Annotated in this window: 59 protein-coding genes and 1 pseudogene (2 of these 60 running past the window's edge); 25 read left to right on the forward strand and 35 right to left on the reverse strand. The window is 64.8% G+C overall.

The window, feature by feature from the left end:
* Positions 1-60, forward strand: the final stretch of a protein-coding gene (locus tag DPM35_RS19610; protein WP_112128897.1) for a serine hydrolase domain-containing protein. Its footprint begins 1,173 nt before the window's first position; the window shows 60 of its 1,233 coding nt (coding positions 1,174-1,233); the start codon falls outside the window, past its left edge; its stop codon occupies positions 58-60.
* 225 nt (positions 61-285) lie between these two features.
* Here DPM35_RS19610 and DPM35_RS19615 read toward each other — a convergent pair whose 3' ends face one another.
* From DPM35_RS19615 to DPM35_RS19630, 4 genes are all read right to left on the reverse strand, one after another.
* The gene (locus DPM35_RS19615; protein ID WP_112128898.1) at positions 286-1,815 is read right to left on the reverse strand and encodes a YifB family Mg chelatase-like AAA ATPase; all 1,530 of its coding nucleotides are present in this window, start codon (positions 1,813-1,815) and stop codon (positions 286-288) included.
* 149 nt (positions 1,816-1,964) lie between these two features.
* A complete protein-coding gene (gene gshB / locus DPM35_RS19620) occupies positions 1,965-2,906 on the reverse strand; it encodes a glutathione synthase (protein WP_112128899.1) in 942 nt (313 codons plus the stop codon).
* A gap of 79 nt (positions 2,907-2,985) precedes the next feature.
* Positions 2,986-3,360 carry a GtrA family protein gene (locus DPM35_RS19625; protein WP_112128900.1) on the reverse strand — a complete coding sequence of 125 codons (375 nt, stop codon included), beginning with the start codon at positions 3,358-3,360 and terminating at the stop codon, positions 2,986-2,988.
* On the reverse strand, positions 3,360-4,364 hold the full coding sequence (locus DPM35_RS19630) for a glycosyltransferase (RefSeq protein WP_112128901.1): 1,005 nt from the start codon (positions 4,362-4,364) through the stop codon (positions 3,360-3,362). Before DPM35_RS19630 ends, DPM35_RS19625 begins: the two co-directional genes overlap by 1 nt.
* A gap of 125 nt (positions 4,365-4,489) precedes the next feature.
* On the opposite strand from DPM35_RS19630, the gene DPM35_RS19635 reads away from it, so the two are divergent.
* The 7 genes from DPM35_RS19635 to DPM35_RS19665 all read left to right on the forward strand — a co-directional run bounded on the left by DPM35_RS19635 (position 4,490) and on the right by DPM35_RS19665 (position 12,562).
* Positions 4,490-6,289, forward strand: coding sequence for a GtrA family protein (locus tag DPM35_RS19635; protein WP_112128902.1), 1,800 nt, complete (start codon positions 4,490-4,492; stop codon positions 6,287-6,289).
* Between the two features lie 254 nt (positions 6,290-6,543).
* Positions 6,544-7,893, forward strand: a complete 1,350-nt coding sequence (locus DPM35_RS19640; protein ID WP_112129113.1) for a putative bifunctional diguanylate cyclase/phosphodiesterase — start codon at positions 6,544-6,546, stop codon at positions 7,891-7,893.
* Positions 7,894-8,192: 299 nt separating this feature from the next.
* The gene (locus tag DPM35_RS19645; RefSeq protein ID WP_112128903.1) at positions 8,193-8,960 is read left to right on the forward strand and encodes an SDR family NAD(P)-dependent oxidoreductase; all 768 of its coding nucleotides are present in this window, start codon (positions 8,193-8,195) and stop codon (positions 8,958-8,960) included.
* Complete coding sequence (locus tag DPM35_RS19650) at positions 8,957-9,892, forward strand: 2-dehydro-3-deoxygalactonokinase (RefSeq protein ID WP_112128904.1); 936 nt, start codon at positions 8,957-8,959, stop codon at positions 9,890-9,892. Before DPM35_RS19645 ends, DPM35_RS19650 begins: the two co-directional genes overlap by 4 nt.
* Complete coding sequence (locus DPM35_RS19655; RefSeq protein WP_112128905.1) at positions 9,889-10,524, forward strand: 2-dehydro-3-deoxy-6-phosphogalactonate aldolase; 636 nt, start codon at positions 9,889-9,891, stop codon at positions 10,522-10,524. The genes DPM35_RS19650 and DPM35_RS19655 overlap by 4 nt, the downstream gene beginning before the upstream one ends.
* A 2-nt stretch (positions 10,525-10,526) precedes the next feature.
* On the forward strand, positions 10,527-11,399 hold the full coding sequence (locus DPM35_RS19660) for an SMP-30/gluconolactonase/LRE family protein (protein WP_425373389.1): 873 nt from the start codon (positions 10,527-10,529) through the stop codon (positions 11,397-11,399).
* A gap of 104 nt (positions 11,400-11,503) precedes the next feature.
* Positions 11,504-12,562, forward strand: coding sequence for a D-alanine--D-alanine ligase family protein (locus DPM35_RS19665; protein ID WP_112128907.1), 1,059 nt, complete (start codon positions 11,504-11,506; stop codon positions 12,560-12,562).
* Here the strand turns inward: DPM35_RS19665 and DPM35_RS19670 are convergent.
* The 18 genes and pseudogenes from DPM35_RS19670 to DPM35_RS19755 form a co-directional block, all read right to left on the reverse strand.
* Positions 12,559-12,846 (reverse strand): DUF1330 domain-containing protein, encoded by a 288-nt coding sequence (locus DPM35_RS19670; RefSeq protein WP_112129114.1) that lies wholly within the window; start codon positions 12,844-12,846, stop codon positions 12,559-12,561. The genes DPM35_RS19665 and DPM35_RS19670 overlap by 4 nt on opposite strands.
* 136 nt (positions 12,847-12,982) lie before the next feature.
* Positions 12,983-13,831, reverse strand: coding sequence for an alpha/beta hydrolase (locus DPM35_RS19675; protein ID WP_112128908.1), 849 nt, complete (start codon positions 13,829-13,831; stop codon positions 12,983-12,985).
* Between the two features lie 80 nt (positions 13,832-13,911).
* Entirely contained in the window at positions 13,912-15,252 is a 1,341-nt protein-coding gene (locus tag DPM35_RS19680) for a Dyp-type peroxidase (protein ID WP_112128909.1), read from the reverse strand.
* An 8-nt stretch (positions 15,253-15,260) separates the two neighbouring features.
* Positions 15,261-15,776 (reverse strand): hypothetical protein, encoded by a 516-nt coding sequence (locus tag DPM35_RS19685; protein ID WP_112128910.1) that lies wholly within the window; start codon positions 15,774-15,776, stop codon positions 15,261-15,263.
* A 65-nt stretch (positions 15,777-15,841) separates the two neighbouring features.
* The gene (locus DPM35_RS19690) at positions 15,842-16,288 is read right to left on the reverse strand and encodes an ester cyclase (RefSeq protein ID WP_112128911.1); all 447 of its coding nucleotides are present in this window, start codon (positions 16,286-16,288) and stop codon (positions 15,842-15,844) included.
* Positions 16,285-17,253 carry a catalase gene (locus tag DPM35_RS19695; RefSeq protein ID WP_112128912.1) on the reverse strand — a complete coding sequence of 323 codons (969 nt, stop codon included), beginning with the start codon at positions 17,251-17,253 and terminating at the stop codon, positions 16,285-16,287. Before DPM35_RS19695 ends, DPM35_RS19690 begins: the two co-directional genes overlap by 4 nt.
* A 245-nt stretch (positions 17,254-17,498) precedes the next feature.
* Entirely contained in the window at positions 17,499-19,277 is a 1,779-nt protein-coding gene (locus DPM35_RS19700) for a TPR end-of-group domain-containing protein (RefSeq protein ID WP_112128913.1), read from the reverse strand.
* Between the two features lie 166 nt (positions 19,278-19,443).
* Entirely contained in the window at positions 19,444-20,151 is a 708-nt protein-coding gene (pyrF, locus tag DPM35_RS19705; RefSeq protein WP_112128914.1) for an orotidine-5'-phosphate decarboxylase, read from the reverse strand.
* Positions 20,151-20,747 carry an NADPH-dependent FMN reductase gene (locus tag DPM35_RS19710; RefSeq protein WP_112128915.1) on the reverse strand — a complete coding sequence of 199 codons (597 nt, stop codon included), beginning with the start codon at positions 20,745-20,747 and terminating at the stop codon, positions 20,151-20,153. Before DPM35_RS19710 ends, pyrF begins: the two co-directional genes overlap by 1 nt.
* A 458-nt stretch (positions 20,748-21,205) precedes the next feature.
* Positions 21,206-21,811: a phospholipid N-methyltransferase PmtA gene (gene pmtA / locus DPM35_RS19715; RefSeq protein WP_112128916.1), complete on the reverse strand. Its 606-nt coding sequence runs from the start codon at positions 21,809-21,811 to the stop codon at positions 21,206-21,208.
* Between the two features lie 144 nt (positions 21,812-21,955).
* A complete protein-coding gene (gene dnaJ, locus DPM35_RS19720; RefSeq protein ID WP_112128917.1) occupies positions 21,956-23,083 on the reverse strand; it encodes a molecular chaperone DnaJ in 1,128 nt (375 codons plus the stop codon).
* A 202-nt stretch (positions 23,084-23,285) separates the two neighbouring features.
* Positions 23,286-25,202, reverse strand: a complete 1,917-nt coding sequence (gene dnaK / locus DPM35_RS19725) for a molecular chaperone DnaK (RefSeq protein WP_112128918.1) — start codon at positions 25,200-25,202, stop codon at positions 23,286-23,288.
* Positions 25,203-25,687: 485 nt separating this feature from the next.
* Positions 25,688-25,912, reverse strand: coding sequence for a hypothetical protein (locus DPM35_RS19730; protein ID WP_146767970.1), 225 nt, complete (start codon positions 25,910-25,912; stop codon positions 25,688-25,690).
* A gap of 22 nt (positions 25,913-25,934) precedes the next feature.
* Positions 25,935-26,733: pseudogene (locus DPM35_RS19735) on the reverse strand (inositol monophosphatase family protein).
* A 48-nt stretch (positions 26,734-26,781) separates the two neighbouring features.
* Positions 26,782-27,780: an LLM class flavin-dependent oxidoreductase gene (locus DPM35_RS19740; RefSeq protein WP_112128920.1), complete on the reverse strand. Its 999-nt coding sequence runs from the start codon at positions 27,778-27,780 to the stop codon at positions 26,782-26,784.
* A gap of 3 nt (positions 27,781-27,783) precedes the next feature.
* Positions 27,784-28,605 carry an arylamine N-acetyltransferase family protein gene (locus DPM35_RS19745; RefSeq protein WP_112129115.1) on the reverse strand — a complete coding sequence of 274 codons (822 nt, stop codon included), beginning with the start codon at positions 28,603-28,605 and terminating at the stop codon, positions 27,784-27,786.
* An 89-nt stretch (positions 28,606-28,694) separates the two neighbouring features.
* On the reverse strand, positions 28,695-29,858 hold the full coding sequence (locus DPM35_RS19750; protein WP_112128921.1) for an AI-2E family transporter: 1,164 nt from the start codon (positions 29,856-29,858) through the stop codon (positions 28,695-28,697).
* 127 nt (positions 29,859-29,985) lie between these two features.
* Positions 29,986-31,047 (reverse strand): LLM class flavin-dependent oxidoreductase, encoded by a 1,062-nt coding sequence (locus tag DPM35_RS19755; protein WP_112128922.1) that lies wholly within the window; start codon positions 31,045-31,047, stop codon positions 29,986-29,988.
* 233 nt (positions 31,048-31,280) lie between these two features.
* On the opposite strand from DPM35_RS19755, the gene DPM35_RS19760 reads away from it, so the two are divergent.
* Positions 31,281-31,709 (forward strand): DUF6481 family protein, encoded by a 429-nt coding sequence (locus tag DPM35_RS19760; RefSeq protein ID WP_112128923.1) that lies wholly within the window; start codon positions 31,281-31,283, stop codon positions 31,707-31,709.
* 181 nt (positions 31,710-31,890) lie between these two features.
* Here DPM35_RS19760 and sugE read toward each other — a convergent pair whose 3' ends face one another.
* Positions 31,891-32,205 (reverse strand): quaternary ammonium compound efflux SMR transporter SugE, encoded by a 315-nt coding sequence (gene sugE, locus DPM35_RS19765; protein ID WP_112128924.1) that lies wholly within the window; start codon positions 32,203-32,205, stop codon positions 31,891-31,893.
* Between the two features lie 197 nt (positions 32,206-32,402).
* On the reverse strand, positions 32,403-32,528 hold the full coding sequence (locus tag DPM35_RS33125; RefSeq protein ID WP_095819016.1) for a hypothetical protein: 126 nt from the start codon (positions 32,526-32,528) through the stop codon (positions 32,403-32,405).
* Between the two features lie 233 nt (positions 32,529-32,761).
* On the opposite strand from DPM35_RS33125, the gene DPM35_RS19775 reads away from it, so the two are divergent.
* Together DPM35_RS19775 and DPM35_RS19780 are read left to right on the forward strand one after the other, a co-directional pair.
* A complete protein-coding gene (locus DPM35_RS19775; RefSeq protein WP_112128925.1) occupies positions 32,762-33,721 on the forward strand; it encodes a cation diffusion facilitator family transporter in 960 nt (319 codons plus the stop codon).
* Between the two features lie 32 nt (positions 33,722-33,753).
* Entirely contained in the window at positions 33,754-34,158 is a 405-nt protein-coding gene (locus DPM35_RS19780) for a GFA family protein (RefSeq protein WP_095819018.1), read from the forward strand.
* 3 nt (positions 34,159-34,161) lie between these two features.
* On the opposite strand, the gene DPM35_RS19785 is transcribed toward DPM35_RS19780, so the two are convergent.
* The gene (locus tag DPM35_RS19785; RefSeq protein ID WP_112129116.1) at positions 34,162-35,409 is read right to left on the reverse strand and encodes a DNA recombination protein RmuC; all 1,248 of its coding nucleotides are present in this window, start codon (positions 35,407-35,409) and stop codon (positions 34,162-34,164) included.
* Positions 35,410-35,512: 103 nt separating this feature from the next.
* On the opposite strand from DPM35_RS19785, the gene def reads away from it, so the two are divergent.
* The 4 genes from def to truA are packed head-to-tail and all read left to right on the forward strand — an operon-like array spanning position 35,513 to position 38,353.
* On the forward strand, positions 35,513-36,043 hold the full coding sequence (def, locus tag DPM35_RS19790) for a peptide deformylase (protein WP_040984875.1): 531 nt from the start codon (positions 35,513-35,515) through the stop codon (positions 36,041-36,043).
* Between the two features lie 58 nt (positions 36,044-36,101).
* Complete coding sequence (gene fmt, locus DPM35_RS19795; protein ID WP_112128926.1) at positions 36,102-37,037, forward strand: methionyl-tRNA formyltransferase; 936 nt, start codon at positions 36,102-36,104, stop codon at positions 37,035-37,037.
* A complete protein-coding gene (locus DPM35_RS19800; RefSeq protein WP_112128927.1) occupies positions 37,034-37,540 on the forward strand; it encodes a GNAT family N-acetyltransferase in 507 nt (168 codons plus the stop codon). Before fmt ends, DPM35_RS19800 begins: the two co-directional genes overlap by 4 nt.
* A gap of 24 nt (positions 37,541-37,564) precedes the next feature.
* Entirely contained in the window at positions 37,565-38,353 is a 789-nt protein-coding gene (gene truA, locus DPM35_RS19805; protein ID WP_112128928.1) for a tRNA pseudouridine(38-40) synthase TruA, read from the forward strand.
* Here truA and DPM35_RS19810 read toward each other — a convergent pair.
* On the reverse strand, positions 38,350-38,955 hold the full coding sequence (locus DPM35_RS19810; RefSeq protein WP_112128929.1) for a transporter: 606 nt from the start codon (positions 38,953-38,955) through the stop codon (positions 38,350-38,352). The two genes, truA and DPM35_RS19810, sit on opposite strands and share 4 nt — an antisense overlap.
* Positions 38,956-38,957: 2 nt before the next feature.
* Entirely contained in the window at positions 38,958-40,157 is a 1,200-nt protein-coding gene (dapE, locus tag DPM35_RS19815) for a succinyl-diaminopimelate desuccinylase (protein WP_112128930.1), read from the reverse strand.
* A 187-nt stretch (positions 40,158-40,344) separates the two neighbouring features.
* Between dapE and DPM35_RS19820 the strand changes: the two genes are divergently transcribed.
* Entirely contained in the window at positions 40,345-41,379 is a 1,035-nt protein-coding gene (locus tag DPM35_RS19820; protein WP_112128931.1) for a 2-dehydropantoate 2-reductase, read from the forward strand.
* A 176-nt stretch (positions 41,380-41,555) separates the two neighbouring features.
* On the opposite strand, the gene DPM35_RS19825 is transcribed toward DPM35_RS19820, so the two are convergent.
* The 3 genes from DPM35_RS19825 to dapD all read right to left on the reverse strand — a co-directional run bounded on the left by DPM35_RS19825 (position 41,556) and on the right by dapD (position 43,618).
* Positions 41,556-42,257 carry a hypothetical protein gene (locus DPM35_RS19825; RefSeq protein ID WP_112128932.1) on the reverse strand — a complete coding sequence of 234 codons (702 nt, stop codon included), beginning with the start codon at positions 42,255-42,257 and terminating at the stop codon, positions 41,556-41,558.
* Positions 42,258-42,264: 7 nt separating this feature from the next.
* Positions 42,265-42,636 carry a DUF805 domain-containing protein gene (locus DPM35_RS19830; RefSeq protein ID WP_181592074.1) on the reverse strand — a complete coding sequence of 124 codons (372 nt, stop codon included), beginning with the start codon at positions 42,634-42,636 and terminating at the stop codon, positions 42,265-42,267.
* Positions 42,637-42,763: 127 nt separating this feature from the next.
* Positions 42,764-43,618, reverse strand: a complete 855-nt coding sequence (dapD, locus tag DPM35_RS19835; RefSeq protein ID WP_112128934.1) for a 2,3,4,5-tetrahydropyridine-2,6-dicarboxylate N-succinyltransferase — start codon at positions 43,616-43,618, stop codon at positions 42,764-42,766.
* 144 nt (positions 43,619-43,762) lie between these two features.
* Here dapD and DPM35_RS19840 point away from each other — a divergent pair, with 144 nt between their 5' ends.
* Complete coding sequence (locus DPM35_RS19840; protein WP_112128935.1) at positions 43,763-44,602, forward strand: LOG family protein; 840 nt, start codon at positions 43,763-43,765, stop codon at positions 44,600-44,602.
* Between the two features lie 20 nt (positions 44,603-44,622).
* Here DPM35_RS19840 and DPM35_RS19845 read toward each other — a convergent pair whose 3' ends face one another.
* Positions 44,623-45,246, reverse strand: coding sequence for a response regulator (locus DPM35_RS19845; RefSeq protein ID WP_245431581.1), 624 nt, complete (start codon positions 45,244-45,246; stop codon positions 44,623-44,625).
* 377 nt (positions 45,247-45,623) lie between these two features.
* Positions 45,624-46,286, reverse strand: a complete 663-nt coding sequence (locus DPM35_RS19850) for a sensor histidine kinase (protein ID WP_181592075.1) — start codon at positions 46,284-46,286, stop codon at positions 45,624-45,626.
* Between DPM35_RS19850 and DPM35_RS32475 the strand changes: the two genes are divergently transcribed.
* The 3 genes from DPM35_RS32475 (at position 46,273) to DPM35_RS19865 (ending at position 48,088) form a co-directional block, all read left to right on the forward strand.
* Positions 46,273-46,998: a hypothetical protein gene (locus tag DPM35_RS32475; protein WP_181592076.1), complete on the forward strand. Its 726-nt coding sequence runs from the start codon at positions 46,273-46,275 to the stop codon at positions 46,996-46,998. The two genes, DPM35_RS19850 and DPM35_RS32475, sit on opposite strands and share 14 nt — an antisense overlap.
* Before the next feature lie 176 nt (positions 46,999-47,174).
* Positions 47,175-47,627, forward strand: coding sequence for a hypothetical protein (locus tag DPM35_RS19860; RefSeq protein ID WP_146767972.1), 453 nt, complete (start codon positions 47,175-47,177; stop codon positions 47,625-47,627).
* Positions 47,627-48,088 carry a hypothetical protein gene (locus tag DPM35_RS19865; RefSeq protein WP_112128939.1) on the forward strand — a complete coding sequence of 154 codons (462 nt, stop codon included), beginning with the start codon at positions 47,627-47,629 and terminating at the stop codon, positions 48,086-48,088. Before DPM35_RS19860 ends, DPM35_RS19865 begins: the two co-directional genes overlap by 1 nt.
* A 125-nt stretch (positions 48,089-48,213) precedes the next feature.
* Here the strand turns inward: DPM35_RS19865 and DPM35_RS19870 are convergent, their stop codons facing one another.
* The gene (locus tag DPM35_RS19870) at positions 48,214-48,921 is read right to left on the reverse strand and encodes a pyrimidine 5'-nucleotidase (RefSeq protein ID WP_042647372.1); all 708 of its coding nucleotides are present in this window, start codon (positions 48,919-48,921) and stop codon (positions 48,214-48,216) included.
* A 149-nt stretch (positions 48,922-49,070) separates the two neighbouring features.
* Between DPM35_RS19870 and DPM35_RS19875 the strand changes: the two genes are divergently transcribed.
* From DPM35_RS19875 to DPM35_RS19880, 3 genes are all read left to right on the forward strand, one after another.
* The gene (locus DPM35_RS19875) at positions 49,071-49,832 is read left to right on the forward strand and encodes a GGDEF domain-containing protein (protein WP_112128940.1); all 762 of its coding nucleotides are present in this window, start codon (positions 49,071-49,073) and stop codon (positions 49,830-49,832) included.
* Positions 49,833-50,106: 274 nt separating this feature from the next.
* Positions 50,107-50,280: a hypothetical protein gene (locus DPM35_RS32480; protein WP_181592077.1), complete on the forward strand. Its 174-nt coding sequence runs from the start codon at positions 50,107-50,109 to the stop codon at positions 50,278-50,280.
* Positions 50,277-51,716 carry a GMC oxidoreductase gene (locus DPM35_RS19880; RefSeq protein WP_112128941.1) on the forward strand — a complete coding sequence of 480 codons (1,440 nt, stop codon included), beginning with the start codon at positions 50,277-50,279 and terminating at the stop codon, positions 51,714-51,716. Before DPM35_RS32480 ends, DPM35_RS19880 begins: the two co-directional genes overlap by 4 nt.
* 80 nt (positions 51,717-51,796) lie before the next feature.
* Here the strand turns inward: DPM35_RS19880 and DPM35_RS32485 are convergent, their stop codons facing one another.
* A complete protein-coding gene (locus tag DPM35_RS32485; protein WP_164772138.1) occupies positions 51,797-51,964 on the reverse strand; it encodes a hypothetical protein in 168 nt (55 codons plus the stop codon).
* 94 nt (positions 51,965-52,058) lie between these two features.
* Here DPM35_RS32485 and DPM35_RS19885 point away from each other — a divergent pair, with 94 nt between their 5' ends.
* Complete coding sequence (locus tag DPM35_RS19885) at positions 52,059-52,547, forward strand: MarR family winged helix-turn-helix transcriptional regulator (RefSeq protein ID WP_112128942.1); 489 nt, start codon at positions 52,059-52,061, stop codon at positions 52,545-52,547.
* Positions 52,548-52,628: 81 nt separating this feature from the next.
* Here the strand turns inward: DPM35_RS19885 and phhA are convergent, their stop codons facing one another.
* Positions 52,629-53,465, reverse strand: coding sequence for a phenylalanine 4-monooxygenase (gene phhA / locus DPM35_RS19890; RefSeq protein ID WP_112128943.1), 837 nt, complete (start codon positions 53,463-53,465; stop codon positions 52,629-52,631).
* A gap of 136 nt (positions 53,466-53,601) precedes the next feature.
* Between phhA and DPM35_RS19895 the strand changes: the two genes are divergently transcribed.
* A protein-coding gene (locus DPM35_RS19895) for an Lrp/AsnC family transcriptional regulator (protein WP_040984916.1) crosses the window boundary here: on the forward strand, positions 53,602-53,687 show its start. It continues 391 nt past the right edge of the window; the window shows 86 of its 477 coding nt (coding positions 1-86); its start codon is at positions 53,602-53,604; the stop codon falls past the right edge of the window.

Below are 53,687 nucleotides of genomic sequence, written 5' to 3' on the forward strand. Positions count from 1 at the left end.
GCTATTCCGGTACGCAAGGAGCTGCGCGCGCTCGTCCACGGTGCGTTGACGGGAGCCTGAGACTCGCCGGCCGATGCTGCGCGGAGCAAGTTGGAGCTTGGCAGGCCGTGCTCTGGTGCGGATCACCGTTCCACGAAAACGGCGAACCGCTCTGTCTCCTTGTTTTGACGCAATTCCTGACGGAAGCCTACGGCGAAGACCCCCGAGCCTAACCGTTCACACTTTTCCTGGAATTGCCCTGGCCCGCAAATTCTGACTCCGTGCAGCGCCTGAATTGTTGCGCGATCAAGCCGCCTGCGCCATCCGCTCGGCGGTCATGCGATAAGAGATCGCCTCGGCGAGATGGATGCGGCCCACCGTCTCGCTGGCGTCGAGGTCGGCCAGGGTGCGCGCCACCTTGAGCACGCGGTGATAGGCCCGCGCCGAGAAGCCGAGCTTCTCGCTGGCGTCCTTGAGCAACGTCAGGCCGGCCGTATCGGGCTTGGCGATCTCCTCGATGATCGAAGGCGGGCAGTGCGCGTTGGTGGTGGCGCCGGCGCCGAGCTTTTCCAGCCGCTCGCGCTGCATGCCGCGCGCACGCGCCACGCGCTGCGCCACGGCCGCACTGGTCTCGGCCTTGTCCGGCCGGATCAGGTCGCTTGCCGAGACCGCCGGCACCTCTATCCGAAGGTCGATGCGGTCGAGCAGCGGGCCGGAGATCCGCGCCTGGTATTCGGTGCGGCAGCGGTCGCCGCGCAGGCAGCGATAGCCGGGCTCGCCCGACATGCCGCAGCGGCACGGATTCATCGCCGCCACCAGCTGGATGCGCGCCGGATAGGTGACGCGGTGGTTGGCGCGCGCGATCATGCAGTCGCCCGTCTCCAGCGGCTGGCGCAGCGCGTCCAGCGTCTGCGGCGCGAATTCCGGCAGCTCATCGAGGAACAGCACGCCGTGATGGGCGAGCGAGGCTTCGCCCGGGCGGGCGCGCAGCCCGCCGCCCACCATAGCCGCCATCGAGGCCGAGTGATGCGGGGCGCGGAATGGCCGCCGGTCGGTCAGCTTGCCTTCGCCGAGCTCGCCGGCGACGGACGCGATCATCGACACTTCGAGCAGTTCCTTCGGCGCCAGCGGCGGCAGGATCGAGGGCAGCCTTTGCGCCAGCATCGACTTGCCCGAACCCGGCGGTCCGACCATCAGGAGGTTGTGGCCGCCGGCCGCCGCCACCTCCAGCGCCCGCTTGGCGCTTTCCTGGCCCTTGATGTCGGCAAGGTCGGGCAGGTCGCGCGCGGCGAGCTGGATGCCGGCTTCGGGCCGCGACAGCACCTGCGTGCCGCGGAAATGGTTGGCGACGGCGATCAGGCTGCGTGGCGCAAGAATGTCGAAATCCTTGCCCGCCCAGGCCGCCTCGGGTCCGCAGGCGAAGGGGCAGATCAGACCCTTGCCCTCGGCATTGGCGCCGATCGCCGCCGGCAGCGCGCCGGCCACGCCCGCGATCGTGCCGTCGAGCGACAATTCGCCGAGCACCACATAGCCTGTGAGCATGTCGCCCGGTATGGCGCCCAGCGCCGCCATCAGGCCGAGCGCGATCGGCAGGTCGTAATGGCTGCCTTCCTTGGGCAGATCCGCCGGCGCGAGGTTCACCGTCACCTTCTTCGACGGCATCGACAGGCCGGATGCATGCAGCGCCGCCTGCACGCGCTCGCGGCTCTCGGCCACCGCCTTGTCCGGCAGGCCGACGATCTGCATGCCGACCTTACCCGGCCCGACCATCACCTGGACATCGACCGGCAAGGCCTCGATGCCCTGGAAAGCCACCGTGCGAACCCGCGCCACCATGTTCCCGCGCCCCCGGATGCAGGCTCCCGCGCGGCGCTGCCATCAGCCCGCGCAAGACCTCACGCCAGACAACCACAGATTTGCGGCTTAAGCAAGAACATTACGGGAACATCGCGCGTCGTGCGTTCCAACGGGCGTCGTGTCGAGACTTATCCCCGCTTCTCCTCCACGCAATCCCAGAACAGGCTGGCGATATCCGCGCCGCCGAAACGCTGCACTTCGCGCACGCCTGTTGGCGAGGTGACGTTGATTTCGGTCATGTAGTCGCCGATCACGTCGATGCCGACCAGGATGAAGCCGCGCTCTTTCAGGGAAGGTCCGATGCGCGCGCAGATCTCGCGCTCGCGCTCGGTCAGCTCGGTCTTCTCGGCGCGGCCGCCGACATGCATGTTGGAGCGCGAATCGTGCTCGGCCGGGACGCGGTTGATGGCGCCGACCGGCTCGCCGTCGATCAGGATGATGCGCTTGTCGCCCTTGCGCACGTCCTTGAGATAGCGCTGCACGATATAGGGTTCGCGGAACAGCTGGCCGAACATCTCGAGCAGCGAGGCGAGGTTGCGGTCGGCCTCGTGCAGGTGGAAGATGCCGGCGCCGCCATTGCCGTAGAGCGGCTTGACGATGATGTCGCCGAATTCCTTGCGGAAAGCCGCCACTTCCTGGGGATCCTTGGTGATCAGCGTCTCCGGCATCAGGTCCGGGAATTCGGTGACGAAGATCTTTTCCGGGCTGTTGCGCACCCAGGCCGGGTCGTTGACCACCAGCGTCTTCGGGTGGATGCGCTCCAATATGTGCGTGGTCGTGATGTAGTTCATGTCGAAGGGCGGGTCCTGCCTGAGCAGCACCACGTCCATCTCGGAGAGATCCGTGCGCACCTTCTCGCCCAGCGAGTAATGGTTGCCCTTCTCGTCGCGCACCTGCATCTCCTCGACGCGCGCGAACACCTTGCCGTCCCGCAACGACAGCCGGTCGGGCGTGTAGTGGAAAAGCTTGTGGCCGCGCCGCTGCGCCTCCAGCGACAGCGCGAAGCTGGTGTCGCCGGCGATCGACACGGTGGAGACATGGTCCATCTGGACGGCGATTTTCAGCGGCATCTTCGGTCTCCGGCAAACTCAGTCGCCGATATAAGGAAATCGGCGGCGTCTGCCAATCGTGCATGCTTGGTGCAGAGGCTCAGCGGTCGAAGACCAGCCTGGAATAGCCGAGGAAGGAAAGCGTCATGGCGACGATCGAGGCGATGGCGAGCGCCGCCAGTGGCGGCACGGCCGGCAGCGCGAGCAGGACGGCGCAATAGACTAGGTAGTTGACGATGCTGGTGGCGATGCCGACGCCGCCATAGCGCGCGCCTTCCTGCGCCATGCCGCGGCTCGATGGTGAGAAGGTCAGGTGGCGGTTGATCTGCCAGGTAACGCAGAGCGCGAAACCGATCGAGAGCACGCGCGCCGACAGCGCCCCGAGCGGCGTGGTGGCAAGCAGCAGCCAGAGCGCAACCGCGTCGGCAAGGAAGCCGATGCCGCCGGCAAGACCGAAGCGGAAGAGACGGCCCACTATGCCGCCCGCGAGGCCTTGCCAGCTTCGCCCTTCGGCAACGTCTGGGCAGCTGCCCCGCGCTCGGCCCGGCCGGAGGAAATCGACAGATAGAAGATGCGCTTCTGCTCGGCCCGGCCGCGCGACACCGAATCGAGGATCAGCCCGGTCATCATGGAGAGCATGGCCAGAAGCAGCATGCCGATCGACAGCACCCAGGTCGGCATGCGCGGCACCAGCCCCGTTTCGGCGAACTCGATGAGCACCGGGATCATCAGGCCGATGCTCGCCGCCAGGAAGAACAGCGCGAACGTGCCGAAGAAGCGCAGCGGCTGCGTTTCCTTCACCAGCATGGCGAACATCCACAGGATCCTGGCGCCGTCGCGGAAGGTCGACAGTTTCGACGACGAGCCTTCCGGGCGGCGGCCGTAATCGAGCGCCATCTCGCTCACCGGCAGCTTAAGCTGCGAGGCATGCACCGACATCTCGGTCTCGATCTCGAAGCCGCCGGACACCGCCGGGAAGCTCTTGACGAAGCGGCGCGAAAACACCCGGTAGCCGGAGAAGATGTCGGTGAAGTCGGTCCCGAACAGGCCCTTGTAGAGCCGGTTGAAGATGCGGTTGCCTAAGGCATGGCCGTTGCGGCCGGCATCGTCGGTCACGCCGCGCCTGGTGCCCACCACCATGTCCGAGCGCTCGGTCCGCAGCACGTTGATCAGCTGCGGCGCGTCCTCCGGCGCATAGGTGCCGTCGCCGTCGGCCATCACATAGATGTCGGCATCGATGTCGGCGAACATGCGCCGCACCACATTGCCTTTGCCCTGGCGCTGCTCGCGCACGACGGTGGCGCCGGCGGCGCGGGCCTTCAGCGCCGTGAGGTCCTTGGAATTGTTGTCGTAGACATAGATCGCGGCCGACGGCAGGGTCTCGCGGAAGCGCCGCACGACCTCGCCGATCGTGAGCTCCTCGTTGTAGCAAGGCAGGAGCACGGCGATGACCGGCTCGTGGCGGACTGCATGCGGCATGTCTGTCTCCGGACGCCCGACCAGCCTCCGGCCGGCTGATGCCGGTCCCGTCGGGCCGTTTTACTATTTATTGAAGCCGTTAAGGCTAGGTTTAAACCGATCCTCTCCCGTCAAAGGTCACGGCAATGGGCACAGCCGAGAACGGCGCCGCCTCGTGGAAATCCGACCTCGTGCTGGCGCTGCTTGCAGTCCTGCTCGCGCTCGCCGTCGACGCGTGGATGGGGTTCGGCCCGCTGACCGATGCCCACGGCGACAACGACAATCTGCTGCGCCTCGTCGAGGTCCGTGACCTGCTTGCCGGTCAGGGCTGGTTCGACCTGCACCAGTACCGCATGGGGCTGGAAGGCGGCTTCGTCATGCACTGGTCCAGGCTGGTGGATGCGCCGATCGCCTCGATCGTGCTTGCCGCCTCGGCACTCACCGGCAGCAGGCCGCTTGCCGAGAATGTGGCGCAGGTGCTGTGGCCGGCGCTGCTCTTCTGGTCGACCTTGTTCTTCACCGCTCGCGCCGCGCGCAGTTTCGGCGGCGGCGGCGCGGTGCTGCCCGCCATCCTCATCGGTGGCGCCGGCTATTATTTCGTCGGCATCTATGCACCGGGCGCGCTCGACCACCACAACGTCCAGCTGATGCTCACCATGGCGAGCCTCGCTCTGCTGCTCGAGGCGCCTGCCTGGCACCGGGCCGCGCTGTTGGCCGGCCTCTGCGCCGCGCTGACGCTCGCCATCGGCATGGAAACCGTTCCCTATGTCGCGGCCATCGGTGCTTGCGTGTCGCTGCTGTTCGTCTCCGATCCAAGCGGCGAGCGGGCGATCGCCCGGGATTTCGGCCTCGGCTTCGCCGGCGTCTCGGCGCTTGTCTTCTTCGCCACCATCTCGCCTTCCGCATGGGGCGTGGCGCAATGCGATGCCTTCTCGGTCGCGCAGTTCGTCGTCGCCGCCATCGCCGGCATCGGGCTGGCGGCGATCGCCTCGGTCGAGCCCGCCGCCCGCAACTGGCGGCGCAGGCTGGGGTCGCTGGCCGGGCTGGCTCTCGTCCTCGGCGTCGTCGTGGCGTCGCTGTTCCCGCAATGCCTCTCGGCCCCCTATGCCAATCTCGACCCGCGCCTCAAGGAACTGTGGCTCGACCATATCGACGAGGCCCAGTCGCTGTTCACGCTGCTTGTCCACGATCCGGCGCGCGTGGCGGCGCGTTATGCGACGCCGCTGGTCGCGATCATCCTGATGGCGCTGCGCTTGCGGCGCGGCGGCTGGCGGCGGCAGGACAGCCTCGTCGCGGCGCTGCTTGCCGTCTCCTTCGTGGTCGGCGCCTGGCAGCTGCGCGGCACCACCTTCTCGATCGCCTTCGCGGTCATTCCGCTGTCGGCCTGGATCGCGAAATGGCGGGCGCGGGCCGAAGCCGGCTCTTCGCCTGGCGTGGCGCTGCGCCTTGCGGCCGTCTGGCTGGTCTCGATCAACCCGGTCTGGACCGGCGTTGCCGCCGCCGCCTCGGTGGCGTTCGAAAAAGGCCCGACTGTAGCCGACCGCGGCATGACGGACAGGGCCTGCGAGAAGAAGGCCACCTTCGCGCCGCTTGGCGGCATGACCGGCACCACCGTGCTTGCGGTCTCCAATCTCGGCGCGCCGATCCTCGTCTATAGCGGCCACAAGGTCTTCGCCGGCCCCTACCATCGCAACGTCGCCGGCAATCTCCTGGCGCTGGATGCCTTTCTCGGCTCGGCCGATGACGCGCGGCGGATCGTCGAGGCGCATCGTGTCGGCCTCGTCGCCATCTGCCCCGGCAATTTCGAGAGCCGTACCCTGGCCCAAAAGGCGCCGCAGGGCTTTCTGGCCGGGCTGCTGCGCGGCAGCGTGCCGGACTGGCTCGAGCCGGCCAGCGAAACCAAGGGCAGCCCGATCGAGCTCTATCGCGTCAGGCAAGCGGGCTAAAAACGAAGGGCGAAGCGGTTCACCGTCCGCGATCGTGCGACCAGAAGCCAACCCGGAAAGTGTATTCGATATTTATATTAGAAATTACGCATAAAGGAATATTTGCGAGCGGGTCGGAATTCCTTGTCGAAATCTGGACAAGCGCCAGCGACGCCAGCAACTCTCGGGGCAAAGGAAAATCGATTTTCCGATACTTTTCCTAAACGCTTTGCTGCCAGTCTGGTCGAAAATACCGACATAAGAACAGAGGCATGATGCAAACGACGTTTGGCACCGGTCAGCCAGGCAGGGAAAACACGGATCTGGCCTTCACGGATTCGTTGACCGGGCTCGGCAACCATCGTCGCTTCTTCGACAAGGTCGATCGCCTGATCAGCGACCGCGCCGACGACCCCGCGCCCTTCACCGTCGGCATCCTCGACCTCGACGGCTTCAAGCCGATCAACGACCTGTTCGGCCACAAGGCCGGCGACGACATCCTCATCCAGGTGGCGATGCGGCTGCGCGCCTCGATGGATGGCTATTCCACCGTCTGCCGCATCGGTGCCGACGAGTTCGCCTATCTCTATCCGATGGTGTTCTCCGAGGAGCAGGCGGCCGAAAAGTCGCGCATGCTGATCGAGATATTGTCGGCGCCCTATGATGTCGGCGAGCGCACCGCCAGGCTTTCGGCCTCGGTCGGCTGCTCGCTCTTCTATTCCGGCGACGAGACCACCGAGATCCTCGTCAACAAGGCCGAAACGGCGCTGTATCACGCCAAGCGTTCTGGCCGCGGCCGCGTCGTCGTCTACAGCCGCGAGATGGAGGAGGCGGCCAAGCGCGTCACCCGCATCGAGCAGGCGCTGCGCCGCGCCGTCTCGGCCGGCGAGGTCGAGCCGCATTTCCAGCCCATCGTCGACCTGAACAGCCGCCGCACCATCGGCTTCGAGACGCTGGCGCGCTGGACCGACCGCGACCTCGGCGTCGTGCCGCCATCCGTCTTCATCCCGATCGCCGAGGAACGCGGCATCATCGGCCCGCTGTCGCAGTTGGTGCTGCGCAAGGCGACGGAAGCGGCGCGCAGCTGGCCGAAGGACCTGTTCCTGTCCTTCAACCTCTCGCCCTCGCAGCTCGTCGACCAGAACACCGGCCTGCACATCCTGGCCATCCTCGACCGCACCGGCTTCGATCCGAACCGCCTCGAGATCGAGATCACCGAGACCGGCCTGATGAACGATCCGGCCTCGGCCGAGAAGATCGTCGAGGACCTGCGCCGCGTCGGCATCCGCGTCTCGCTCGACGATTTCGGCACCGGCCAGTCGTCGCTCGGCCGCCTGCGCGAATTCCATTTCGACAAGCTCAAGATCGACCGCGCCTTCGTCTCCTCCATCCTCGACGACCGGCCTTCGGAGCACATCATCCGCGCCATCCTCGCCATGTGCGAGGGGCTCGGCATGGATGTCGTCGCCGAAGGCATCGAGGACGAGGCGCAGGCCGATCGCCTCGTCCAGTTCGGCTGCGCCGGCGGGCAGGGCTATCTGTTCGGCAAGCCGGTCGATGCCGACGCTACGCTCGGCTATCTGCGCGATTCATATCGTGGCGCGCTCCACGCCAAGGCGATCTGACAAGGTTTGTTGATATTCAGGTGAGGCCGGTCTGCAAATGGCGGCCTCCTTCGCTTCCGGTGCTCACGTACTTTAAGTACGCTCCGCTCCGGTTCTCGGAACCCACCCAGTTTGGTCGCCTCGCGCCCGTCTTCGACTCCGACTCGGCCTGACCTGAATCTCAACAAACCCTGCGCTGCCTTCGGGAGACGGAGGTGCAGACCTCATTTGTCGGACATAAGCTGCCAAGTCCGACGTTTCTCCCTTGCCCCCGCGCTTTGTCTGGCTAGGATGCGCGCCGGCCAAAGGGAGAAGAAATCATGATGCCATCGGCACGTTTCGCCGACCTCGACGGCGCCTCGGTGCTGATCACCGGCGGCGGCTCCGGCATCGGCGCGGCGCTGACCGAAGGGTTTATGCGCCAGGGCGCAAGGGTCGCCTTCATCGACATCGCCGAGAGGCCAAGCACCGCCCTTGCCGACCGGCTGGAGAAGGAGCTCGGCCGCCGGCCGCTCTACCTCAAGGCCGACCTGCGCGACGTCGAGGCACTGCGCGCCGCCTCGGCGAAGGCGGCTGAGGCGCATGGCGACGTGACGGTGCTGGTCAACAATGCCGCGCTCGACGATCGCCACGCTGTGGAAGACGTCACGGTCGAGTTCTGGGACAACAACCTCGCCATCAACCTGCGACCGCATTTCTTCACCGCCCAGGCCGTGGCGCCCGGGATGAGGCGCGCCGGCGGCGGCTCGATCATCAACTTCACCTCCACCTCCTATCTGATCAACCACCCCGATATGCCGGCCTACACAGCGGCCAAGGCAGGCATACTCGGCCTGACAAAGGGCCTGGCCGGCAAGCTTGGGCAAGACCGCATCCGCGTCAACGCGGTGGCGCCAGGCTGGGTCATCACCGAGCGCCAGCGCGAGCTCTGGGTGACCGACGAGGGGCTCGCCGCCCATGTCGCCAAGCAATGCATCAAGGATGTGATGCAGCCCGACGACATGGTGGGCACGGTGCTGTTCCTGGCGTCGGACGCCTCGCGCATGCTGACCGCCCAGATGCTGATCGTCGACGGAGGCTTCCTGTGAGCGCGGCCCCGGCGGTTGCCGCGCTCGACTGGGGCACGACCAGGCTCAGGGCCTGGCTGCTCGACAGCTCGGGCAAGGTGCTTGCCGAGCGGCGTGGCGACGACGGGCTGATCACCGCCCGTGAAAAAGGCTTTGCCAACGTGCTGGAGGGCCACCTTGGCGCCATGGGCGCCCCGGACGCGTTGCCCGTCATCATCTGCGGCATGGCCGGCTCCCGGCAAGGCTGGATCGAGGCGCCCTATGTCACCGTGCCGGCGCCGATCGGCGCGATCCTGCGCGGCGCCGCCCGCATCGAGGGCTCGCGCCGCGACATCCGCATCGTGCCTGGCCTCGCGCAGCGCCTGGCTGACGCACCCGATGTCATGCGCGGCGAGGAGACCCAGCTTGCCGGCGCCGGTTTGCCGGCAAAGGGAAGGCATCTCGTCTGCATGCCCGGCACGCATTCGAAATGGGTTTCGGTCGAGGATGGCGCGGTCGCGGGCTTCGGCACCTGGCCGACCGGCGAATTGTTCTCGGTGCTCGCCACGCACTCGATCCTGAAACACTCACTCGGCGAACATCCGGCGCCGGTCGCCGCGGACAGCCCGTTCTTCCGGCAATGGTGCGAACGGGCCCTCGGCGAAGGCGGCGACGTCACCTCGAAACTGTTCGCCATCCGCGCCGCCGGGCTGTTGCAGGATTTGAAGCCGGACGAAGCGGCGGCCTGCCTTTCTGGCCTTCTGCTCGGCGGCGAGATCGCCTCGGCAAGACGCCGCTATGGCGCCAGCGAAGCGCCGGTGGTGCTGGTCGCCTCGGGCGCGCTCGCCACGCTCTACGGTTCCGCCCTGGGTTTGGCCGGCCTTGCCTTCCGCACCGTGGACGCCGATGAAGCGGTGCGTGCCGGCCTGGTCGAGGCCGCGCGCGAGAACGGCATGATTGGAGGCGCTTCATGAGCCAGACCGCACCCTTCCCCAAACTCAAGCGCGGCCTTGTCGCCATCCTGCGCGGCCTGAAGCCGTCCGAGGCGGTGGCGATCGGCAAGGCGATCCATGACGCCGGCATCGAGGCGATCGAAGTGCCGCTCAATTCGCCGGACCCGTTCGTCTCCATCGCCGATCTGGTCAAGGCGCTGCCGCAAAGCGCGCTGATCGGCGCCGGCACCGTGCTGACGGCGGCGGACGTCGACGCTTTGCACAAGGCCGGCGGCAGGTTGCTGGTCAGCCCAAACATCGATGCCGAGGTCATGGGCCGCGCCATGCACCACGGCATGGTGACGATGCCCGGCGTGTTCACGCCCACCGAAGCTTTCCAGGCGATCCGGCTCGGCGCCTCGGCGCTGAAATTCTTCCCGGCAAGTGTGCTTGGATCGAGCGGCATCGCGGCCATCCGCGCCGTGCTGCCGCCCGCAACCTTGATCGGCGCCGTGGGCGGCGTCTCCGACAAGGATTTTGCCGGCTACAAGGCGGTCGGCGTCAGCGTCTTCGGTCTGGGGTCCAGCCTCTACAAGCCGGGCGCGACGGTCGAGGAGGTGGCGCGGCGCGCCAGTGCCGCCGTCGCCGCCTGGGATGAAGCTTTCGGAGGATGACAATGGACGGCGTTTCGGTTTTTTCCGACCACATCTGCGAGCTCGGCGAAGGCCCGAGCTACGATCCCGCCACCGACACGCTGTTCTGGTTCGACATCGTCAACGCCAAGCTTCTGGAAAAGCCGCTTGCCGGCGCATTGAAGGTGCATGACCTCGGCGTCATGGCCAGCGCCATCGCAGTCATCGACGCCGAGCGCCAGCTCATCGCCACCGAGATCGGCCTGCAGGTCCGGGACGTGAAAACCGGCAGGCTGACGCTGCACACGCCGATCGAGGCCGACAATCCGCTGACGCGCTCCAATGATTCGCGCGTCCATCCCTGCGGCGCGCTGTGGACCGGCACGATGGGCAAGGACGAGGAGAAGGGCGCGGGCTCGATCTACTGGTTCTTCAAGGGCGAGTTGCGCCGGTTGTTTTCCGGCATCACCGTCTCGAACTCGATCTGCTTTTCCGAGGACGGCGCGACCGCCTACTACACCGACACCGCGACCGGGCTTCTGATGCGCGTCGCCTGCGATCCGGCGACCGGCCTGCCGGCCGGCGAAGTCAAAGTGTTCGTCGATCATCGCGCCTCGAAAGGCTATATCGACGGTTCGGTCGTCGACCGCGACGGGGTTCTGTGGAACGCCGTCTGGGGCGGCAAGGCGGTGAAGGCCTATGCGCCGGACGGCACGCTGCTGCGCGAGATCGCCATGCCCGTAACGCAGGCCTCCTGCCCGGCTTTCGTCGGCGCCAAGGGCGATCGCCTGGCGGTGACCTCGGCCTGGAAGGGCAAGGACGAGAAGCAGCGCGCTCTCGATCCGCAGGCCGGCATGACCTTCCTGCTCGATATCCCGGTCAAGGGCCGCTTCGAGCCGCGCGTGCTGATCGCATAAGGGTATCGCGCATTATCGCGCAATCGCCTCGGGCCGGTCGGTTTCCCGCAAGCCGGCCGCTGCGGCCATGCGATGGTAGCGCCTGATTTCGCCCGGAGCATTCGATGCCGCACAGCACGCCGACGCTAGTTCTGGTCTACGAGCCGGAAAAGGCCTGTCTCGACCGCTTATCCGCGGACGGATACCCGGCGGATCGTGCCCTGGAAATTTCGTCCTATCTGGCGCAGTCGACCGACCTTGCGCCCGAATTCAACCTGCTCGCCGCCGCCTGCGAAAAGCGAGGCCTTGCTTTCAAGCCTGTCGAGCTCGACGACGCGGCACCCGTTCTGGCAAAGGCCGATCCCGCAACAACGCTCGTCTGGACGCTGACCGACGGCGTTGCTTATTTCCGTGGCGGCGCTTCGCCGGCGCTGGCGCGGCTGAACGGCTTGCGCACCATCGGCGCCGACGATTCGCTGTTCGCGCTCTGCCAGGACAAGCTCCGCTCCGGCGCAGTGCTCGGCGCCCTCGACCTGCCGGCGCCGCAGGCCGGCCTGGCGCGCAATGGCGAGTGGCTGGTCGAGCCACCGGCCTCGCCCAAGGGCTGGTTCGTCAAGCCGAACCGGCTCGGCGCCAAGATCGGCATCTGGCCGGATTCCCGCATCGTCGATCTCGGCCATGCGCTGGAGCTTAGCCGGCGCGTCTTTTCCCATTACCGCGACGACGTCGTCGTCCAGCCCTATGTCGCCGGCCGCAATGTGCGCGCGAGTTTCCTTGGGCTGAAGCCCGAAACCGGCGTCGAGGCTCTGGGCATCGTCTTTGTCGATTCCGGCGGCGATTTTCAGACCATGGCCGACTCGATGGCCCTTTATGGCGACACCGGCCAGGCAGCGAAGGATGCGGGAACCTATGCCGAGCCGGAGCTTGAGGCCGTCAGCGCCAGCCAGCCGGAGGCGGATCGGAAAATCCGCGCCATCGCGCGGAAACTGATAAGCGGTCTCGGCCTGAAAGATGTCTTTTCCGTCGACTTCAGGGTCGAGGCCGACGACACCGTCCATCTCATCGAGTTCGAAGTCTGCCCCGGCCTGCCCTGCTTCGATTTTCGCGACTATTGCCGCAGACAATGGGGCATGAGCCTTGCCGATGCGATGGCGCAGACAGCGGCCAATAGGTTATTTCGCTAAACGCCCTCGACCAGCACGATCTCGCCCTCGGCCACTTTCTGGCGGATCGCGGCGGCGCGCTGGTATTCCGGCGAGTGGTAGCAGTCATGCGCCGTAGCCAGCGAGTCGAACTCGATGATGACGTTGCGGCCCCGCCCCGGCCCCTCGGCCTTTTCATGTTCGCCGCCGCGCGCCAGGAATTTCGCGCCGAAGCGATCGAAGGCAAGCTTCGCGGCGGCGACATAATCCTTGTATCCCTCGGCGTCGCGCACATCGACGCGAGCGATCCAATATCCCTTGGGCATGCGTTTCTCCTGTTTATGTTCGGGCGAGCGCTCGGTCATTGCCGGCCGCCGCCCGCAATGCCGCGGCATTGTGGCTTACTTGAGCGGCGCCTTAACACACAACCCGAACCCAGGGAAAGCGAGCGCTGGCCGGACGCTAGCCTCTGATATGAGCAACGATCCAGCCGATGATGTCGTCCATCACCAGCTCTTTGTCCACGTCGTTGAGCAGATCGTGAAAATGGCCTTCATAAAGTTTCAGCGTCTTATCGCTGGACCCAGCCTTGTCGTAGAACAACTGGCTGCCGCTGGGCTTGGTCGCCTTGTCCGCGGTTCCATGGAGGATCAGCAGCGGCAGCGCGAATTGCGGGAATTCCTGTTTCAGCCTTTCGTCGGCCCTGGCCATTTCCGCGACCGTGTTGGTGGGCTGCGTCTCATCGGCGATCAGGGGATCCGCGTTCATGGCGGCATGCACCGCCGCATCGCGTGAAAAGTCCTCGTTCTTCAGGCGCAGCACATGGGCGTGCGGGAAAATGTGGCTCAGACCCTTCAGCGCCGCGAGGGCGAAATCAGGCGCCGGCACCTGGAAGGCAAAGCTCTCGCAGACCAGCCCGGCGAGATCGCCCTGGTTTTCCAGCGTGTACATGCAGGCAACCACGCCGCCGGCGCTGTGGCCCAGCAGGAATACCGGCAGACCCGGCTCCCGGGCCCTGGCTTCGCCAACGAGGCCGCCGACATCGCTGACATAGTCGTCAAAGGCCTCGACGTAGAAACGCTCGCCGTCGGATTTGCCGCGCCCGCGCAGGTCGACGGCGTAGACGGCCAGGCCGGCGGCCACGCATTGCCCGGCCACCCAGTCGTAGTAGCCGCTGTGCGAATTGAACCCGGGAACGATCACCAGAACAGCGCGCGGTTTGAGCGCCGGCCGCCAGGATCGAAAGGAGATGCCAAGCCCGCCGCGCCCCTCGAACCGTTCTTCAGTGACGTCGTTTGCGGTCTCAATCATGTTGCTTCCCTCTTTGCCGGGTCGGGCCGTCCGGCCCGAATGTCGGTGAACCATCGCGTTCCATACTTACATGGGCTTGCCTATGTTTGGAGATCACCTCCACCGGCAAGCCAGCGCAGGCCGCCGATCCCCGGCAGGAACACATGCTCGCCGCCGCGCGTGACGGCGAAATCGAGCAGGCCGGCCAAGCGCCGCCGCACGGGCCTCGCCGGAAAGGCATAGTCGGCCGAGTGGTCGCGGCGGCCGGCGATCGGGTCCGTGCGCGAACCCTCGGAGACGAAGTCGCCGTCATTGATCCATTGCGACTGGACGAATTCGAACTGGCGGCCGGGATTGGCGTTGACGAGCGCCAGTATGATGCCCCGGTCCTGGCCGTCATCCTCGAGCACGCCTTCGGGCAGCATTGGCCCGTAGGACGAGCCGCGCCGCAAAAGCCGGTGCAGGCGGGCGTCGGTCAGCGACTCCTTCAGCGCGTCACGCGGGTTGACCCGCCTGATGTGGCTGCCGACCGGAGTCCTGCGGCCATCCGGATCCTCGCCATAATAGGCGAAGTCGTTGTTGCGCCGGCTGTCGCGGCCGAGTTCCGGATCGTCGGCTTCCGGCGCCAGCGCCAGCGGGCAGCCGCTGCGCCAGCGTCCCATCATCTTGGCGGCGACGAACTCCTGCCCCGCGGGGCTGTCGGCATTGTCGCGCAGGTATTTGCGGAATGCCGCGACGTCCTGGTGGATCTTGCGGATCGCCAGATAGGTTCCATTGCGCCACAGCGCTTCCGGACCGGGACCGGTCGCGACCACGCCGAGCTCGTTGACATAGCCCAGCACAAACTCGCCCGCCTTGGCCGGTTCGCCCTGGCCGGGCAGCGGCGCGCCGCCCTGGCCTTCGATATAGGGCCGGCTGATGCCGTCGGCGAAGCCGAAATGCTCGCGCAGATTGGGCGGCACCCCGACATCGACGCGCCCCACCAGCTTGACCCCCCCGAGCCCGGCCAACGCTTCATGCCCGACGGCGAGCTTTTGTTGCCGCAGCTCATCGCTGGCGGCCATCACCAGAAGCCCGACATGGAAGCCGTTTGCGCCATGCGGCATGTCCCAGTGCTCGGGGTCGCTCGCGCCGACATCGCCGAGGAACACCTTGCGCGCCGCCATCCCCTGGCGGAATTCCACCGGGAACTCCGCCAGGATAGTCTCGCTCAGCCCAAGACGCCGGAGCCCTTCGAAGGTGAGGACCACGTTGATCCAGGCATCCTCGACCGGCCTGTCCCAGTCCGCCGCCGATGTCACATAGGGCAACAGCCGGCGCAGCAGGGTTCGTGCCTGTTTCGCGTCGTCGATGCGGAACAGCAGATAGGCGCCGAAATAGGGCATGGGGCGGTTGCGCAGCACCGTGCCCTGGATGTCGTCGAGTTCGAGCTGAACGGGCATGATGGCAATCAGCCCGCGGCGTCGAGCAGGTCGCTGACGGCGGCGGAGAGCTTCTTCATCCTGGTCAGGTCGCGGACCGAGACGTCCGGATGCGCCGCATAGGAGAACTCGGTCGGGTGAAGCAGGCTGATGACCCACTCGCCGGCCTTGGGGCTGGTTATGCCGGGATAACCTTCCAGCACCCCGTCCGCGAGGGCGTCGAGCCAAGGGGCCGCCTGGGTGGCGATGTCGACGAGGTAGGGCTTGAAGTCGCCGTCATAGAGAAGCGAGAGCACGAAGCGCGTGTCGTTGTCGAACAGCAGGATGCGAAGGCTCTGGACCGTGCCCACCCGGCCTTCCCAATAGGCGGCCTCGGCCTGGAATTGCGGCAGCCGCTTGCGGAACAGCTCGGCGCCGCCCGGCACCACGTTGCCGATCATCGTCAGTTCGCCGCGCTTGCCGATCCGCTTGCCGGGGCCGTCGGGCTGATCCGTCATGGTCTGCGCCATTGCCAGGCGCTCTTCCAGGGGCAGTATGTTGGTCATGATCGTCTCCTTGTGTTGAATGCTAGCAATGGCGCCGGTCGGACCCGGCCGGCGGGCGCGGCGGATTATCGGGGATGCACCTGCAGTTGCCGCAGCATCAGCGCCGTATCCAGGAGCTGCCGCTGCTCGACGATACGGCCGGCCTGCCATCGGCAGACGACCGCGAAGGTCACGTCGAAGGCGTGCCGGCCAGGCGGCAGCGCGATGCCGGGAAGCGCCCCTAGCGCCCCATCCACCGTTCCGGTGATGCGGGCGACCGAGCAGCTCTTCGAGCCGTCGTGGCTGGCGAAGAGATCGAGATAAGGCTCGATCCAGACATGGGCGTCGGCCACGATTGCGCAGAACTTCCGCGCCTTCTCGATATGGGCGTGCTTGCCGTGCGGCTCGGCTTCGCCGCCCGCATAGGCGGTCAGCCCCTCGGCCAGCAGGTCGCCATAGGCCGCCCAGTCACGCGCGTTCCAGGCAGCGTCGATCGCGCGCATCCGCTCCAGCGTGCCGCGCATCGCCATCATCGCTTTTCCCCGCCGCCGAACGGACAGCCGCCGCGCCAGCCGCCCGAACGGCTCGCCGCCGACACCTCGTAGACGCCGCGCCTGATCTGCAGGATGGGATCGTCGGTCGGCTCGATGCCGTCGGTCAGCACCGTCGGGTCGTGGTTCATGACCGGATCGCCCGTGTCCTTTTCCGAGGCCGGAGCCGTCAGCGTCATGCGGCCGATGACCACGCGGCGGCGGCCCTCGGGCCACAAGGCCGTGGCGTCGTCGACGGGATCACCGGGCTCGGCCAGCTCCAGCACCAGGTCGAAATGCACCGGCTCACGCGCCAGCCTCTCCTCCAGCTCGGCGTAGAGGATGTCGACATTCTCCTCCTTCAGGTCAGCCGGCGGCTGGCCCTTGATGCCGGCGACGGGCACCCAGTGGCAGCGCGCCAGCGTCTCGACATGTTCGGCGCTGACCCAGCGAAAGCAGTGCACCGAATTGAACTCGGTGTGTGCGAAGCTGACCGGAGCCGGGCTTTCGGCGCGCATCTGGAACACCCGCGCCGAGTTGGGATTCGCCGCCAGGAAGGTCTTGAGGCCGGCAAGGTTGGGAGGGCCGCCAGGTTCGGCCGGCAGGCCGGCATCGAGAAGTCCCACGAACTGATCGATGGAGTTGGCGATGAACAGCTTCTGGCTGAGCATGATCAGGTTTGTGACGCGCCCGTCGTCGAGATAGAAGCGCGTGGCCATGCCAACCGTCGAGCCGAAATGGGCGTAAGGGTCGCCGCCGCCCTTCGAGAAACGGACGGTGACGGGCATTTCCGCCCCCTGCAGATGAACGGCCCGTGTGTAGCGGCGGGCCGCCTCGTTGGCGCGGAACGTGCCCTTGTAGAGCCTGCCGTCGGCATGCAGGGCGCGATAGCCCGGGAAGTCACCGAGGATGCGCTTGATCTTGGCGACGATGTCCTCGGCTTTGCGATACTGGCTGTTTTGCGGCATGCACCTGCTCCCGTTTCTTGTCCGCTGGCGGACAGCACGAATGGAGGTGAGCCTATGGGGCTGCGCCCTTGCCCGTGAAGTTAGGCGCGGGCGGGCTAACTGTTAGCTGACGTTGAGAGTCTAGAGCAGTTCCAGGAAAAGCGTGAACGGTTAGGCTCGGCGACTTCGCCGTAGCCGTCCGTCCGGAACTGCGTAAGAACAAAGAGATAGAGCGGTTCGCCGTTTTCGTGAAACGGTGAAACGCTCTAGGGCTGGACGGTCGCCAATGGGTCCGCAAGGCCGGTCGCGCCGGTGGGCACAAAGGCGTTGAGGCGCTCCATCAAGGCCGAGAAACGCGGCATGTGGCGTAGCCGGTCGAGCCGTGCGTCGGTTCGGATCCAGACCGTCGAGAGCTCGCGGCGGTCCATCGCCTTCTCCAGCATGTCGAGGCAGAGATCATCCCGCCCGAGCGCCGCGGCAAGCATGGCGCGCGCGAAATGCGTCGAGGCGCCAGGCTCGCCATCGATGATACGCATGCCTCGTTCCGGAGCACCCAGCAAAGCCTGCAATTCCGCCGCCGCCAGCATCAGGTCCGGGAATTTGTCGGTGACATGCTCGATCTCGGCCAACTGCGAGCGAACAAATTCGGCATCGCCGTCGAAAACATGCGCCAGCGCGCGATAGACCAGGACTTCGGCGGGAGCGCTCAGGCCCGCTGCGCCAGGCGACGCCGCGCGCAGGGAACCGAAGTCGCGCGCCTGATAACGGCTGATGGTTTCGGCGATATCCTGCTGGATGGAAAAGGGCTCGATCGTGCGGGCCTCGCGGAACAGCCGCTCCGCTTCCTCGTGGCGCGCCATGATGGTCAAAAGGACGCCATGGAGACGTGACGCGCGCGCGTTTTCGCCAAGCTGGACCGCCTTGCGGAAGCCTTCGTCCGCCGCCACGCGGTTCCACTCCAGCCAGGCCGCGATCGTGGCCCGCGCGGTGTGCGCCTCGACCGATCCGGGGTCGACGGCAAGAGCGGTCCGCACCGCGGCGCTGGCTTCCCGCAAGGCCGTATCGTGGTCGACAAGCCCCAGGCGATAGAGGTCGCAATGGCAATCGGCGATGCCGGAATGACCACGCGCATAGTCGGGAGCGTTCGCGGCGACAAACTCGAAAACCTGCAACGCGGCGCGGATGGAACCGGGCGTCTGCTCATCGAGCAGTTGCCGGCCGCGATAGACGGCGCCAAGCGCCTTCAAGGCGGATGGGCGGGGTCCGACCTTCGAGGAGCGCATCGCCGAACTGTCGAAACGAACGCGGCTGAGCGCCGTGATGGCGATGCGTTCCTGCAGCCGCAGCCGTTCGCGCGCCGGCGCGTCGAACCGATCCGTCCATATGACGAAGCCTTGCGGATCGGCGACCTCGATCGTGACGCGGAGCATGTCGTCCTCCCGGCGCACCGTGCCCTGGACGATGGCATCGACGCCGAGCTCGCGCGCGGCGTCGGCAAGCGAGTAGGCCTGGTCCTTGAACTGAAACGTGATGCTGCGCGAAACCACCCGCAGTCCCTGCGCCAGCTGAAGCCTGAAGATCAGCTCGTCGGTCAGCCCGTCGGCGAAGCTTTCATCCTCCGCCTCTGCGGACAGCGAACGGAAAGGCATGATCGCGATGGCAGCGCCCATACCTTCGCGGAAAATACCTTCGGCGCTGGAAGGATGCGGCTCCCGGGTTTCCGCGTGATCCGGTTGCAAGGCGAACTCCGGAACATAGCCGCCGGTCGGAAGGCTGATCCTGACCGGGTCCATTTGCCCCTCGCCGGCATAATATTCCTTGAGCTTGGCGCGCAGACGCCGGGCCTCCACCCGCACCGTTGAGTCGATGCGTGGGTCGTAGGGCGGCTCGCGACCATAGACATTGTTGCCGATCACGACTTCCCTGAGCGCGCCGCCGCCACCCTTGAGGGTCTCGGTCACGACAAAACCAAGGAATTCGAGCAGGCGCTCGGAACCGGTGAAGGTGCGGCTGCGCCGAAGTCGCGCGAGCTGTGCCCGGATCATGGCTGGCGAAGGTCGTTTCGGCTGACCCAATTCGAACCCCTCGGCAAAACTGTTGGAGGGCAAAACTAACAGCAACTCATCGAAGTTACAGTGGAAAACGCACGGCCGGCACGACGGTCGCGGTCGCTTGGCGGCGCGATTCTCGGCAGCGGCGTCCCGGGACTTTCTATGCCGACTGCATTTCGGCGAGGATCGCCTCGGCCGCGGCGCGGCGGTCCGGCGCCTTGACGATCGGCCGGCCGACCACGAGGTGGCTGGCGCCGTTGCGGATCGCCTGCGCCGGCGTCACCACGCGTTTCTGGTCGCCATGGTCGCTGCCCGACGGGCGAATGCCGGGCGTCACCACCGCCAGGTCGGGCCCGACGATCCGGCGCACCGCTTGAGCCTCCTCGGCCGAGCAGACGATGCCGCCCATGCCGGCGTGCAGCGCCTGTTCGGAGCGCCTGAGCACCAGCGTGTGCGGGTCGTATTCATAGCCTGCGTCGATCACGTCCTGCTCGTCCATCGAGGTCAGCACCGTCACCCCGAGCAGGCACAGATCGCTGCCCTTGGCCGCCTCGACCGCCGCCCTCATGGCCCTGGGATAGGCGTGCAGCGTCAGCATCGTCATGCCCATCTTGACGATGTTCTCGACGCCCTTGGCGACGGTGTTGTCGATGTCGAGCAGCTTCATGTCGAGGAACACTTTCGTGCCGCCGCTGGCGAGCTCCCGCGCGAAGTCCAGCCCGCCGGCAAAGGCAAGCTGGTAGCCGATCTTATAGAAGGAAACCGCGCCTTCGAGCTCGCGCACCGCCTTCTCGGCCTCGCTCAGCGTCGGCAGGTCCAGCCCGACGATCAGCCTGTCCCGCATGCTGCCGGCCTCCGCGAAATGCATCACGCCTCGATCCGGGTCGACAGCATGCGCGAGGTTTCCATCAGCGTACGGCATAGGCGCTCCATCGATTGGTGTAGTCTGGCGTCCCTGAATTGCCCGTCCTCGGCGAACGCCGCGTCGGCCTCGGAGACCGAGCATTCCGGCGTGACCACCTCCATCTGGCAGCGCACCAGCACCGCGCGCAGATGGTTGATGCAGCGTATGCCGGCGAACTTGCCTTCGGACGACGAGCAAAGCCCCACCGGCTTGCCGGCCAGCGGCCTGAACGTGCGGCTGCCCTCCCGCCGTATCCGGCTCACCCAGTCGATCGAGTTCTTGAGCAGCGGCGGGATCGAGCCATTGTATTCGGGCGTCGCGATCAAGAGCCCGTCATGCGCGGCGATCTGACGGCCGAGCCTGAGCGCGTTCTCGGGGATGCCTTTTTCCTTTTCGAGGTCCTCGTCCATGATCGGCAGCGGATAGTCGCCGAGCGAGATGCGCGTCACCTCCGCGCCCTGCATGGCCAGTTCCTTCTGCGCCACGTCGGCCGTCCGGCCGCTATAGGCGCCCGTCCGGACCGAGCCGGCGAAGACGAGGATTCGTGGGATCACTGCCATTGGCCACCCTTGTTCGGGGACAGGTACAGCCAAGGAGCATTCAAATCAACGCGTCGCGGGGAGAAAACGTCGAAGGACTAGTCGCGACCTACGAACTTCGTCATCCACGGGCGGAGCAGCCGCGAAGCGGCGTCGCGAAGACCCGAGGATTCATTCAATTGCCCCAATCGTAGAGCGCAGCGGAGCAGAATTCTGGATCGCCGCAACGCTTCGAAGTCACGGAATGAATCCTCGGGTCTGCGCCGCGTCGCTTCGCGCCTTGCTCCGCCCGTGGATGACGAATGGATGGGCGTTCAGGCCAATCGCCAAGGCGGCTGCTACCAGCGAGTAGGGGTCGAAGACTCTCGCGCGGAGAAACTAGAGCAATTCCAGGAAAAGTGTGAGCGGTTTTCCGTCAGGAATTGCGTCAAAACAAAGAGTTAGAGCGGCTCGCCGTTTCCGTGAAACGGTGAAACGCTCTAGTGCGACGGTCGCCGATAAATCCACAGCTGCGTCGGCGGGATGTTGCGGAAGATGAAATCGAAATGTTCGACAGTATAGTCGCCGCGCCCGGCCGGGATCGGCGACAGCGGGCCATAGGTCAGTTGCACGATCGGCCGTCCGGCGGGTATGCGGTCGAGCAGGCTTTCGATATAGGCGATGCGCTGGGCGACCGGGAAATTGAGCAGCGGCACGCCGGAGACGACCGAATCGAACACCATGTCGCGCTTGTCGCCGAGCGTGGCATTGAGATTGAAGGCGTCGCCCTCGATCACGTTGACGCCGGGATACAGCCCGCGCAGATGGCGCACGAAGTCGGTCGAATATTCGACCGCGTAGAGATTTTCCGGCTTCACGCCCTGGGCGAGGATGGCGCGGGTGATGACCCCGGTGCCGGGCCCGACTTCCAGCACAGGCAGGCCCGATCTCGGATTGACGATCGAGGCCATCTTGCGGGCGGTGATGGAACTGGTGGGAACGATCGAGCCGACCGTTTTCGGCTTGTCGATCCAGCCTTTGAAGAACTTCAGCTCGTCGTCGAATTTTTCGGCCAGCGCTTTGCGCAACCCGGGACTACGTGCCATGCGAGCTCTCCTCAATGCTTCGCCCCCGATCCGCTACTTAGCAGGTGGGTGGGACAAGGCAAGGCGTCAAGCTGGCATAAGATGTTGATGACGCTTGGGAAGCGGATTGCCCTTCCCAAGCCGTGCGCAATGCGGGCGTGACGATCAGTTTTCGCCGAACGACTCGAAGAAGTCCTTCATGCGGGCGAAAAAGCCGCTCGACTGGGGCGAATTGTCCTTCGAGGAGAGCTGCTCGAACTCTTCCAGCAATTCGCGCTGGCGGCGCGTCAGATTCTGCGGCGTCTCGACCGCCGTCTGGATGTAGAGGTCACCGACATTGGGCTGGCGCAGCACCGGCATGCCCTTGCCCTTCAAACGGAACTGGCGGCCGTTCTGCGTGCCTTCCGGCACTTTCACCTTGGTCTGGGTGCCGTCCAGCGTCGTGACCTCGAAAGAACCACCAAGGGCAGCCGTCGTCATCGAGATCGGCACCTTGCAATAGAGATCGGCGCCGTCGCGCTGGAAGAACTCGTGCGGCTTCACCGCCAGGAAGATGTAGAGGTCGCCGGACGGTCCGCCGCGCAGGCCGGCCTCGCCCTCATTGGCAAGCCGGATGCGGGTGCCGTCCTCGATGCCGGCCGGAATGTTGACCGACAGCGAGCGCTCCTCGGTGACGCGGCCCTGGCCGGCGCATTTCGGGCACGGGTCCTTGATCGTCTGGCCGCGGCCCTGGCATTGCGGGCAGGTGCGCTCGATCGAGAAGAAACCTTGCGTGGCGCGCACCTTGCCGTGGCCGTGGCACATCGAGCAGGTCACCGGCTGGGTGCCGGGCTTGGCGCCGCTGCCGGAGCATTCCGAGCAGGAAATGGAAGCCGGCACGTGGATCTGCGCGGTCTTGCCGGAAAAGGCCTCTTCCAGGGTGATTTCCATGTTGTAGCGCAGGTCGGCGCCGCGCTCGCGGCCGCCCGACGAGCGGCGCTGGCGGCCGCCCATCATGTCGCCGAAAATATCCTCGAAGATGTCGGCGAAGCCGCCGGCGCCGAAGCCGTGCGCGGCGCCGTTCATGCCGCCCTCGAAGGCGGCGTGGCCGAAGCGGTCATAGGCGGCGCGCTTCTGCGGGTCCTTCAGCGTCTCGTAGGCTTCGTTGATTTCCTTGAACTTGTGCTCGCAGGCATGGTCGCCGGGGTTGCGGTCAGGATGGAACTGCATGGCGAGCTTACGGAAAGCGCTCTTGAGTTCCTTGTCGTCGGCGCCTTTTTGCACGCCCAGCGTTTCGTAGAAATCAGCTTTCATTTTTTCCCGCTGTCCGGATGCTCAATGTCTTCAAGCATTGTTGGCGACGTTTGCCGGCATGGCCTTGGATTTAGGAGCGATGTTTCCCGGATGCTAGTGCCAAGCCGCGGTCACTCCGGGTTTTTCCGTCACTTTTTCGATCTGGGTTGCAAAAAAGCCCGGCTTTGCGCCGGGCTTTTGCACTTATTCGCCGTCAGCCGGCTCAGGCCGACTTCTTCTTGTCGTCGTCTTCGTTGATTTCCTCGAAGTCGGCGTCGACCACGTCCGAATCCTTGGCGGCGTCCGCCTTGGCGTCGGCTTCGGCCGCTTCCTTCTGCGAGGCCTCGTACATGGCCTGGCCGAGCTTCATCGACACTTCGGCCAGCGACTGCGACTTGGCCTCGATATCGGCCGGGTCGTCGCCTTCGGCCGCAGCCTTCAGCGCGGCAATCGCATTGGAGATCGCGGTGCGGTCGGCATCCGAGACCTTGTCGCCATAATCCTTCAGCGACTTCTCGGACGAGTGCACCAGCGCCTCGGCCTGGTTGCGGGCCTCGACGAGGGCACGGCGCTTCTTGTCCGCCTCGGCATTGGCCTCGGCGTCCTTCACCATCTTCTCGATGTCGGCGTCGGACAGGCCGCCCGAAGCCTGGATGCGGATCTGGTGCTCCTTGCCGGTGCCCTTGTCCTTGGCCGAGACGTTGACGATGCCGTTGGCGTCGATGTCGAAGGTGACCTCGATCTGCGGCACGCCGCGCGGCGCCGGCGGAATACCGACCAGATCGAACTGGCCGAGCAGCTTGTTGTCGGCAGCCATTTCGCGCTCGCCCTGGAAGACGCGGATCGTCACGGCCGACTGCGAATCCTCGGCGGTCGAGAAGGTCTGGCTCTTCTTGGTCGGGATCGTCGTGTTGCGCTCGATCAGTCGGGTGAACACGCCACCCAACGTCTCGATACCCAGCGACAGCGGCGTCACGTCGAGCAAGAGCACGTCCTTGACGTCGCCCTGCAGCACGCCGGCCTGGATGGCGGCGCCGAGCGCGACCACCTCATCCGGGTTGACGCCCTTGTGCGGCTCCTTGCCGAAGAACTGCTTCACGATCTCCTGGATCTTGGGCATGCGGGTCATGCCGCCGACCAGCACCACTTCGTCGATCTCGCCCGCCTTCAGGCCGGCATCCTTGAGCGCCGCCTTGCAGGGCTCGATCGTGCGCTGCACGAGATCCTCGACCAGGCTTTCGAACTTCGCCCGGGTGAGCTTCATCGTCAGGTGCTTCGGGCCGGTGGCGTCGGCGGTGATGAAGGGCAGGTTGATCTCGGTCTGGGTCGTCGACGACAGCTCGATCTTGGCCTTCTCGGCCGCTTCCTTCAGGCGCTGCAGCGCGAGCTTGTCGGCCTTGAGGTCGATGCCCTGCTCCTTCTTGAACTCGGCCGCCAGGTATTCGACGAGCCGCATGTCGAAGTCCTCGCCGCCGAGGAAGGTGTCGCCGTTGGTCGACTTCACCTCGAACACGCCGTCGCCGATTTCCAGCACGGAAATATCGAAGGTACCGCCGCCAAGGTCATAGACGGCGATGGTCTTGCCGTCCTTCTTCTCCAGGCCGTAGGCGAGTGCTGCGGCCGTCGGCTCGTTGATGATGCGCAGCACCTCGAGGCCGGCGATCCTGCCGGCGTCCTTGGTCGCCTGGCGCTGGGCGTCGTTGAAATAGGCCGGAACGGTGATGACCGCCTTCTCGACCTTCTCGCCGAGATAGGCTTCCGCCGTCTCCTTCATCTTCTGCAGGATCATGGCCGAGATCTGGCTGGGCGACTGCTTCTTGCCGCCGGCCTCGACCCAGGCGTCGCCATTGTCGCCCTTGACGATCTTGTAGGGGACAAGCTTCTTGTCCTTCTCCGTCACCGGATCGTCATAGCGGCGGCCGATCAGGCGCTTGACCGCGAAGATGGTGTTTTCAGGATTGGTGACCGCCTGGCGCTTGGCCGGCTGGCCGACGAGACGTTCGCCGTCATTCGAGATGGCGACGATGGAAGGCGTCGTGCGAGCGCCTTCAGCATTCTCGATCACCTTGGGGTCCTTGCCATCCATGATGGCGATACAGGAATTGGTGGTGCCGAGATCGATACCGATAACTTTTGCCATTGTTCTAGTCTCTCCTCTAAGCAGGCTCTCAGGACCCTTCAAAAGGCGTTCCGACGAAAGCCCCTGTTCACAAGAAATCCCGCCCCGGTCCCCGCTTTTCGGGGCTGGACGGCTTGGCGCGTATATAAGAACAGCCGACACGGGGCGCAAGCATTCTGCGCAAGCTGTCCGTCGTCTTGGCAGCGGCAACGAGGCGACCCGCCGCGCTTTGCGGCAGGACCGGCGGGAGATCGCACTATCGCCTTGTTCCAAATGGATTTTTTGGAATCGATGCCGCTGGCGCCGCACAGGTCGGGCATTTGGCGGGGGCAAGGCGTCCCTTGGCGGGCGTGACTTTCGGTCGCGAAAGGGACGAAAAATCAGCCTGCCGCCAGTATTTGGAAACTGGCGGCAGGCTGTTGAGAGCGCCAGGCGCTCGGGCTTCCAGGCTTAAAGCATGTCTCCCGAAAGTGGTAACCGGTTTCGGGACGAAGACATGCGCAAAATCAAAAAGCTAAAGCGCATGGAGCGAATCTGAAAGATCGCGACGCGCTTTGGAGCCCGTTGTCCTTGAGGATCCTGGCGGCGTTTTCCTTGGTGATCTTTTCCGTCGGCAGCGTGATGGTCTTCTCGACCTTCTCGCCGTCAAGGAACTTGATCGCCTGGCGAAGGCCCTCGGCGCCCGGCGTGACATAGGTGAAGGTCGCCGTCAGCTCACCCTTGTTCACCATCTGCAAGCCGTCGCACAGAGCGTCAGCGCGAAGCTTCGAAAGCTTCCGCGCACAGCGCCTGCAATTTCGGGAAGATGCGCCTGCCGCCGGCAATGACCTGCGTGCCCTCGCCGACCACAGTCTTCGGATCGGCCTTGAGCACCGTGCCGCCGGCCTCTTCGACCAGCAGCATGCCGGCGAGACAGTCCAGGCGTTCATGTGCTCCTCGACATAGCCGAGCAGCCGGCCGGACGCCGCATAGGCAAGCATCAGCGCTCCGGAAGCATTGCGGTAGAAGATGCCGCCCTCGGCCAGGATCAGGCTGATGAGAATGACGACGTTCTTGGTCTCGGCGCGGTTGGAGAGCCCGGTGCCGACCGAGCCCTCGGAAAGCGACGTTGCATTGCTGGCCTTGATCGGCTTGCCGTTGAGAAAGGCGCCGCCGCCGAGGCGACCGTAGAACGTCTCGTCGGTCGAAGGCTCATGGATGACGCCGACCACCGTCTCGCCATCCCTGGCGCAGGCGATCACCACGCACCAGGCGGGAATGCCGCGCACGAAATTGGCCGTGCCGTCGATCGGGTCGATCACCCAGACATGACCGGTTGTTCCGGCCACCGCCGCGTGCTCTTCGCCGACGATGCCGTCCTGCGGATAGGCCTCGGCGATCGCCGCGCGGATGAACAGCTCGACCCGCGGTCGGCTTCCGAAACCAGGTCCTGATGCCCCTTGCTCTCGACGGCCAGGTTGTCGAGGTCGCGGAAATATTTCAGCCCCAGCTCGCCGGCGCGCCGCGCTAGGTCGATGGCAAAATGCATGCGGTCGTCGAGATCGTTGGTCATCTGCGCGCCCTTAACAGACCAATATGTCAGGCAAAAGTGACTACGCGATCAGGCCGCCTTCGACATCGATTTGTGAACGTCGGCGAGAATCTCGTAGGAGCGGACGCGCGCCGCGTGATCGAAGATCTGCGCCGTCACCATCAATTCGTCGGCGCCCGTGCGGCCGATGAAGGCGTCGATGCCCTGGCGCACTGTCTCCGGCGAACCGACGACGGCGCAGGACAACGCCTGGGCAAGCATGGTTTTCGCCATCGGGTCGAGATCACGGTCGTAATTTTCGACCGGCGGCGGCAATTGCCCGGGCCGGCCGCTGCGCAGGTTGACGAAGGCCTGCTGCAGCGAGCTGAACAACAGCTTCGCCTCGGCATCCGTCGGCGCGGCGGAGACGTTGAGGCCGAGCATCACATAGGGCTTGTTGAGCTGCGCCGAGGGTTGGAAGCGCGTCCGGTAGACCTCCAGCGCATGGTCGAGCTCGGCGGGCGCGAAATGCGAGGCGAAGGCGTAAGGCAGGCCGAGAAGCGCCGCGAGCTGCGCGCCATAGAGGCTGGAGCCGAGGATCCAGACCGGCACTGTCTGGCCTTCGCCCGGCACGGCGCGGATGCGCCGGCCTTCCTCGACCGGCTGGAAATAGCCCATCAGCTCGACCACGTCCTGCGGGAAATTGTCGGCGGACTCCAGGTTGCGCCGCAGCGCCCGCGCGGTCAGCATGTCGGTGCCCGGCGCGCGGCCGAGGCCGAGATCGATGCGGCCGGGAAAAAGTGCCGCCAGCGTGCCGAACTGCTCGGCGATCACCAGCGGCGCATGGTTGGGCAGCATGATGCCGCCGGCGCCGACGCGGATCGACTTGGTGCCGCCGGCGACATGTGCGATCACGACGGATGTCGCGGCGCTCGCGATGCCCGGCATGTTGTGGTGCTCGGCCAGCCAGTAGCGCTTGTAGCCCAGGCGCTCGGTATGGCGGGCGAGGTCGAGCGAATTGGCAAGCGACTGCGAGGCGGTGCTGCCTTGCGTGATCGGCGACAGGTCGAGAACCGAAAGGGCGGTCATTGGTCAGGTCTCCACGATGCGTTTTTCCCTAAGCTTCGCCTCGAATGCGGCGCGGTCGGGAATGACGATGGCGAGCTGGTTCTCCAGCACGTCGGCGAGCTCGGCGGCCGTCGCGATCTCGCGCTGCTCGCTGCGGCCGCCGGCATGATGCGTCGACAGCCGGTTGTTGCGCAGCGCATAGCGCCGGTCGGGCAGGGCGAGCGCGGCGACCAGCGTCGACAGGAAATGCGAGCTCGGATGCGTCGACAGGAAATGGCTGGCGACCCGGTAGTCGACCTCATAGGCCTGGCTCAGGTCGAAGCGGTAGAGCGTCCGCCATTCCTCGCCGATACTGGCCTGCAGGCGGAACTGGTCGCCGGTCTCGACGAGGCGGAAGGTTTCGTGCGGCGTCTGCTGTTCGAGCCCTGGCTCAAGCAGCAACGGCGCCGTCAGCGTCAGGCCGCCGAAGCCGACATCGGCGATGTAAGTGCGGCCGCCAAGCTCGATGCGCAGCAGCATATGGCTGCGCGCCGTGACGGCGTCCTCCGGCTGGCCCCAGACCACGCGGGCGGCAAGTCCGCCGACGGTGAAGCCCAGCGCGTCAAGCGCGTGCATGAAGATCAGATTGTGCTCGAAGCAATAGCCGCCACGACCCTGGCGGAAAATCTTGTCCTGCAGCGAAGCGAGGTCGAGGCCGACGGAAACGCCCATCAAGGCATCGATGTTCTCGAACGGGATCGCCCGCGGGTGCGCGGCGTGCAGCGCCTTAAGCGTGGCAAGCGAAGCGTCGGTCGGTCCGCCGTAACCGATGCGGGCAAAATAGCCATCGAGATCGAAGTCGCTCATTAAGGACAGGTCCGGCTTGACCGGTCCGATATAGGCACTGGCCGGCGGTGCCGCAAACAATGGGCGAGGTTTGAGATTGGGCCAGCGTTTCAGGATTTGTGATTGTTCTCGGCGGGCTCTTCCTCGATGGCCATGGACTGCTGCGCGGCCAGGAAATTGCCGACGGGCCTCAGGCTTTCGAAATGGTCGCAGAACACCTTGATGACGACCAGCAGCGGCACCGCCATCAGCGCGCCGACGAAACCCCACAGCCATGACCAGAAGGCGATGGCGATGAAGATCGCCACGGCGTTGATCTCGAGGCGCCGCCCGACCACCATCGGTGTCACGAGCTGGCCTTCGACGATGTCGCACAAAAGCACGAAGGCCGGCGCGAGCAGCGCATAGGCAATCGTGTCGAAGCTGATCAGCGCGATGATGGCGACGAGCAGGATGGTCATCAGCGCGCCGACATAGGGCAGGAAATTGAACAGGGCCGCCGTTGCGCCCCAGACGAGCGGGTTGGGCATGCCTAGCCCCCAAAGGCCGAGCCCGATCACCGTGCCGAGACTGACATTGATGATGGAGACCGTAAGCAGATAGTGCGAAATCTCGCGCTCGACGTCATAGACGACGCGCAGTGCCCGCTTCTTCTGAGTCATGCTGGTGAAGGACTGAACGATCTTCTCGTAGAACAGCGTGCCGGAGGCGAGAAGGAACAGCGACAGCACGAAGACGATGGTGATCGAAGTCCCGGCTTCCAGGATGTTGCTGGCCGCCGAGGACAGCATGCCGGACGGCGCCACCGCGACCCGCTGCACGCCCGGCTCCTGCGAGGTCTCGGTCAGCGCTTCCAGCTGATGCGCGAGATCCATCGTCCGTTCGAGCGGCCGCCTGAACGGCGCCAGCCGCTCGGTCAGTTGCTGGCCGATCGAATAGGAGTTGTTGATGAGGTCGATGACCGGGCCGCTGAGCAGATAGCCCGCGCTGGCGAAAACGAAGATCGAGAAAAGCACCAGCAGTGTCGCCGAGATCACTTCCGGTATGCCGCGCTTGCGCAGGAAGCGCACGATCGGCGTCAGCGTCAGCGCCAGCAGGAAGGCAAGCATCACCGGCATGAAGAAGGCGCGGGCGAGGTAAAGCGCCGCCGCCGCCATCAGAATGAAGATACCGACCATCAGCGAGCGCATCAGGCGCATGTCGGCGCGCGCACCGGCGCGCGGGTCAGGGCTTTCGGCAGCGCTTGCGCCCGAAGCAGTCTGTTCGGCTTTCATCGGTTCCCTTGCAATCCGCCAGCCGACAATGCATGGCGGGCCTGTGCCCGAAACGCGGGAGTTCCGGGCAAGGTTCCAAGAGCGGGCTTTTCCGGCATCCGGAGACCGGTTCGGAGGGGGCCGCTCTTCAGGCAGCCGGGGCTGGCGCGGCGGGGACCGGCTTCGCCGTCTCCTTGCGCACGAGCGGCGCCACCTTGGTGCCGTAGAGCTCGATCGCCTTCATGATCTTGGCGTGCGGCATCGTGCCGATCGCCATTTGCAGCAGGAAGCGATCGTTGTTGAATATCCTGTGCTGGGCGACGATCTTTTCAGCCACCTGCTCAGGGTTGCCCACGAAGAGGGCGCCGCTGGGACCCCGCGCCTGGTCGAAATGCGCGCGCGAGGTCGGACCCCAGCCCCGCTCACGGCCGATTCGGTTCATCACCTCGGCCTGCGGTCCGTAGAAGTCGTCGGCCGCCTGTTCGGTCGTTTCGGCGATGAAGCCGTGCACGTTTATGCTGGTCGCAAGCGTTGCCGTATCGGTGCCGGCGCGCCGCGCCGCCTCGCGATAGATATCGAACAGCGGCGCGAAACGCGCCGGCTCGCCGCCGATGATGGCCAACGCCAGCGGCAGGCCGAGCACGCCGGCGCGGGCGGCGGATTGCGGCGTGCCGCCGATGGCGATCCAGATCGGCAACTTTTCCTGGAATGGACGCGGGTAGACGCCCCGGCCATTGATCGGCGCGCGCAGCTTGCCCTGCCACGTCACCTTCACCTGGTCGCGGATGGCGAGCAACAGGTCGAGCTTCTCGGCGAAAAGCTCGTCGTAGTCTTCCAGGTTGTAGCCGAACAGCGGGAAGGATTCGATGAAGGAGCCGCGCCCGGCCATGATCTCGGCGCGGCCGTTGGACAGAAGGTCGAGCGTCGCGAATTGCTGGAAGACGCGCACCGGATCGTCGGAGGAGAGCACCGTGACCGCGCTGGTAAGGCGGATCTTCTTCGTGCGCTCGGCCGCGGCGGCAAGCGCCACGACTGGCGCGGAGGCGGCATAGTCGGGGCGGTGATGCTCGCCGAGCCCGAATACGTCGAGACCGACCTGGTCGGCCAGCTCGATTTCCTCGATGAGGTTGCGCAGCCGCTCATGCGGGCCGATGGCGCCGGGACCCGGCTCCGGGCTGACATCGGCGAAAGTGTAGAGACCGAGTTCCATCTGATTGCGTCCTGAAGCTGTTCATGTGGGGTTTTGCCTGTCGGCGCTCTAGGTAGCTATATGCCTTGCCGCCCGCCAGGGCCGCGATTTGTGAACAGTGCATCGCATGATGCCGGGCCGTATCCCTGCGGCAACAAGCCCGGTTTTTTCATGGCTGGCATACCGTTTTGGCGCTTGAACTCGCCGCTTTCACGCGTATGTAAGCGTCGCGAATAGACTGCAGGGAAGTACACTTGGCTATCTACAGGGAAAAAGACATTTTCGAGCGGCGCAATGCCGCGAACGAGGCAAAGAAGGCGCTGCTCGCGCGCTTCAACGCAAAGCCGGCGGCGGACGATCCGGCCGTGCTGGCCCGCCAGGCCGAACGCAAGGCGATCCTCGAGGCCCGCGCCATCCGCGAGGCCGAGAAGGCAAGACTGAAGCAGGAGAAGCTGGCGCGTGAGGCGGCCGAGAAGGCCGAGCGCGAGGCGATTGCCGAAGCGGCGCGTCTTGCCGCTGAAGCAGCGGCGGCCGAAGAGGCCAGGCGCCGCGAGGCCGAGGAAGCCGAACGCATCGCGCTCGAGCTCGCCGAGGAAGCCGCGCGCAAGGCCAAGCGTGATGCACGCTACGCCGCCCGCAAGGCGCGCGTCGGCAGGACGCCTCCGGGCTTCTCCGCCCGCTAGAGCAATTCCAGGAAAAGTGCGTAGCGGTTTTCCGTCGGGAATTGCGCAAGAACCAAAAAGCGTAGAGCGGGTCGGCGATTTTGTGAGTCGCTGAACCGCTCTAAGTTCGGGTTCGATTGAAATGATTCAGGGTCGCCGAAAGCGGCCCTGAACGCGTTCGTGCCTTCGGCTGACGGGCCTCTCAGGCAACCAGCTTCAGCCCGACAATGCCGCAGACGATCAGGCCAATGCAGGCCAGCCGGACGACGGTCGCCGGTTCGCCGAGCAGCCAGATGCCGAGCAGCGCTGTGCCGACGGTGCCGATGCCGGTCCATACGGCATAGGCCGTGCCGACAGGCAGCGTCTTCAGCGCCAGGCCGAGCAGGCCGAGGCTGACGATCATCGAGGCGATGGTGAGAAGGGTCGGCAGCGGCCTGGAGAAGCCGTCGGTATATTTGAGGCCGATTGCCCAGCCGATTTCGAACAGGCCGGCGAAGAAAAGAAAGATCCACGACATCAAAACACTCCGTCATTCCGGCATCGATCGAGATGCTCGGGTGGCGGGTCGTCCCGGCCGGTTTTTCGGGAAGGCGAGGTCGTCCTCGCCCCGTGTGATATGGGAGTGCCCTGTGCCTCGATCAACAAAACACCGGCAGCATTGTCATGCCGCCGGTTCCGATTCTGCAGAGAGCCGGATCGACCGAATTCGGCCGCTTACTTTTCCTTGATGCGCATCGCCTTGACCGGCGGCGCCTTCGGAGCCGGGGCCGCGGCGGGCTTCTTGGCGTCCTTCTTCGGCTTGCGGGCTTCCTTGCCTGCCTTCATCGCGCCTTTTGCCATGATTCGCTCCTCCGATTGTGGACGCGCAAGTGAAACAAGAGAAATGCCGGACCGCAAGAGGCGGCGCCGCGCTTGCGAAGCCGCACGGCCGGATGTCAACCGATTTTCCCTGCGCCGCGCTCCTTCAAGGAGCGCTTCAGTCGGCTTGAACCTCGGCCCGGCTGGCGCATTGTCTGTGGAGCTACGGCGTGCGGCCCGCTAAGCTCGATGCATCGCAGAGAGGTCAAAAGCCAATGGCAGGGCATGCCGGCTCGAAAAGGGTCATCTACGCCGCGCTCGCCGGCAACCTGGCGATCGCGGCGACCAAATTCGCGGCGGCGTTCTTCACCGGTTCGTCAGCCATGCTGTCGGAAGGCGTGCATTCGCTGGTCGACACGGGCAATGGCGCGCTGCTCCTCTATGGAATGCGCCGCGCCGCGCGGCCGCCCGACCGCACGCATCCACTCGGTCACGGGCGCGAACTCTATTTCTGGAGTTTCATCGTCGCGCTCCTGGTGTTCGCGCTCGGCGCCGGCATTTCCTTCTACGAGGGCGTCATCCACATGATGGCGCCCGAACCTGTCGTCAACGCCAGGGTCAACTACATCGTGCTCGGCCTTTCGTTCCTGTTCGAGGGCAGCTCATGGCTGGTGGCGCTGAGGGAGTTCCGCCAGCAGAAGGGCAAGCAGGGCTGGCTGCAGGCGGTGCAGTCGAGCAAGGATCCGAGCGTCTACACGGTGCTGTTCGAGGACAGCGCCGCATTGCTCGGCCTCATCGTAGCCTTTGCCGGCATCCTCTCCGCGCAACTTCTGGAAATGCCCGAGCTCGACGGTGTCGGCTCGATCGGCATCGCCATTATCCTCGGCGCAACGGCGATCTTCCTGGCGCGCGAGAGCAAGGGCCTGTTGCTTGGCGAACCTGCGTCGCCTGAGGTTCAGCACCAGGTTTTGGCGATCGCCCAGCAGGATCCGGCCGTGCAGCGGGCGAACGGAATCCTGAGCGTTCATGTCGGTCCGGAAGAAATCGTCGCGGGCTTGAGCATCGAATTCGAGGATCATCTCACCGCGCCCGAGATCGAAGCCTGTGTCGAGCGCCTGGAGGCAAAGCTCAAGAAGGAAATGCCGCAAATCTCCAGGCTCTTCGTCAAGCCGCAGGCCACTGGCACATGGGAGCGGCGGCGCAAGGCCATGGCCGAGGCTTCGGACGAGAGTTAGGTTGAACGGCAGCGAAGTGAGGAGCACAACTTATGAAGATCGACGGCGGATGCCATTGCGGCGCGATCACCTATGAGGCGGAGGTCGATCCGGAAAAGACCTCGATCTGCCACTGCACCGACTGCCAGCAGCTGACCGGGACGGCTTTTCGCGTCTCGGTACGCGTGCCGGAGGAGGATTACCGCATCACCAGAGGCGAGCCGAAGGTCTATATCAAGACCGGATCGAGCGGCGCGAAGCGGGCGCAGGGCTTCTGCGGCGATTGCGGCTCGCATCTCTATGCAACCTCGGTCGGCGACGGACCGAAGGTCTATGGCATCCGGGTCGGCACGTCGCGCCAGCGCGATCAGCTGGTGCCGAGGACGCAATACTGGCACCGATCGGCGCTGCACTGGCTGCCTGAGTTTGAAGGCACGAGGATCGTCGAGGAGCAGTAGGGATCAGTCATCGCCTTCGACGACGCGCAGCCTGAGCTGTCCCGTCTTTGAATCGGCCACCCGCGCTCCGCCTTCGACCTTGGCCGGGCGCGGCGCCTCGGCTTCGCCCTCGGCGAACTCCAGCGCCTCGATCTTCTGGCCGCGCTTGGTGACCTTCGACGTCGAGACCAGAATGTCGTCGATGTCCTTGGCCGCCTGACCGAAATGCGTCTGCAGCCGGCGCACCCGCTCGTCGACCCTGGCCACATCCTCCATCAGCCGGATGACTTCGCCCTGGATCAGATGCGCCTGCTCGCGCATCCGGGCGTCCTTCAGGATCGACTGGATGACCTGGATCGACAGCATCAGCAGCGACGGCGAGACGATGACGACGCGGGCGCGATGCGCCTTCTGCACCACCGCCTCGAAATTCTCGTGGATTTCCGCGAACACCGATTCCGAGGGCACGAACATGAAGGCGGTATCCTGCGTCTCGCCCTGGATCAGGTATTTTTCCGCGATATCGCGGATATGCACCTCGATGTCGCGCCGGAAGGCCTGTGCCGCCACCTTCTGCATGTCGGCGCCCTCGGCGGCGCGGATGGCGCTCCACGCTTCCAGCGGGAACTTGGCGTCGATGGCGAGCATCGGCGCGCCGTTCGGCATCCGCACCAGGCAGTCGGGCCGGCTGCCGTTGGAGAGGCTGGCCTGGAACTCGTAGGCGCCATGCGGCAGGCCGTCGGCGACGATCGCTTCCATGCGCGATTGGCCGAAGGCGCCGCGCGTCTGCTTGTTGGAGAGGATCGCCTGCAGCTGCACGACCTGGCCGGCCAAGGATTGGATATTGCCCTGCGCGGTGTCGATCACCGCCAGCCGCTCCTGCAGCTTTGCCAGGCTTTCATGCGTCGACTTGGTTTGCTCGGCCATGGTCTGGCCGATGCGGCCGGTCATGGCGTCGAGTCGCTGCCCGAGCGATTGCGTAAGCTCCGCCTGCCTGGCGCCGAACACGTCGGCGATCGCGCCCATGCGCCCGTGCATCTCGGCCTGCGCCTGCATGATGTCGGCCATCCGCGCCTCGGCGTCGCGGGCATGGTCGGCCGCTTCCGCCGCGGCAAGCGCTCGCGCCTTGGCCGCGCGCCACACGGCGATGACGAGCGCGGCGAACAGCACGACGAACAGGACAACAGTGAAAGCGAGCGCCTGGCCGAGCGTGATCGTGGTGGCGCCGAGCAGCGCGACCGGTTGCGAAAGGATGGAGGTCATGTCGTTCATGTGCGCAGCATAACCGATTCGCATCGCCGGCACAGATCAAAACGTGAACATGGAAAAGCTGCCCCCGTTGACGCTTCTCAAGCGAAGTCTTAGGTGAGACGCCATGTCGATCAAGCCGCTCATCATCCTTCCCGATCCCGTCCTGCGCCAGGTTTCCAAGCCGGTGGAGCGCGTCGACGCCGATTTGCGCAAGCTCGCCGACGACATGCTGGAGACCATGTATGACGCGCCGGGCATCGGCCTTGCTGCGATCCAGGTCGGCGAGCCGCGACGGCTTCTGGTCATCGATCTCGCCAAGGAAGGCGAGGAGCCTCAGCCGCATGTCTTCATCAATCCGGAAGTGCTCGAGAGTTCCGACCAGCGTTCGGTCTATGAGGAAGGCTGCCTGTCGATCCCCGACTATTATGCCGAGGTCGAGCGCCCAGCCTCGGTACGGGTGAAATATCTCGACCGTGACGGCAAATTGCAGGAGATGCAGGCGGAAGGCCTGATGGCCACCTGCCTGCAGCACGAGATCGACCATCTCAACGGCGTGCTGTTCATCGACCACATCTCGAAGCTGAAGCGCGACATGGTGGTGCGCAAGTTCAAGAAGCTCGCCAAGGACAAGGCGCCGGGCAAGATGGTGGGCTAAAGGCCGTTTTGGCCGCGCGAGCACCTGAGCCTACCGCAAGACAGGATCGCAGGACCTCATGCCGCTTCGCGTCATCTTCATGGGCACGCCGGATTTTTCCGTGCCGACGCTGCGCGCCATCGCCGAAGCCGGCCACGAGATCGCGGCCGTCTATACGCAGCCGCCGCGCGCCGCCGGCCGGCGCGGGCTGGAACTGACGCCTTCCCCGGTGCAGCGCGAGGCCGAGCGGCTGGGCTTGGACGTGCGCACGCCGACATCGCTGAAAGGCGAGGCCGAACAGCAGGCTTTCGCCGGCTTGCAGGCCGATGTCGCGGTCGTGGTCGCCTACGGCCTGCTGTTGCCGAAAGCCATTCTGGACGCGCCGAGGCTCGGCTGCCTGAACGGCCATGCCTCGCTTTTGCCACGCTGGCGTGGTGCTGCTCCCATCCAGCGCGCCATCATGGCCGGCGATACCGAAACCGGCATGATGGTGATGAAGATGGAAGAGGGTCTGGATACCGGACCGGTGGCAATGGTTGAAAAAATAGCCATCGGACCCGATATGACGGCCGGCGAATTGCATGACCGCCTGATGGGTCAGGGCGCTTCGCTGATGGTCGAGGCGCTCGCGCAGTTGGGGATAAATTGTCTGACATTTACCCCGCAGGCGACGGAAGGGGTGACCTACGCCCGAAAGATCGATAAATCGGAGACACGCGTAGACTGGACGCGGCCTTCTGGCGAAGTCCACGATCACATTCGCGGCCTCTCGCCCTTCCCGGGCGCGTGGTGCGAGGTCGAAATTGGCGGCCGCATGGAGCGGCTGAAACTGCTTCGCTCGACGCTCTCGGATGGCGTCGGCGAGTCGGGAGGAATTCTCGATGACCGGCTGACGGTCGCCTGCGGATCGGGCGCGGTCAGGTTGGTCGAAGTTCAACGGGCGGGCGGAAGGCCTGCCGCCGCGCAGGAGTTCTTGCGCGGAGCCAAGATCGAAAAAGGAACGAAACTCACATGAGCATGATGTCGATACGCGCGGCGACGCCGCGGGATCGCGAGGCCATCCGCCTCGTCGAAGAACATGCCTTTGGCCAGCAGGCGGAAGCCGGCCTGGTCGATGCCCTGGTCACCGGCGGCGACGCCGTCGTCGAATTGGTGGCCGAGGAAGATGGCCAGGTCGTCGGCCACATCCTGTTTTCCAGGCTTTACGTGCAGAATGGCGGCAAGCGCTTCGCGGCCGTCGCGCTGGCGCCGCTGGCGGTCGAGCCTTCCTTCCACGGCACCGGCATCGGCGGCGCGCTGATCCGCGAGGCGCATGTCCGCCTCAAGGAAGCCGGCGAGATGCTGGCCGTGGTTCTGGGCGATCCGGTCTATTATGGCCGCTTCGGCTACACCCATGACCGCGCCGCAAATTTCGAGAGCGAGTATCAGGGTGAGGCGCTGCAGGCGCTGGCCTGGGGCGACGCGCCCGAGACCGGCAGGCTGGTCTACGCTTCGGCCTTCACCGCTTTGGCCGCCTAGGCTAAGGCGAAAGCACAAGCTGGCATGCCGCGTTTTCGGCTCGATATCGAATATGACGGCAGCCAGTTCGCCGGTTGGCAGCATCAGGCCGACCAGCCCTCGGTGCAGCAGGCGATCGAGCAGGCGATCGGGAAGTTTTGCGGTGAAGACCTGAGAATACGGGCCGCCGGCCGCACCGATGCCGGCGTGCACGCCACTGCCCAGGTGGCGCATGTCGATCTCGCCAAAGCGTGGTCGGGCGACAAGGTCCGAGACGCGGTGAATGCCCATCTGCAGGCGGCAGGCGCGCGCATCGCCATCCTGAAAGCCGCTGTCGTCCCCGACGATTTCGATGCGCGCTTTTCCGCCACCGGCCGCCACTACCTCTACCGCATCCTCAACCGCCGCGCGCCGGCGGCGCTGGAAAAAGGCAAGGTCTGGTGGGTGCCGAAGCGGCTCGACGCCGAGGCCATGCATGCGGCGGCGAAAGTGCTGCTTGGCAAACATGACTTTACCACCTTCCGCTCCACTCAGTGCCAGGCCGAAAACCCGGTCCGCACGCTCGACCGCCTCGATGTCGGCCGCAATGGCGATTTCATCGAGGTGCGGACCTCGGCACGGTCCTTCCTGCACAACCAGGTTCGCTCGATGGTGGGCTCGCTGAGGCGCGTCGGCGACGGTTCCTGGGGCGCGGCCGATCTCAAGGCGGCGCTCGAAGCGCGCGATCGCGCGGCCTGCGGCCAGGTCGCCCCGCCGGACGGGCTTTTTCTTGTCGGCGTCGACTATCCGGAAGCGCTCGGCAAACTCGCCATCACCGGGGACGCCGACACTTAACCCGTCGTGCCGTCCGGTATGTCGATGCCGAGCAGAGCCTGCAGGCCGAACAGGACGAGCAGGGAGGCGATGAACATCCCGACAAAGACGGCGGTGCCCACGGCGGCGCCCTTGCCGATCGACGCGTTGGTCATGCGCCAGGTCAGCAGCGCCGACAGCGCGAACAGGAACAACGACACAAGGCTGTTGACGTCGCTGTTGGAAGGCAGGAACAGCCTTAGCAGCGCGGAGGGCAGCATCAGCCAGGCGATGATCGCCGACGCCCAGTTGGAGGCAACGACGTAGTGGACGAACCGGCCGCCGATGCCTGCGCGCGGCGCGACCAGCGCCAGCGCCACCAGCGGCAGCACCCAGGAGCCGATATCCACGGTCGCCAGCCTGATCAGCATGCCGAGGCGCCCGGCGAAGGCGTCCGGATCGCCGATCTCGTTGGCGATGCCGACCCAGCCGACGATCAGCGCCGGCGCGGCCACGACGATGGCGAAGAAGGAATTCCAGAAACCGTCCGCTGAAAGGTCGAGCAGGCGCAGCCCGTCGGCCTTGCCGAACATAAGCCGCCAGGCGCCGGCCAGCGAAGCGTAGGTTTCGTCCGCCGATAGCATGGTCACGGAAGGCCTTTTGCGAACCAGTCTTCGATGAAGCGTTCGTAGATCTGCGTCAGCGTCTCGAGGTCGGCAAGCGCGACGCGCTCGTCCACCATATGCATGGTCTTGCCGACCAGCCCGAACTCGACCACCGGGCAGTAATCCTTGATGAAGCGCGCGTCCGACGTGCCGCCGGAGGTGGAGAGCGCCGGCGTCTTGCCGACCACCGCCTTGACCGAGCTGCTGAGCGTATCGATCAGCCTGTCGTCGCGGGTGAGGAAGACATGGCTCGGCCGGTCGCGCCAGGCAAGCTCGTAGTCGACCGGTGTCTTCTTGCCCGGCCGGTATTTCTTGCGCCCCGCCGCCTGGTCTAGCCGGTTGTGGATATCGGCCTGTATCGTTTCCGCGTCCCATGTGTCGTTGAAGCGGATGTTGAAAATGGCCGTCGCCTTGGCCGGGATCACGTTGGTCGCCGGATTGCCGACATCGATCGACGTCACTTCGAGATTGGTCGGTTGGAAATCCTTGGTTCCCTTGTCGAAAACGGGGTGCAGCAGCGCGTCGACCAGGCTCATCAGGCCGCGCACCGGGTTGTCGGCAAGCTGCGGATAGGCGGCATGGCCCTGGCGTCCGTTCACGGTCACGGTGCCGGACAGCGAGCCGCGCCGTCCGATCTTGATCATGTCGCCCAGCGCATCCGGATTGGTCGGCTCGCCGACGATCGAGGCGTCCCACTTCTCGCCCTTGGCCGCCGCCCAGCCGAGCAGCTTTGTGGTGCCGTTGATTGCCGGTCCTTCCTCGTCGCCGGTGATAAGCAGCGAGACCGAGCCCTTCGGGCCGCCGTTTTTCTCCACGTGGCGCGCCACCGCGGCGATGAAGCAGGCGATGCCGCCCTTCATGTCGACGGCGCCGCGGCCATACATCTCGCCTTTGGCGATTTCGGCGGCGAAGGGGGGGTGCGTCCATGCCGATTCGTCCCCCACCGGCACGACATCTGTATGGCCGGCAAACATCAGATGCGGGCCATTGCCCGAGCGCCGCGCATAGAGGTTCTCGATGTCCGGCGTGCCGTCTTCCGAGAAGACCGGACGCTCGACCGAGAAACCGAGCGGCTTCAGCATGTCCTCCAGCGTGGCGAGCGCCCCACCTTCTGCGGGTGTTACGGACGGACAGCGGATCAGGGCGGCAAGATTCGCGGCGGGATCGGTCGGCAATGTCATGGGCAAAGCGATAATCGAAAGCGTTTGTCGTGTCACGGTGGCAGATGATCGCCGGTCATGGCGCCGACAATATGGTTTTCATCACGTATAAATGCATGTCGCCCGGACGTGCGCAGCGGTTCTGGGAGAACGACATGCGTCATGGCAAGTCGGGAGCCAGGCGAGGACGCCAAGCGGGGACAAATGCATGGCCAGCGAAACAAGCACCATCGCGATAGCCGGCGCCGGCAGCATCGGCTGCTATGTCGGCGGCTGCCTGGCGCTCGCCGGCCGCAAGGTTGTTTTCCTCGGCCGCGGCCGCGTCGTCGAGACCATGCGCCGGGGCGGATTGCGGATCAGCGATCTTGATGGCCGCGATCGCCGCCTCGCAGCGCAGGCGATTGCGGCCACCGACGATCCGGCGATGGCGCTGCGCGAGGCGGACGTCGTTCTTGTGGCGGTGAAGAGCGGCGCCACCGGGGAGATGGCGAAGCTGATCGCCAACCACGGGCGTCCTGATGCCATGGTGGTCAGCCTGCAGAACGGCGTCGACAATGTCGAGAGGCTGCGCGCCGCGCTCCCTGGACGGCGGGTACTGACTGGCATGGTGATGTTCAACGTCGTCCAGTCGCCGGATGGCGAGCTGCCGTTCCGCGTCCATCGCGCCAGCCAGGGCGAGGTGATGATCGATGCCGGCATCCATGGGCTTGCAGAGCTGCTCGATGTCGACGGGCTCGCCGTAGAGGCGCGCGCCGACATGAAGGCGGTGCAGTGGAGCAAACTGCTGATGAACCTCAACAATGCCCTGGTGGCGCTCTCCGACCTGCCGCTGGCTAGGCAACTGGCCGACCGGCGCTGGCGCGTGATCCTGGCCGCCCAGATCGACGAGGCGCTCGCCGCGATGAGGGCGGCGGGGATAGCGCCGGCGCGCATCACCGGCCTGCCGCCGGCGCTGCTGCCGAAAGTGCTGCGGCTGCCCGACTGGCTGTTCGGCCTCCTGGCGCGCCGCATGCTGGCGATCGATCCCGAAGCCCGCTCTTCGATGTGGGACGATCTCAAACGCGGCCGCCAGACCGAGATCGATGAGTTGCAGGGCGCGGTCGTTCGCCTGGCCAGGCAAGCCGGCATCCCGACGCCGATGAACGAACGGGTCGCGGCCCTGGTGCGTCAGGCCGAAGCGGAAAAGCGCGGCCCGCCGAAGCTGGCTGCGCAGACGGTCGGAGCAATTCCAGGAAAAGTGTGACACGGTTTTCCGTCAGGAATTGCGTCAAAACAGAAAGATAGAGCGGTTCGCCGTTTCCATGAAACGGTGAAACGCTTTAGAGCAATTCCAGGAAAAGTGTGAGCGGTTTTCCGTCCGGAATTGCGTCAAAGCAAAAGATAGGGCGTTTCGCCGTTTCCGTGAAACGGTGAAACGCACTAGCGGCGGCCCTCGATCAGCGTGATCTTCTGCCAGATCTTGCGCGACAGGTTGGAGCTCAGGTTCTCGATGTCGTTGACCCCGTCTATGACGACATCGTCATTGACCGACTGCGCGAACAGCGCCGCGATCTTGCCGGTGATCGACAGCATCTCCGAGCAATAGTCGAGATAGCGCGCAAGGTCCGCGGCGTTGGTGATGCGGGCGGGCGAGTGCGCGGTCGGCTTGAACTCGGCCGACAGCGCAGCCGGGTCCTTGGTCAGCTGGTGCATGTCGATGACATGGATCAGCGAGCGCAGCCCGTGCAACTGGCGGAACACCTTCTTGCGCTTGATCCGCTCCTCGGTGCGGACCAGCGCCAGCAGCCCGAGCACGGCCAGGATCACCGTATTGATCGTCGCCTCGATGCCTTGCATCGACTGCACGGCGTCATCGGCGCCCGAGATGCGGTCGAGCGGCAGGATCGTGCCGACGAACAGGAACACCGCCACGCCGGCGATGAAGGCCGCGATGATGACGCCGCGCAGCCACCAGATCGGCGTCTCCAGCTCCCTGGCTGCCTTGGCGAGGTCCCGCGACAGCGACACCAGCTCGGCGGCGACGCCGCGCAGGCCGGCATCCGGAAAACGCTCGCCGATCCGCCCCTCCAGCCTTTCGGCCGTCTCGATGATCAGTTGCGGATCGAGCGCGCGGTAGCGCATGACGGCCTCACGGATCGGCCGGCGCGTTGGTGCGCCTGCCGTAACGATTCGGTCCGGGATCGCTGCGGAAACAGGAGAGGATGATGAGCAGGATGGGACCGATGATGAGCGAGATCAGCGCAAAATAGGTCGGCTTGCCGAAATCATGGAAGCGCTTTGCCGTCACCGCGAAGGTGGCCCAGGCCGAGATCAGCAGCACGCCCCAGCATATCATGGCCCAGTTCTGACTGGCTGTGGTGTTCAGCTCCACCCGCGCGAACTGGTAGAACGGGAAAAACTGGACGAGCACCAGCAAAACCCCGGCCAGCGCATAGGCGACCGGGCTCAGCCGCCCCGAAAGGCTGAAGAACAGCCAGAAGAATTGCGATCTTTCAGACAATCGCGTCCGCTCCGTCAAAGCATGTCTCCCGAAAGTGGGAACCGGTTTCGGGACAAAGACATGCGCAAGATCAAAAACCTAAAGCGCGGGGAGCGAATCTGAAAGATCGCGACGCGCTTTAGCAGGATCAATCGCGCAGCAATTCGTTGATCGAGGTCTTGGAACGGGTCTTGGCGTCGACGCGCTTGACGATGACGGCGCAGTAGAGGCTCGGACCCGGCTCGCCATTGGGCAGCGGCTTGCCCGGCAGCGATCCGGCGACGACCACCGAGTTTGCCGGCACCTCGCCGTAGAACACCTCGCCGGTGGCGCGGTCGACGATCTTCGTCGACTGCCCGATGAACACGCCCATGCCGAGAACGGAGCCTTCGCGCACGATGCAGCCTTCGACCACTTCCGAGCGCGCGCCGATGAAGCAATTGTCCTCGATGATGGTCGGTCCGGCCTGCATCGGCTCGAGCACGCCGCCGATGCCGACGCCGCCGGAAAGATGCACGTTCTTGCCGATCTGCGCGCAGGAGCCGACCGAGGCCCAGGTGTCGACCATGGTGCCCGAATCGACATAGGCGCCAACATTGACGAAGGACGGCATCAGCACGGCGCCCGGCGCGACATAAGCCGAGCGGCGCACGATCGAGGACGGCACGGCGCGGAAGCCGGCCTTCTCGAAATCGACGGCGCTCCAGCCGTCGAACTTCGACGGCACCTTGTCCCACCACACCGCCTGACCGGGACCGCCCTTGATGATCTCCATCGGGTTCAGCCGGAAGGAGAGCAGCACCGCCTTCTTCAGCCACTGGTTGACCTGCCACTTGCCGTCGTCCTGCCGCTCGGCGACGCGGGCGACGCCGCGATCGAGCAGGTCGAGCGCGGACTGGATGGCGTCGCGCGCCTCGCCGCGCGTGGCGCTCGAAATCGTGTCGCGCTCCTCGAAGGCCTTTTCGATGGTCGTTTCGAGGCTCGCCAGATCGGGCTTCGACATGATTTCGCTCCATTACCAAGCTGTTAAGGGGCTCAGCCTTAACCTGTTTAAAAGTCGCGCGGACCCTATGTTAAGGCTTAATGAGGGTCAATCGCGCCTGCGTCACGGGACGGCGCAAGTAAGGGTATTGGACGGGTGGATTCGATGACTCCCATGGAAAAGGCGGGGTGGACGCCGCTGCCGCATTCGGACGAGGACCTGGAACGCGCGAAAAGCGTGCCGGACACCCCGCAGACTCGTGCCGAGACCTACCGACTGGCCTGGAACGATCCGGACTTCATGACGCGGCGCGAATTGCGCGCCGTGCGGCTGCAGCTCGAGCTCCTCAAGCCGGAGATGATCCTGGCCGAACGCGGCATACGCTCGACCGTGATCCTGTTCGGCGGCGCCCGCTTGCCCGAGCCGGGTGGCGAAACCTGGGCGGCGAAGAACGAGACGCAGAAGAAGAACCTCGAGGCGAACAGCAAATATTACGAGGAAGCGCGCAAATTCGCCCGTCTGTGCTCGCAGCAATCGGCCACCTCCTATTATCGTGAATATGTCGTCGTCACCGGCGGCGGGCCTGGCGTCATGGAGGCGGGCAACCGCGGCGCCGATGATGTCGGCGCTCCGTCGATCGGTTTGAACATCGTGCTGCCGCACGAGCAGGCGCCCAACGCCTATGTCACGCCGGAGCTCTGCTTCAACTTCCACTACTTCGCCATCCGCAAGATGCATTTCGTCATGCGCGCCAAGGCGGTCGCCGTGTTTCCGGGCGGCTTCGGCACGATGGACGAGTTCTTCGAGACGCTGACCCTGATCCAGACGGGGCGCATGGAGCGGGTGCCGGTTATCCTGTTCGGCAAGGCCTTCTGGCGAAGGGTGATCGACCTCGATTTCCTCGCCGAGCAGGGCACGATCTCGCCCGGCGATCAGGACATCATCGATTTCGTCGACACCGCCGAGGAAGCCTGGGACATCATCCGACGCTTCTACAAGCTCTAGAGTCTGCCTGCCGCCGCCTGCTACACCGGCAATTCGGCCAGCCAGCCATTCGAGTGCGCGAAGCGCACAATGGCCGCCCGCGAGCGGAGCTCGAGCTTCTCGGACGCCCTGGTGCGATAGGTTTCGATCGTCTTGATGCTGAGGTTGAGCCGGGACGAGATTTCCTTGTTGCTGTAGCCGAGCGCCACCAGCTGGATCACCGACCGCTCCCGTTGGCTGAGATTGCCCGGATCGCCCTGCGGGGCGCTGCGCGGGCTCAGGATGCGCGCCGCGAGTGCGGGATCGACATAATTGTCACCGGCCAGCACGCATCGGATCGCCTGCAAGAGGTCCGTCGCGGTCGCGCGCTTGACCACGAAGCCGCGGCCACCGGCCGCAAGCACCTGACGCAGGCAGCCGGGGTCCTCATGCGCGGTCAATGCTATGCAACTGACCTCGGGAAATCGCTCGCCCAGCTTTTCGATCAGCGTGATCCCACTGTCCCCGGGAAGCGATATATCGACCACGGCGACATCGGGCAGCGTCTTGCCGATCCCTTCAAGGGCATCCTCGACATTCCCGGCCAGGCCGACGACCGTCAGATCGTCCTGGCTGTTGATCATCGCCCCAACCCCCGACAGCATGATCGGGTGGTCGTCGACCAAAAATATCCGCCTGCAGCGCACCTTAACCTCCATCAGTCTGTCAAAGGCCCTGTCACTCGGAAAGGGTCCTCTTGTCCTTGATGGTCTAGGCAACTGCCCCGCCTGGCGCGGGACGCCCGTCTTCCTCAGGCCTTAAACGGCCGCAACGGGTAAGCCATCCCCCGCCTAACCCCATGAGCCCGAATTGTAAGTCGGGACCAATGTCCGGGATGTGCAGCGCTTCACGTAGACGAGTTTAGGAAAGGAGCGTCGCGGTTTTGCTATCCGAATTGGGTGCAAAACCAGACACCTGGCAAGACGCGACGGACCAGGCCCGAAGCCAAAACGCTATTTCCCCACCCATCAGACTGTCCTTGGAAAGCGCAGTCTCCCACTTTTCAATGTGCCAACGGCACATCCGCGTAGACGGTAGTCCCTTTCATCGTGGCCGTTTCGACCGTCAATTCACCGCCGACCAGCGCCAGCCGCTCCCGCATTCCGGCAAGTCCCAGGTGGCCCGGACCGAGTTCGGCGCGGCCGTCAAAGCCGCGGCCATCATCCTCGATTGTCAGGCGCATTCGATCGTCCTGGATATGGGCCGTTACGCTTATCCGGCTTGGCTGGGCATGCTTGCCGATATTGGTAAGCGCCTCCTGCGCGACACGATAAAGCGTGAGCGCGGTCTCGGCGGGCAGTGGGTTCGAAAGGGCTTCGAGATCCATCTCGCATGGAATGCCGAGCTGGCTGCAAAGCATTGTCGCCAGATCCTCGACCGAAGCGCGCAGCCCGAGACGGTCGAGGTCGGCGGGACGCAGGTTCCAGGCAGCGTCATGCACCTTGGCGCTGAGCCGATCGACAAGCATCGCGGCGCGCTCGAGACGGCCGTCCATCCCTTCCGTGCCGGCACGTACGTTGTGCAATTCCAGCGCGACACTGGCCAGCATCTGGCCGAGGTCGTCATGCAACTCTCGCGACAGGCGCAGGCGCTGCTCTTCCTGCACAGCGATCAAGCGCCGCGCAAGCCTACGGCGCAGGGCCCTATCGTCCTTGCCTGTGGTCATACCCGCCCACATCAACCTTTCTCTTCCCATTGCCGTCGCGGGGGTCGCAAGCCACCTGCGGGTCGGCGAGAAAAGGCATGAATGTCAGCGCAGTATACACCCACCGGATGCCTTTATGCCTGTCAGTTTTTTCCTGATTGCTTCAACTTTTCCTGACACCGGGATCAGCAGAAAAACCGACAGCGCCTGCCGATCAGCCCGAATGTATCGCCACTATTTCTGCGCGCATCCTTCAAGCGTCCTCCCGGTCACCTTGGATTGCCCGGGAAGCTCAACGCAAACGAAGGAGAACGTCATGAGAAAGATCATCTTGGCCGCGGCCGTGCTGTCGGCTCTGACCGGTTCGGCATCCGCGCTTTCGATCGGTAGCGGCAATGGCAACGGCAACGGCAATGTCGGCGTCGGCAACGGCAACGGCAACGGCAACGCCAATACCGGCGCCTTTAACGGCAACTTCAACGGCAATGGCAATTTCGGCTTCGGCAACGGCAACGGGAACGGCAACGCCAACATGGGCGCCTTCAACGGCAACTATAACGGCAACCTGAATGCCGGCATCGCGAACGGCAATGGCAACGGCAACGGCAATTTCGGCCTCGGCAACGGCAACCTGAACGGCAACGGGAACTGGGGCCTCGGGAACGGAAATGCCAACGGCAACGGCAACTGGGGCGCCGGCAACGGCAACGGCAACGGCAACGCCAATCACTAGCACCGTCCAACCGCCAGCGTCGCCAAGCTTCAGTTTGGAAAGACGCTGATGGCTCTGGGACCGCCGAGCCGCGCGCCCGTCCCCCGCGCAAGGCTATCGCGACAAGTCGCCGGCGGTCCCAGTCCTTTCGAGACAGGTCCCAATTTCAAAAGCAAAGCCATGGAAGGAGCTCGCAGATGAAACGCTACGTCATACCGGCGCTATGCCTGGGGTTGTTGAGCGCAACCGCGGCGAAGGCCGACACCGCGACGGGCAGCCAGGCCTTCGGCATGTCGGCGGTCCAGGCGGCGGTCGGCAAATACGGCCAGGCCATCGGCTCGAACGTCAGGAGCATGGATCCGCTCGGCAATTTCGGCGGCAATCTCGGCTACAAGAACAGCGGCAGCGGCAATGTCGGCGCCTTCAACAGCGGTACCGGCAATGTCGGCGCGTTCAACGGCAACAACAACACCTCGACGACGAGCGGCAACGGCAACATCGGCGCCTTCAACGGCAACGGCAACACCGGCGAATATGACGGCAACAGCAACATCGGCGCCGGCAATGGCAATTTCAACGGCGGGTCGTTCAACGGCAACGGCAATGTCGGCGCCTTCAACGGCAACTTCAACGGCCGGGGGAATCGCTGATGACCGGCCTGAAATCATCCGGGCCCGCTAGGCCGCGCGAGCGCCGGGTGGCGGCGAGGCTGCTCGACGGCAACGGCCTCGCGCTCGGCACCCTGCTTGCCGCGTTGCTGGCCGCCGATGCCTCGACCCTGGTCAGGATTGCCGACCTTCCGATCGGCGCCAGTGTCGCCAACGGCCTTGGCAACACGGGAAATTTCAACGGCAATGGGAATACCGGTAACTTCAACGGCAATGGCAACAGCGGCAATTTCAACGGCAACGGCAATGCCGGGAGCTTCAGCGGCAATTTCAATGGCGGCAGCTTCAACGGCAACGCCAATTGCGGCAACGGCCACGGCAATGGCTACGCGACCGACGGCAACGGCAACGGAGCAGCCGGCAATCCGGATCTGTGCCGGTTCTTGAAGGAGCTGAACGGCCGACTGGGACTGCCGCCCGGCACGATTCCGGATTTCGACTAGGTGCCCGACAGAGGGATTTGAAAAACCGCAGGCCCGTCGGCAGGCTAGATTTTTCACCGCCCCCGTCCGCGAAATCGGCGATGCACGTTTCGGCCAATCGCCAAGGCATGCCTATGCAAACATGGTCAGGCCGCCACGTCGACGATCGCGGTCAGGAAACCGGCGAGGTCGTCGGTGACGAAATCGACATCGTCGTCATTCGCCGGGTCGCGTTCCCAGATCTCCGAGAAGGTCGGTTCGAAATTGCGCGGCACCACCAGCACGGTCGTCATGCCGAGCGATTTCGGCACGGCCAGGTTGCGCGCCAGATCCTCGAACATCACCGCATTGTGACCGGTCACCGAGTGCAGTTCGGCAAAACGCTCATAAGTCTGGCGCTCCGGCTTGGGATTGAGCCCTGCCGCCACGATGTCGAAGATGGCGTCGAAATGCTCCAAAATGCCCAGCTGGCGCGCGGTGCGCTCGGCATGCCTGCGGTCGCCATTGGTGAAGATGAATTTGCGCCCCGGAAGCTGGCGGATCGCCGCGCCCAGCACCGGATCCGGCACCAGCCGCGAATAGTCGATGTCGTGCACCTTCTCGAGGAAATCGTCGGGATCGATGCCGTGCCGCTTCATCAGCCCGTTCAGCGTCGTGCCATATTCCAGGTACAGTTCCTTCTGCAGCTTGCGCGCGTCGTCGCGTGAAAGCGTCAGCAGCTCGCCGACATAGGCGGTCATCTTCACATCGATCTGCGCGAACAGGTTCGAGTGATGCGGATAAAGCGTGTTGTCGAGGTCGAACACCCAGTCCGTGACATGGGCAAAGCGGGCGGGGTCGGGTGTCATTGTCATGGTTTCTTATGGCATGCCGACGCTGATTTTATCCACAACTTATGCGCGTCACGACGTGTGAAAATGGCGTCTCGCTTCAAATTTTAAAAGTTCCGGAAAGGTCGCCTTTAGCGCTTGCTGGCACAGAGGCTATCCGTTGGGAGCAAGTGATGAGTCGCATATTTCTGAAGGCCGCTACCGTAGCATTCGCTTCGGTCGCTGTCTCGCTGTTGTTGACGCTGATTGTGGTTCCGGCAATGGGCTTTCCGATGAGCCGCACCATCTGGCTGGCATCGACGGTGTGCCCGCTTGTGCTCGCCTGGGCCGCCAGCGCCGGAAGCTTCTGGCACAGCGACCGGCTGCAGAATGCCCATCGCGAGCTTGCCCGTGCCCACGCGCAGCTCGCCGCCGCGCACAGGCGCCTCTCCGAAAAGGCAAGCCGCGACGACATGACCGGCATGCTCAACCGCGAAACCTTCTTTGCAGCGCTCGACGGGTCGCGGCGCAAGAGCGATCGCGGCGCGCTGCTCATCATCGACGCCGATCACTTCAAGAGGATCAATGACAGCTACGGTCATTTGACGGGGGACGAAGCGCTGCTTCTGATCGCCGGCGCCATCGAGCGCGGCGTGCGCAGCGGCGATGTGCTCGGCCGCATTGGCGGCGAGGAATTCGCGGCTTTCCTCGTCGGCGCCAGCGAGCATGAGGCCAAGCATGTCGCCGAGCGCATCCGCCGCGAGGTCGAGCTGATCCGGTTCCGCCCTGGCGACGAGCGCACCGTGCCGCTCACCGTCTCGATCGGAGGCATAAGCTGCGGCGAGAACGCAACCGTTTCCGATTTGATGCGCGCGGCCGACCGCAGGCTGTACGAGGCGAAGAACCGTGGCCGCAACCTTTCGATTCTCGACCGCGAGCTTCCCGAAGCGGCTTGAAGCTCCGTCGCAGGCGTCATGCATGTCGCCCAAAAGTGCGAAGCGGTTTTGAGGCAACGACATGCATCAAACAAACTCAAGGCGCGGCGCCTGAACCGGGTTCAGTGCGACGCGCTTTAGGAAAGCCCTAACCATGTCCCTATTCAACCGCGCTAAACTTCCGGGTGTAACGCCGTCTTCACCCGGGTTTGGCACGGAATTGGCCTCCCCCGGCGGCGTGTGTGCCGTTGAGGAACGGCATGCGTGGATCGAGGCCCCTATCGAGAGACGTGTCATGAGCAGGTTCATAAGAAAAATGTCGCGCCGCGCGATCGTGCAGGCATTGATCGCGTTGCCCGCGCTGTCGCTGTTCCGCAACCAGCCGGCCCCTGCCAACCCTGACGAGATCGACCGCGATGAAATCGTCGAGATCAACGGATGGATCCTGCGGCGGAGCGACCTCGCATGATCTTCGACAGCCTCGAAGCCTACAAGCAGGCCGGCTTCAAACCCAGGGCCTGCATCCTCGGCTCCGGTCCCGCCGGCACGACGATCGCCAGGAAGCTGGGCGCCGCCGGCATCCCGGTCGTCGTCCTGGAGGCGGGCTCGCGCGAGTTCAGCGACGAATCGCAGGATTTCTACCGCGGCAAGACGGTCGGCGATTTCTATTTCGACCTCGACATCACCAGGCTGCGCTTCATGGGTGGCTCGTCCAACCACTGGGCAGGCTGGTGCCGCGTGCTCGACAGCCAAGATTTCGAACCCAAGGCCTGGGCGCCGGACACCGGCTGGCCGATCAGCCGCGCCGATATCGAGCCTTATCTCGGCGAAGTCCATGGCATCCTCGAGCTTCCGGCGTTCCGACCGGACGTCCAGGTTTCGGACGACATACGCTGGGTGCAGTTGATCAAGAGCCCGGCGGTGCGTTTCGGCGAAAAATTCGCCGACGAACTGGACCAGAGCAAAAACATCGCCGTCGTGCTCAACACCTACGCGACCGAGCTTATCGGCGACGGCAAGCGCGTCACCGGCGCGAAGCTGTGGTCGAACGGGCAGGACGCCGGCACCTTCAGCGCGGACTATTTTGTCACCTGCACCGGCGGGCTGGAGAACTCGCGGCTGCTGTTGTGGTCGAACCAGCGTTCGAATGGCGGGGTGGTGCCGAACGCGGCGGCGCTCGGCCGCTACTGGATGGAGCATCCGACCTTCGAGGGCGGCAACGCCATCCTCGACAACTACTCGGAGTTCGAGGTCGACGCCTCGAACGAAGCCTTCTTCTCGCCGACGCTTGCCGCGATGGAGCGGCTGCAGATCATGAATTTCGGCATCCGCCTGATCGAGAGCCCTTATCCCAACGTCAAGAAGCTGATCGCCGATCTCGCCTGCGCCGCGCCGAACATGGCGGAGTGGATGTCGTCCCAGCTCGACCAGAGGCTGCGTTGCGCCGCCCAGCTCTACGTCGCCTGGGAGCAGGCGCCGCTCGCCTCGAACCAGATCGAGCTGTCGAAGACCGATGTCGACCCTGCCGGCGTGCCGCGCATCGAATTGCACTGGAAGAAGTCGCCGCTCGAGCGCCGCACTCTGCTCGAGGGCCTGAGGCTGTTCGGCACGACGATGGCGCAGAAGAATCTCGGCCGCGTCCGCATCGACGACTGGATCAGCAATGGCGGCGACTACCCGACCAATGAGGAAACCGCCGGCCACCACCATATGGGCGGCACCCGCATGGGCACCGATGTCTTGAAGAGCGTCGTCGACGCCAATTGCAAGGTGCACGGCATGGACAATCTCTATGTCGGCGGCTCCTCGGTGTTCTGCACGTCGGGCCAGTGCAACCCCACCACCACCATCACCGCGCTCGCCTGCCGTCTGGGCGAGCATCTCGGCAAGGTGATCGCCGTCTGATCTCCGAAACGGCGGCGGCGCCGGGGCCTGGAGTGGCAGCCGGCGCCGCTCTGGCGCTTTTGGGGGAATTGCGGCCTCGCTCAGAGGCCGTAGACGGCGATGCGCACCAGCACGGCCGCGGCCGCAAGCGCCACCAGCAGGATGCCGAGGCCGATGGGCGAGCCCCAGCCATACCACTCCATCGCCAGCTTGGCGTATTTGTATTCCTCCTCGTTCGAGAGGGGGGTGCGTTGTTGGATCAAGCTCATTATTCACTCCTTGTCGGCGACTTTGCCCTTGCCTCGCAAAAGCGTCATCGCATATTGGTACGATAATCTAAATGTTTGACAGATAGATAGTTAGATGATCGAAATAAAATCGTCAAGCACCAAACGCGATGAAATGACCAAGGCTCTCGGCCTCGCCGTCATGCGTTGGCAGGACGCCGTTCAGGCCTATGACGAAGCGGTGGGCGCGCGGCTGGGCCTGATCGCGGCCGAGCGGCATTGCCTGGGGCTGCTCTATGCCGGGCCGCAATCGGCGGGCGCCGTGGCGGCTGCGACCGGACTGACGCCGGCGGCGGTGACGGCCCTGATCGACCGGCTGGAAGCGCGCGGCTACGTCACCCGGACCCGCAGCCTGGAGGACAGGCGCAAGGTGGTCATCGAGGCGACCGAACTGACCAGGGAATTGTCAGAGCGCTATTACGGCGCGATCGCTCGGGAGGGCGAGAAGGTGGTGGCGAGCTTCAGCGATGCTGAGCTCGAGACCGTGCTGCGCTTCATCAACGCCGCGCTGGATCTGCAGAGCGAACAACTGGCCAGGATCAAGGCCGAGCCCGACAGACCTTAAGTATCGGCGAAAAGGTCAAGGCGGCCTAGCTGCCTTCCGGCAGCTGGACCGCCCTGAATGTCGGTTGGGCGAAAACCGACCTCAGACCGTCGCCGGGTCGAGCGCCGGCTGGCCCTTGAACCGCGCCACGATGCCGGCAAGGTCGCCATTGGCGAAGGCATCGCGCAGCGCGTCGAAGGACGGCAGCACGAAATAGGCGCGCTGGAACTTGTCGATCTCATAGCCGGTGCGCATCACCGTCTCGAGGTCGAACGGCACATGGTGGGCGTCCTTGCTCTCGACCGCGAATTGCAGCTCCGTGAAGGACGACATCAGCCCGGCGCCGAAGGCTTTCAGCGGCTGGCCGGGTTCCTGGATGAGGCCGTATTCGGCGCTGTACCAGTAAAGCCTGGTGATCATCTCGTCGCCGCCCAGCGCGATCATGTCCTCCGCCTTCTCGCCATACATCTGCATGAAATCAGCGAACACCGGCTGGGTCAGGATCGGCACATGGCCGAAGAAATCGTGGAACATGTCCGGCTCGACGATGTAATCGAGCTCCTTCCTCGTCCGCAGCCAGTTGGTGACCGGGAAGCGCCGATTGGCGAGATGGTCGAAGAACGGGCCGGCCGGGATCAGGCCGGGCACCGCGACGATCTCCCATCCGGTCAGCCTGGTGAGCTTCTCGCTGACAGTGTCGAAATCCGGAATCCTGTCGAGCAGCCCGAGCGTCGCGACTCCGTCCAGATAGGAATGGTGCGCGAGCCTCTGGGTCAGCTTCGTCTGGCGGTCGCACAGCGTGCGCCACACCGCCTGTTCCTCAGCCGAATAATCGTAGCCTTGCGCCACCGTGAAATCGCTGCGGCACACCGAATAATCGCCGCGAAGGCCCTGCGCCGCGCATTCGGCGGCGTAATCGGCAACGCTGATCGTCATCATATCCTCCTCAAGATCGTGATCCGTGGATCGTGGAGGGAAGTGTAGGAGCGATCGCTGAGGCAAATCAGCCCTTGTTTGTAGCTAGTCTGCTGATTTTGAGGTAAAATAACTCAGCTCAACACGAGGGCGAGGAAACATGCCTCAGTTCGACGATTTCGAAATCAAGATGCTCGATATCCTGCAGCGCGACGGACGCAAGCCCGTGTCGGAGCTGGCGCAGGA

This window comes from Mesorhizobium atlanticum, from assembly GCF_003289965.1.
Classification (GTDB): Bacteria; Pseudomonadota; Alphaproteobacteria; order Rhizobiales; family Rhizobiaceae; genus Mesorhizobium; species Mesorhizobium atlanticum.

What these genes read in the sequence shown, in the direction of transcription:
- DPM35_RS19615 (WP_112128898.1), bottom strand. Translation starts at nt 1,815, where the DNA reads ATGGTGGCGCGGGTTCGCACGGTGGCTTTCCAGGGCATCGAGGCCTTG.
- gshB (WP_112128899.1), bottom strand. Translation starts at nt 2,906, where the DNA reads ATGCCGCTGAAAATCGCCGTCCAGATGGACCATGTCTCCACCGTGTCG.
- DPM35_RS19630 (WP_112128901.1), bottom strand. Translation starts at nt 4,364, where the DNA reads ATGCCGCATGCAGTCCGCCACGAGCCGGTCATCGCCGTGCTCCTGCCT.
- DPM35_RS19635 (WP_112128902.1), top strand. Translation starts at nt 4,490, where the DNA reads ATGGGCACAGCCGAGAACGGCGCCGCCTCGTGGAAATCCGACCTCGTG.
- DPM35_RS19640 (WP_112129113.1), top strand. Translation starts at nt 6,544, where the DNA reads ATGCAAACGACGTTTGGCACCGGTCAGCCAGGCAGGGAAAACACGGAT.
- DPM35_RS19645 (WP_112128903.1), top strand. Translation starts at nt 8,193, where the DNA reads ATGATGCCATCGGCACGTTTCGCCGACCTCGACGGCGCCTCGGTGCTG.
- DPM35_RS19655 (WP_112128905.1), top strand. Translation starts at nt 9,889, where the DNA reads ATGAGCCAGACCGCACCCTTCCCCAAACTCAAGCGCGGCCTTGTCGCC.
- DPM35_RS19660 (WP_425373389.1), top strand. Translation starts at nt 10,527, where the DNA reads ATGGACGGCGTTTCGGTTTTTTCCGACCACATCTGCGAGCTCGGCGAA.
- DPM35_RS19665 (WP_112128907.1), top strand. Translation starts at nt 11,504, where the DNA reads ATGCCGCACAGCACGCCGACGCTAGTTCTGGTCTACGAGCCGGAAAAG.
- DPM35_RS19670 (WP_112129114.1), bottom strand. Translation starts at nt 12,846, where the DNA reads ATGCCCAAGGGATATTGGATCGCTCGCGTCGATGTGCGCGACGCCGAG.
- DPM35_RS19675 (WP_112128908.1), bottom strand. Translation starts at nt 13,831, where the DNA reads ATGATTGAGACCGCAAACGACGTCACTGAAGAACGGTTCGAGGGGCGC.
- DPM35_RS19680 (WP_112128909.1), bottom strand. Translation starts at nt 15,252, where the DNA reads ATGCCCGTTCAGCTCGAACTCGACGACATCCAGGGCACGGTGCTGCGC.
- DPM35_RS19685 (WP_112128910.1), bottom strand. Translation starts at nt 15,776, where the DNA reads ATGACCAACATACTGCCCCTGGAAGAGCGCCTGGCAATGGCGCAGACC.
- DPM35_RS19690 (WP_112128911.1), bottom strand. Translation starts at nt 16,288, where the DNA reads ATGATGGCGATGCGCGGCACGCTGGAGCGGATGCGCGCGATCGACGCT.
- DPM35_RS19695 (WP_112128912.1), bottom strand. Translation starts at nt 17,253, where the DNA reads ATGCCGCAAAACAGCCAGTATCGCAAAGCCGAGGACATCGTCGCCAAG.
- DPM35_RS19700 (WP_112128913.1), bottom strand. Translation starts at nt 19,277, where the DNA reads ATGATCCGGGCACAGCTCGCGCGACTTCGGCGCAGCCGCACCTTCACC.
- pyrF (WP_112128914.1), bottom strand. Translation starts at nt 20,151, where the DNA reads ATGCATTTCGCGGAGGCCGGCAGCATGCGGGACAGGCTGATCGTCGGG.
- DPM35_RS19710 (WP_112128915.1), bottom strand. Translation starts at nt 20,747, where the DNA reads ATGGCAGTGATCCCACGAATCCTCGTCTTCGCCGGCTCGGTCCGGACG.
- pmtA (WP_112128916.1), bottom strand. Translation starts at nt 21,811, where the DNA reads ATGGCACGTAGTCCCGGGTTGCGCAAAGCGCTGGCCGAAAAATTCGAC.
- dnaJ (WP_112128917.1), bottom strand. Translation starts at nt 23,083, where the DNA reads ATGAAAGCTGATTTCTACGAAACGCTGGGCGTGCAAAAAGGCGCCGAC.
- dnaK (WP_112128918.1), bottom strand. Translation starts at nt 25,202, where the DNA reads ATGGCAAAAGTTATCGGTATCGATCTCGGCACCACCAATTCCTGTATC.
- DPM35_RS19730 (WP_146767970.1), bottom strand. Translation starts at nt 25,912, where the DNA reads ATGGTGAACAAGGGTGAGCTGACGGCGACCTTCACCTATGTCACGCCG.
- DPM35_RS19740 (WP_112128920.1), bottom strand. Translation starts at nt 27,780, where the DNA reads ATGACCGCCCTTTCGGTTCTCGACCTGTCGCCGATCACGCAAGGCAGC.
- DPM35_RS19745 (WP_112129115.1), bottom strand. Translation starts at nt 28,605, where the DNA reads ATGAGCGACTTCGATCTCGATGGCTATTTTGCCCGCATCGGTTACGGC.
- DPM35_RS19750 (WP_112128921.1), bottom strand. Translation starts at nt 29,858, where the DNA reads ATGAAAGCCGAACAGACTGCTTCGGGCGCAAGCGCTGCCGAAAGCCCT.
- DPM35_RS19755 (WP_112128922.1), bottom strand. Translation starts at nt 31,047, where the DNA reads ATGGAACTCGGTCTCTACACTTTCGCCGATGTCAGCCCGGAGCCGGGT.
- sugE (WP_112128924.1), bottom strand. Translation starts at nt 32,205, where the DNA reads ATGTCGTGGATCTTTCTTTTCTTCGCCGGCCTGTTCGAAATCGGCTGG.
- DPM35_RS33125 (WP_095819016.1), bottom strand. Translation starts at nt 32,528, where the DNA reads ATGGCAAAAGGCGCGATGAAGGCAGGCAAGGAAGCCCGCAAGCCGAAG.
- DPM35_RS19775 (WP_112128925.1), top strand. Translation starts at nt 32,762, where the DNA reads ATGGCAGGGCATGCCGGCTCGAAAAGGGTCATCTACGCCGCGCTCGCC.
- DPM35_RS19780 (WP_095819018.1), top strand. Translation starts at nt 33,754, where the DNA reads ATGAAGATCGACGGCGGATGCCATTGCGGCGCGATCACCTATGAGGCG.
- DPM35_RS19785 (WP_112129116.1), bottom strand. Translation starts at nt 35,409, where the DNA reads ATGAACGACATGACCTCCATCCTTTCGCAACCGGTCGCGCTGCTCGGC.
- def (WP_040984875.1), top strand. Translation starts at nt 35,513, where the DNA reads ATGTCGATCAAGCCGCTCATCATCCTTCCCGATCCCGTCCTGCGCCAG.
- fmt (WP_112128926.1), top strand. Translation starts at nt 36,102, where the DNA reads ATGCCGCTTCGCGTCATCTTCATGGGCACGCCGGATTTTTCCGTGCCG.
- DPM35_RS19800 (WP_112128927.1), top strand. Translation starts at nt 37,034, where the DNA reads ATGAGCATGATGTCGATACGCGCGGCGACGCCGCGGGATCGCGAGGCC.
- truA (WP_112128928.1), top strand. Translation starts at nt 37,565, where the DNA reads ATGCCGCGTTTTCGGCTCGATATCGAATATGACGGCAGCCAGTTCGCC.
- DPM35_RS19810 (WP_112128929.1), bottom strand. Translation starts at nt 38,955, where the DNA reads ATGCTATCGGCGGACGAAACCTACGCTTCGCTGGCCGGCGCCTGGCGG.
- dapE (WP_112128930.1), bottom strand. Translation starts at nt 40,157, where the DNA reads ATGACATTGCCGACCGATCCCGCCGCGAATCTTGCCGCCCTGATCCGC.
- DPM35_RS19820 (WP_112128931.1), top strand. Translation starts at nt 40,345, where the DNA reads ATGGCCAGCGAAACAAGCACCATCGCGATAGCCGGCGCCGGCAGCATC.
- DPM35_RS19825 (WP_112128932.1), bottom strand. Translation starts at nt 42,257, where the DNA reads ATGCGCTACCGCGCGCTCGATCCGCAACTGATCATCGAGACGGCCGAA.
- dapD (WP_112128934.1), bottom strand. Translation starts at nt 43,618, where the DNA reads ATGTCGAAGCCCGATCTGGCGAGCCTCGAAACGACCATCGAAAAGGCC.
- DPM35_RS19840 (WP_112128935.1), top strand. Translation starts at nt 43,763, where the DNA reads ATGACTCCCATGGAAAAGGCGGGGTGGACGCCGCTGCCGCATTCGGAC.
- DPM35_RS19850 (WP_181592075.1), bottom strand. Translation starts at nt 46,286, where the DNA reads ATGACCACAGGCAAGGACGATAGGGCCCTGCGCCGTAGGCTTGCGCGG.
- DPM35_RS19860 (WP_146767972.1), top strand. Translation starts at nt 47,175, where the DNA reads ATGAAACGCTACGTCATACCGGCGCTATGCCTGGGGTTGTTGAGCGCA.
- DPM35_RS19865 (WP_112128939.1), top strand. Translation starts at nt 47,627, where the DNA reads ATGACCGGCCTGAAATCATCCGGGCCCGCTAGGCCGCGCGAGCGCCGG.
- DPM35_RS19870 (WP_042647372.1), bottom strand. Translation starts at nt 48,921, where the DNA reads ATGACAATGACACCCGACCCCGCCCGCTTTGCCCATGTCACGGACTGG.
- DPM35_RS19875 (WP_112128940.1), top strand. Translation starts at nt 49,071, where the DNA reads ATGAGTCGCATATTTCTGAAGGCCGCTACCGTAGCATTCGCTTCGGTC.
- DPM35_RS32480 (WP_181592077.1), top strand. Translation starts at nt 50,107, where the DNA reads ATGAGCAGGTTCATAAGAAAAATGTCGCGCCGCGCGATCGTGCAGGCA.
- DPM35_RS19880 (WP_112128941.1), top strand. Translation starts at nt 50,277, where the DNA reads ATGATCTTCGACAGCCTCGAAGCCTACAAGCAGGCCGGCTTCAAACCC.
- DPM35_RS32485 (WP_164772138.1), bottom strand. Translation starts at nt 51,964, where the DNA reads ATGAGCTTGATCCAACAACGCACCCCCCTCTCGAACGAGGAGGAATAC.
- DPM35_RS19885 (WP_112128942.1), top strand. Translation starts at nt 52,059, where the DNA reads ATGATCGAAATAAAATCGTCAAGCACCAAACGCGATGAAATGACCAAG.
- phhA (WP_112128943.1), bottom strand. Translation starts at nt 53,465, where the DNA reads ATGATGACGATCAGCGTTGCCGATTACGCCGCCGAATGCGCGGCGCAG.